The organism is Mycobacterium asiaticum, assembly GCF_001673315.1.
Taxonomy (GTDB): Bacteria; Actinomycetota; Actinomycetes; order Mycobacteriales; family Mycobacteriaceae; genus Mycobacterium; species Mycobacterium asiaticum_B.
On sequence record NZ_LZLQ01000148.1, the window covers coordinates 1 to 57,671 of the forward strand.

General features: G+C 65.9%; 49 protein-coding genes and 1 pseudogene. 30 read left to right on the forward strand and 20 right to left on the reverse strand.

The genetic code is table 11. The features are described 5' to 3' along the window. The first annotated feature begins 104 nt into the window (after positions 1 to 104). On the forward strand, positions 105 to 464 hold the full coding sequence (locus A5636_RS23645; protein ID WP_065161081.1) for a hypothetical protein: 360 nt from the start codon (positions 105 to 107) through the stop codon (positions 462 to 464). Here the strand turns inward: A5636_RS23645 and A5636_RS23650 are convergent. Both A5636_RS23650 and bfr read right to left on the reverse strand, forming a co-directional pair. Further along, positions 448 to 2,511, reverse strand: coding sequence for an MDR family MFS transporter (locus tag A5636_RS23650; RefSeq protein ID WP_065161186.1), 2,064 nt, complete (start codon positions 2,509 to 2,511; stop codon positions 448 to 450). The two genes, A5636_RS23645 and A5636_RS23650, sit on opposite strands and share 17 nt — an antisense overlap. A 79-nt stretch (positions 2,512 to 2,590) precedes the next feature. Next, positions 2,591 to 3,070: a bacterioferritin gene (gene bfr, locus A5636_RS23655; protein WP_065161187.1), complete on the reverse strand. Its 480-nt coding sequence runs from the start codon at positions 3,068 to 3,070 to the stop codon at positions 2,591 to 2,593. Positions 3,071 to 3,363: 293 nt separating this feature from the next. On the opposite strand from bfr, the gene A5636_RS25845 reads away from it, so the two are divergent. Further along, positions 3,364 to 3,555 (forward strand): (2Fe-2S)-binding protein, encoded by a 192-nt coding sequence (locus A5636_RS25845; RefSeq protein WP_081287966.1) that lies wholly within the window; start codon positions 3,364 to 3,366, stop codon positions 3,553 to 3,555. Here the strand turns inward: A5636_RS25845 and A5636_RS23660 are convergent. The 4 genes from A5636_RS23660 to A5636_RS23675 all read right to left on the reverse strand — a co-directional run bounded on the left by A5636_RS23660 (position 3,552) and on the right by A5636_RS23675 (position 6,469). Beyond that, positions 3,552 to 4,307, reverse strand: a complete 756-nt coding sequence (locus A5636_RS23660; RefSeq protein ID WP_065161082.1) for an enoyl-CoA hydratase/isomerase family protein — start codon at positions 4,305 to 4,307, stop codon at positions 3,552 to 3,554. The two genes, A5636_RS25845 and A5636_RS23660, sit on opposite strands and share 4 nt — an antisense overlap. A gap of 9 nt (positions 4,308 to 4,316) precedes the next feature. Next, complete coding sequence (locus A5636_RS23665) at positions 4,317 to 4,760, reverse strand: TIGR03618 family F420-dependent PPOX class oxidoreductase (RefSeq protein WP_065161083.1); 444 nt, start codon at positions 4,758 to 4,760, stop codon at positions 4,317 to 4,319. Next, positions 4,757 to 5,470 carry a hypothetical protein gene (locus tag A5636_RS23670; protein ID WP_065161084.1) on the reverse strand — a complete coding sequence of 238 codons (714 nt, stop codon included), beginning with the start codon at positions 5,468 to 5,470 and terminating at the stop codon, positions 4,757 to 4,759. The genes A5636_RS23665 and A5636_RS23670 overlap by 4 nt, the downstream gene beginning before the upstream one ends. Before the next feature lie 63 nt (positions 5,471 to 5,533). After that, positions 5,534 to 6,469, reverse strand: a complete 936-nt coding sequence (locus A5636_RS23675) for a hydrogen peroxide-inducible genes activator (protein WP_065161085.1) — start codon at positions 6,467 to 6,469, stop codon at positions 5,534 to 5,536. A 100-nt stretch (positions 6,470 to 6,569) separates the two neighbouring features. On the opposite strand from A5636_RS23675, the gene A5636_RS23680 reads away from it, so the two are divergent. Genes A5636_RS23680 through A5636_RS23690 form a run of 3 tightly spaced genes read left to right on the forward strand, consistent with a single transcriptional unit; the run spans position 6,570 to position 8,997 of the window. After that, positions 6,570 to 7,157: a peroxiredoxin gene (locus A5636_RS23680; RefSeq protein ID WP_065161086.1), complete on the forward strand. Its 588-nt coding sequence runs from the start codon at positions 6,570 to 6,572 to the stop codon at positions 7,155 to 7,157. Between the two features lie 12 nt (positions 7,158 to 7,169). Beyond that, entirely contained in the window at positions 7,170 to 7,706 is a 537-nt protein-coding gene (locus A5636_RS23685; protein ID WP_065161087.1) for an alkyl hydroperoxide reductase, read from the forward strand. A gap of 10 nt (positions 7,707 to 7,716) precedes the next feature. Beyond that, positions 7,717 to 8,997 carry an alpha-amylase family glycosyl hydrolase gene (locus tag A5636_RS23690; RefSeq protein WP_065161088.1) on the forward strand — a complete coding sequence of 427 codons (1,281 nt, stop codon included), beginning with the start codon at positions 7,717 to 7,719 and terminating at the stop codon, positions 8,995 to 8,997. Here the strand turns inward: A5636_RS23690 and A5636_RS23695 are convergent. Beyond that, positions 8,990 to 9,415, reverse strand: a complete 426-nt coding sequence (locus A5636_RS23695) for a DUF1810 domain-containing protein (RefSeq protein ID WP_065161188.1) — start codon at positions 9,413 to 9,415, stop codon at positions 8,990 to 8,992. The genes A5636_RS23690 and A5636_RS23695 overlap by 8 nt on opposite strands. A 32-nt stretch (positions 9,416 to 9,447) precedes the next feature. On the opposite strand from A5636_RS23695, the gene A5636_RS23700 reads away from it, so the two are divergent. From A5636_RS23700 to A5636_RS23720, 5 genes are all read left to right on the forward strand, one after another. Continuing rightward, positions 9,448 to 10,668, forward strand: coding sequence for an alpha-hydroxy acid oxidase (locus A5636_RS23700; RefSeq protein ID WP_065161089.1), 1,221 nt, complete (start codon positions 9,448 to 9,450; stop codon positions 10,666 to 10,668). A gap of 72 nt (positions 10,669 to 10,740) precedes the next feature. Then, on the forward strand, positions 10,741 to 13,071 hold the full coding sequence (gene lon / locus A5636_RS23705; protein ID WP_065161189.1) for an endopeptidase La: 2,331 nt from the start codon (positions 10,741 to 10,743) through the stop codon (positions 13,069 to 13,071). Positions 13,072 to 13,216: 145 nt separating this feature from the next. After that, positions 13,217 to 13,549 carry a TfoX/Sxy family protein gene (locus A5636_RS23710; RefSeq protein ID WP_065161090.1) on the forward strand — a complete coding sequence of 111 codons (333 nt, stop codon included), beginning with the start codon at positions 13,217 to 13,219 and terminating at the stop codon, positions 13,547 to 13,549. Between the two features lie 39 nt (positions 13,550 to 13,588). After that, on the forward strand, positions 13,589 to 14,224 hold the full coding sequence (locus tag A5636_RS23715; protein ID WP_065161091.1) for an endonuclease: 636 nt from the start codon (positions 13,589 to 13,591) through the stop codon (positions 14,222 to 14,224). A gap of 6 nt (positions 14,225 to 14,230) precedes the next feature. Next, positions 14,231 to 14,956 (forward strand): DUF72 domain-containing protein, encoded by a 726-nt coding sequence (locus A5636_RS23720; protein WP_065161092.1) that lies wholly within the window; start codon positions 14,231 to 14,233, stop codon positions 14,954 to 14,956. A gap of 7 nt (positions 14,957 to 14,963) precedes the next feature. Here A5636_RS23720 and A5636_RS23725 read toward each other — a convergent pair whose 3' ends face one another. The 3 genes from A5636_RS23725 to A5636_RS23735 all read right to left on the reverse strand — a co-directional run bounded on the left by A5636_RS23725 (position 14,964) and on the right by A5636_RS23735 (position 20,989). Further along, positions 14,964 to 17,030, reverse strand: coding sequence for an NAD-dependent epimerase/dehydratase family protein (locus A5636_RS23725; RefSeq protein ID WP_065161093.1), 2,067 nt, complete (start codon positions 17,028 to 17,030; stop codon positions 14,964 to 14,966). 75 nt (positions 17,031 to 17,105) lie between these two features. Continuing rightward, on the reverse strand, positions 17,106 to 18,593 hold the full coding sequence (locus A5636_RS23730) for an acetyl-CoA acetyltransferase (protein ID WP_065161094.1): 1,488 nt from the start codon (positions 18,591 to 18,593) through the stop codon (positions 17,106 to 17,108). Between the two features lie 59 nt (positions 18,594 to 18,652). After that, the gene (locus A5636_RS23735) at positions 18,653 to 20,989 is read right to left on the reverse strand and encodes a CaiB/BaiF CoA transferase family protein (RefSeq protein ID WP_065161095.1); all 2,337 of its coding nucleotides are present in this window, start codon (positions 20,987 to 20,989) and stop codon (positions 18,653 to 18,655) included. 143 nt (positions 20,990 to 21,132) lie between these two features. On the opposite strand from A5636_RS23735, the gene A5636_RS23740 reads away from it, so the two are divergent. The 6 genes from A5636_RS23740 to A5636_RS23765 all read left to right on the forward strand — a co-directional run bounded on the left by A5636_RS23740 (position 21,133) and on the right by A5636_RS23765 (position 29,179). Continuing rightward, complete coding sequence (locus A5636_RS23740; RefSeq protein WP_065161096.1) at positions 21,133 to 21,981, forward strand: SDR family oxidoreductase; 849 nt, start codon at positions 21,133 to 21,135, stop codon at positions 21,979 to 21,981. A 28-nt stretch (positions 21,982 to 22,009) separates the two neighbouring features. Then, entirely contained in the window at positions 22,010 to 24,385 is a 2,376-nt protein-coding gene (locus tag A5636_RS23745) for a phosphoketolase family protein (protein ID WP_065161097.1), read from the forward strand. A 43-nt stretch (positions 24,386 to 24,428) separates the two neighbouring features. Continuing rightward, positions 24,429 to 25,928 carry a serine hydrolase domain-containing protein gene (locus A5636_RS23750; RefSeq protein WP_065161098.1) on the forward strand — a complete coding sequence of 500 codons (1,500 nt, stop codon included), beginning with the start codon at positions 24,429 to 24,431 and terminating at the stop codon, positions 25,926 to 25,928. 119 nt (positions 25,929 to 26,047) lie between these two features. Further along, entirely contained in the window at positions 26,048 to 27,010 is a 963-nt protein-coding gene (locus tag A5636_RS23755; protein WP_081287968.1) for a class I SAM-dependent methyltransferase, read from the forward strand. Next, positions 27,007 to 27,933, forward strand: coding sequence for a class I SAM-dependent methyltransferase (locus A5636_RS23760; protein WP_065161099.1), 927 nt, complete (start codon positions 27,007 to 27,009; stop codon positions 27,931 to 27,933). The genes A5636_RS23755 and A5636_RS23760 overlap by 4 nt, the downstream gene beginning before the upstream one ends. Positions 27,934 to 27,958: 25 nt before the next feature. Next, a complete protein-coding gene (locus A5636_RS23765; protein ID WP_065161190.1) occupies positions 27,959 to 29,179 on the forward strand; it encodes a peptidoglycan DD-metalloendopeptidase family protein in 1,221 nt (406 codons plus the stop codon). Here the strand turns inward: A5636_RS23765 and A5636_RS23770 are convergent. After that, on the reverse strand, positions 29,163 to 30,227 hold the full coding sequence (locus tag A5636_RS23770) for a hypothetical protein (protein WP_065161100.1): 1,065 nt from the start codon (positions 30,225 to 30,227) through the stop codon (positions 29,163 to 29,165). The two genes, A5636_RS23765 and A5636_RS23770, sit on opposite strands and share 17 nt — an antisense overlap. Positions 30,228 to 30,306: 79 nt before the next feature. Further along, positions 30,307 to 31,290, reverse strand: a complete 984-nt coding sequence (locus tag A5636_RS23775; RefSeq protein WP_065161101.1) for an NAD-dependent epimerase/dehydratase family protein — start codon at positions 31,288 to 31,290, stop codon at positions 30,307 to 30,309. 254 nt (positions 31,291 to 31,544) lie between these two features. Between A5636_RS23775 and A5636_RS23780 the strand changes: the two genes are divergently transcribed. Together A5636_RS23780 and A5636_RS23785 are read left to right on the forward strand one after the other, a co-directional pair. Further along, positions 31,545 to 32,219, forward strand: a complete 675-nt coding sequence (locus A5636_RS23780) for an MOSC domain-containing protein (protein WP_155763976.1) — start codon at positions 31,545 to 31,547, stop codon at positions 32,217 to 32,219. A gap of 36 nt (positions 32,220 to 32,255) precedes the next feature. Next, positions 32,256 to 33,005: a CPBP family intramembrane glutamic endopeptidase gene (locus A5636_RS23785; protein ID WP_065161102.1), complete on the forward strand. Its 750-nt coding sequence runs from the start codon at positions 32,256 to 32,258 to the stop codon at positions 33,003 to 33,005. A 1-nt stretch (position 33,006) separates the two neighbouring features. On the opposite strand, the gene A5636_RS23790 is transcribed toward A5636_RS23785, so the two are convergent. The 6 genes from A5636_RS23790 to modA all read right to left on the reverse strand — a co-directional run bounded on the left by A5636_RS23790 (position 33,007) and on the right by modA (position 38,350). Continuing rightward, positions 33,007 to 34,032, reverse strand: a complete 1,026-nt coding sequence (locus tag A5636_RS23790) for a zinc-binding alcohol dehydrogenase family protein (RefSeq protein WP_065161191.1) — start codon at positions 34,030 to 34,032, stop codon at positions 33,007 to 33,009. A 42-nt stretch (positions 34,033 to 34,074) separates the two neighbouring features. Then, positions 34,075 to 34,380 (reverse strand): GlsB/YeaQ/YmgE family stress response membrane protein, encoded by a 306-nt coding sequence (locus A5636_RS23795; RefSeq protein ID WP_065161103.1) that lies wholly within the window; start codon positions 34,378 to 34,380, stop codon positions 34,075 to 34,077. A gap of 103 nt (positions 34,381 to 34,483) precedes the next feature. Continuing rightward, a complete protein-coding gene (locus A5636_RS23800; RefSeq protein ID WP_065161104.1) occupies positions 34,484 to 35,611 on the reverse strand; it encodes an alanine and proline-rich secreted protein Apa in 1,128 nt (375 codons plus the stop codon). Between the two features lie 87 nt (positions 35,612 to 35,698). Continuing rightward, positions 35,699 to 36,796, reverse strand: coding sequence for a sulfate/molybdate ABC transporter ATP-binding protein (locus tag A5636_RS23805; protein ID WP_065161105.1), 1,098 nt, complete (start codon positions 36,794 to 36,796; stop codon positions 35,699 to 35,701). After that, entirely contained in the window at positions 36,793 to 37,587 is a 795-nt protein-coding gene (locus A5636_RS23810; protein WP_155763977.1) for an ABC transporter permease, read from the reverse strand. Before A5636_RS23810 ends, A5636_RS23805 begins: the two co-directional genes overlap by 4 nt. 7 nt (positions 37,588 to 37,594) lie before the next feature. After that, positions 37,595 to 38,350: a molybdate ABC transporter substrate-binding protein gene (modA, locus tag A5636_RS23815; protein WP_065161106.1), complete on the reverse strand. Its 756-nt coding sequence runs from the start codon at positions 38,348 to 38,350 to the stop codon at positions 37,595 to 37,597. A gap of 135 nt (positions 38,351 to 38,485) precedes the next feature. Between modA and A5636_RS23820 the strand changes: the two genes are divergently transcribed. From A5636_RS23820 to A5636_RS23830, 3 genes are all read left to right on the forward strand, one after another. Further along, a complete protein-coding gene (locus A5636_RS23820; protein ID WP_065161107.1) occupies positions 38,486 to 39,163 on the forward strand; it encodes an SDR family oxidoreductase in 678 nt (225 codons plus the stop codon). A 34-nt stretch (positions 39,164 to 39,197) separates the two neighbouring features. Continuing rightward, positions 39,198 to 40,118, forward strand: a complete 921-nt coding sequence (locus A5636_RS23825) for an LLM class F420-dependent oxidoreductase (protein WP_065161108.1) — start codon at positions 39,198 to 39,200, stop codon at positions 40,116 to 40,118. A 146-nt stretch (positions 40,119 to 40,264) separates the two neighbouring features. After that, the gene (locus A5636_RS23830) at positions 40,265 to 41,656 is read left to right on the forward strand and encodes an NAD(P)/FAD-dependent oxidoreductase (RefSeq protein ID WP_065161109.1); all 1,392 of its coding nucleotides are present in this window, start codon (positions 40,265 to 40,267) and stop codon (positions 41,654 to 41,656) included. Between the two features lie 216 nt (positions 41,657 to 41,872). On the opposite strand, the gene A5636_RS23835 is transcribed toward A5636_RS23830, so the two are convergent. Further along, positions 41,873 to 42,271 (reverse strand): PaaI family thioesterase, encoded by a 399-nt coding sequence (locus A5636_RS23835; RefSeq protein WP_065161110.1) that lies wholly within the window; start codon positions 42,269 to 42,271, stop codon positions 41,873 to 41,875. Positions 42,272 to 42,569: 298 nt separating this feature from the next. On the opposite strand from A5636_RS23835, the gene A5636_RS23840 reads away from it, so the two are divergent. From A5636_RS23840 to A5636_RS23880, 9 genes and pseudogenes are all read left to right on the forward strand, one after another. Beyond that, the gene (locus tag A5636_RS23840; protein WP_065161111.1) at positions 42,570 to 42,986 is read left to right on the forward strand and encodes a BlaI/MecI/CopY family transcriptional regulator; all 417 of its coding nucleotides are present in this window, start codon (positions 42,570 to 42,572) and stop codon (positions 42,984 to 42,986) included. Between the two features lie 14 nt (positions 42,987 to 43,000). Beyond that, positions 43,001 to 43,951: a M56 family metallopeptidase gene (locus tag A5636_RS23845; protein ID WP_065161112.1), complete on the forward strand. Its 951-nt coding sequence runs from the start codon at positions 43,001 to 43,003 to the stop codon at positions 43,949 to 43,951. An 81-nt stretch (positions 43,952 to 44,032) separates the two neighbouring features. Then, positions 44,033 to 45,502, forward strand: a complete 1,470-nt coding sequence (gene gndA, locus A5636_RS23850) for an NADP-dependent phosphogluconate dehydrogenase (RefSeq protein ID WP_065161113.1) — start codon at positions 44,033 to 44,035, stop codon at positions 45,500 to 45,502. Between the two features lie 13 nt (positions 45,503 to 45,515). Then, entirely contained in the window at positions 45,516 to 46,952 is a 1,437-nt protein-coding gene (locus tag A5636_RS23855) for a GuaB1 family IMP dehydrogenase-related protein (RefSeq protein ID WP_065161114.1), read from the forward strand. Positions 46,953 to 46,959: 7 nt separating this feature from the next. Beyond that, a pseudogene (locus tag A5636_RS23860) lies at positions 46,960 to 48,345 on the forward strand (hemolysin family protein). Further along, complete coding sequence (locus tag A5636_RS23865) at positions 48,342 to 49,406, forward strand: hemolysin family protein (RefSeq protein WP_065161115.1); 1,065 nt, start codon at positions 48,342 to 48,344, stop codon at positions 49,404 to 49,406. Before A5636_RS23860 ends, A5636_RS23865 begins: the two are co-directional and overlap by 4 nt. A 264-nt stretch (positions 49,407 to 49,670) precedes the next feature. Continuing rightward, positions 49,671 to 51,881, forward strand: coding sequence for a malate synthase G (locus A5636_RS23870; protein ID WP_065161116.1), 2,211 nt, complete (start codon positions 49,671 to 49,673; stop codon positions 51,879 to 51,881). After that, positions 51,874 to 53,910 (forward strand): substrate-binding domain-containing protein, encoded by a 2,037-nt coding sequence (locus A5636_RS23875; protein WP_065161117.1) that lies wholly within the window; start codon positions 51,874 to 51,876, stop codon positions 53,908 to 53,910. Before A5636_RS23870 ends, A5636_RS23875 begins: the two co-directional genes overlap by 8 nt. 3 nt (positions 53,911 to 53,913) lie before the next feature. After that, positions 53,914 to 54,774, forward strand: coding sequence for a haloalkane dehalogenase (locus A5636_RS23880; protein WP_065161118.1), 861 nt, complete (start codon positions 53,914 to 53,916; stop codon positions 54,772 to 54,774). A gap of 54 nt (positions 54,775 to 54,828) precedes the next feature. Here the strand turns inward: A5636_RS23880 and gcvP are convergent, their stop codons facing one another. Continuing rightward, a complete protein-coding gene (gene gcvP / locus A5636_RS23885) occupies positions 54,829 to 57,651 on the reverse strand; it encodes an aminomethyl-transferring glycine dehydrogenase (protein WP_065161119.1) in 2,823 nt (940 codons plus the stop codon). Positions 57,652 to 57,671 lie beyond the last annotated feature (20 nt).

The window sequence follows — 57,671 nt, forward strand, 5'->3', positions numbered from 1 at the left end:
GGTGAACCCTGGCCCGGTCCCCGGCGCCGACGACGCCGGGGACCGGGCCAGGGTTCACCCCGCCCTACGCCGCGGCCCCTCCAGGTATCGGATTCGACTCCGGGATGGGCGTCAAAGCCAGCACCGGCGCCAAAAGGCAGGCGGAGCAACCCGATACCTCCGCAGCAGCGGCGCCGGCAGCCGCGTCCGCACCGGGGCGCGCACGGCGCCGGAGGCAGGCACGGCAGCGCCGCCACGACGACGAATTCATGGATATGAATGTCGACGTCGATCCCGAGTGGGCGCCGCAGTCCAGTGCGCGCGGCGCCGGCCAATTGGGATTCGCCGGCACGCTACGGAACGAAAACATTGGTGACGCCGCCGGATTGGTGACTCTGGCGAGCGGCGAATTCGGTGGCGGCGTCAACCTGCCCATGCTGCCCGGCAGCTGGACTGCCGAGGATGACCTCAACCCGCCGCGATAGCCTGCGTAGCCTTCGGTGGCGAATCTTCGAACCAATCCCGTTGCGCGATAATGCGGTACGCGATTCGACCGAGTGCGGCCTCGACGTCGCGACGGTCCGGGCGACCGGCGAAACCAGGTGACCGGGACAGCTTGTCGATCACCCAGTTCAACAGCAGGGAATACACGTAGTCGACCTGTTGGGAGCCTGCCGGAGTGAGCGACAGTCGATCGCCGTCTCGCACTACGTAGCCACCGGCGGCGAGACGGTTGAAGGTGGGTTCCAGGACTTCGAACGGTATTTGCAGGTTGTCGCCGATGTCGGTGAGCCTTGCCGTTCCGAAGAACTGCGCGTAGCGATTCACCCGCAATATCGCCCATAGCCCGGCGACGTCTAGCCGGCAATCGGGCCGCAACGCGATACTACGCAACCGCACGCCGGGTTCGCCGCGCAGCATGCGCGCGATCGCGTTCTCCAGCAACCGTTCCGGTGTGTCGGAGCTGGGCATGCCGAACCCGTCACCGAGGTCGACGGCGCTGTTGTGGATGTCGCGCAGCGGGACCTCCCGAAGAAACAGTGCCAGCACGAAACCGACTGCGGCAACCGGTGCCGCCCAGAGGAATACCTGCGACAGGGACTCGGCGTAGGCGCGCACGATCGGTTCGGCCACCGCGGCCGGTTGCCGGTGTAGCGCGCCGGGAGAACTGACCGCCTCGCGAGGCGCGCCCGTGGCCGCCAGCGCCGAGGCCAGTCTCGAGTTGAGGAAATTGGCGAACAGCGAGCCGAATATGGCCGCCCCGAATGAGCTGCCGATGGTGCGGAAGAAGCTCACGCCCGACGTCGCGACGCCGAGATCCTCGAAGTTCGACGTGTTCTGCACGATGAGCACCAGCACTTGCATGGACAGCCCGATCCCGGCGCCCAGCATGAACAGGTAGATCGATTGCACCGTCGCGGGTGTCGATCCATCCATGCGAGACATCAACACGAACGCCAGCGTCATGAGCGCGGTGCCGACGACCGGAAATATCTTGTAGCGGCCCGTGCGCCCGACCATGCTGCCGCTGCCGGTGGACGTGATCAACATTCCGGCGACCATCGGCAAGGTGCGCAACCCCGACGTGGTCGCTGATACGCCGTCGACGTACTGCATGAAGGTCGGCAGGAAGGTCATGGCGCCCAGCATGGCGAACCCCACGACGAACGAGAGCACACAGCACACGGTGAACACCGGGCTGCCGAACAGGCGGATCGGCAGAATCGGCTCTGCGACACGACTTTCCACCCAGACAAACGCACCCAGAGCTGCCGCTGAGCCCACGAACAGACCGATGATCGTCGCCGACGTCCACGGGTAGAGGGTGCCGCCCCAACTGGTGGCCAGGGTCAGACCCGCCGCACCCACGCCGATGAACAGGATGCCGGCGTAGTCGACCCGGGGCTTGGTGGTGGCCGTCAGTGCCGGGATGGCCGCGGCCGCCACGCAGATCACCACTACCGAGACCGGCAGGTTGATCCAGAACGCCCAACGCCAGGTCAGGTAGTCGGTGAAGTAGCCGCCGAGCAACGGGCCCACCACCGTGGTGACGCCGAACACGGCGCCTAACATGCCTTGGTAGCGGCCGCGCTCTCGCAGCGGCACCACCTCGCCGATCAGCGCGCTGGCCGTCACGGTGATCGCTCCCCCGCCGATCCCCTGCAAAGCGCGGGCGCCGACCAGCATGGTCATCGATTGCGCAAGACCACAGCCCACCGACCCCGCGACGAAGAACAGCACCGCGACCTCGAACACCCGCTTACGGCCGAACATGTCACCGAACTTGCCCACGAGCGCGGTGACGATCGTCGAGGCCAGCAGGTAGCTGGTCACCACCCACGACTGGCGACCGGCATCCCCCAGGTCGGCGACGATCGTCGGTAACGCGGTCGCCACGATGGTCTGGTCCAGCGCGGCGAGCAGCATCCCGAGCACGATGGCCAGGAAGATGAAGTTGCGCCGCTGCGGAGTGATCAGCGTGCTGCCAGGGGTGGCGTCCCCTTCCGCGGAGGGCCGGGGCGGGGCGGTCAGCGGTGCCTTGGACGTTGTCACGGCACCAAGGATGCCCTGATCGTGGCCGGCCAATCAGGTAAGGGGTCGCGGCGCGCGGTCAGCTGGGCGGACGCGAGACGCACTGGGCGGAGTACAACTCTTCGCCCAGTTTGTCCATCAGCTCCAGCTGTGTCTCCAGGTAGTCGACGTGGCTTTCCTCGTCGGCCACGATTCCCTCGAGCAGCGTCGCGCTGGTGCTGTCCTGCTTCTCCCGGCACATGAGGATGCCTGGTTTGAGCCGGGCCAGCACCTCGTACTCGATGGCCAGGTCGGCCTCGAACTGCTCACGCAGCGTCTGGCCGATGCGCAGCGAGAAGATGCGCTGGTAGTTCGGCAAGCCGTCCAGCAACAGGATGCGGTCGGTGATTGCCTCCGCGTGCCGCATCTCGTCGAACGATTCGGCCCGGGTATGGCTTGCCAGTTCCGTGAAACCCCAGTTGTCCTGCATCTTCGAATGCAGAAAATACTGGTTGATGGCGGTCAGCTCACTGGTCAACTGCTCGTTGAGCAGGCGCAAAACATCCGGATCACCTTGCATGATCACTCCTACGGTAAGGGCTGTCATGGCGACCGCCGGCCTGCTGGGCTGGAGCGGGCCGGGCGGGGTGTAGCAGCGCCGGTCGATGTCAGCAACGCGGTGCCGGTTCAAATGTAATGCCTCTGAGGGGGGTCGGCGCAGACTTAATTGCGCCGTCGGCGCGTCCCGATCGGCGCGAGGCCGGTAACGATTTTGGTAGTTAGGTTAGACTCTGCTAACCGAGTTAGGTTAGACTCCACTAATATGGGGCCCGCGCACAAAGCTCTCGGTGATCACTCGGAAGGTGTTTGCTGATGTACGTGTGCCTGTGCGTCGGTGCCACCAATCAGACTGTTTGCGACGTTGTTGCGCGGGGCGCAGCGACTTCCAAGGAGATTGCTGCGGCGTGCGGTGCCGGAGGCGATTGCGGTCGTTGCCGCCGCACGATCCGCGCGATCCTTGCGGCTTCCCGGGTCGAGTCAGCTGAACTGAGCCCCTCGCTCTAGCGCGTGCGGTTGCTGAAATCCGCCAGGGCCGCAGCGTTGGCCTGAGCCCCCATCAACTCGGCGAAATGCGCGTTCTCCCGTGCCGTCGCAGCGGCGATCTCGGGCCGCAGGGGTTCGAGCATGGTGTGCTTGACCGCCATCAGGCTCGCGATGGGTCGGCCGGCGAGAATGTCGGCATGCCGACGGGCCTCGGGCAACAGCTCGTCGGGTTCGCAGACCCGCCACACCAAACCCATCCGCAGCGCCTCGGCTGCGTCGACCCATTCTGAGGACAGCAACAGCCAGGCGGCGTTTTGCCGTCCCATCAAGCGCGGCAGCAGGTAGGACGACGCCGCTTCGGGCGCCACACCCAAACTGGTGAACGGACATTTCAGCCGCGCGGTCGAGGACATGAACGCCAGGTCCGCGTACCCGAGGATGGTGGCGCCGATGCCCAGTCCGACACCATTCACCGCGCAGATCAGCGGCTTGGGAAAGGCGGCGAGCGCCTCGATCAGCCCGCGGAAGCCGTACTGGCCTTCTTGGAAGTCCGGGTCGGTGATGCGGGCCTGCATCTCGGCCAGATCGGTGCCGGCGCTGAAGCCGCGTCCGGCGCCGGTCAACAGGACGACGGCGACCTCGGGATCCTCGGCAGCGTCCAGTAAGGCCTGTGCGGTGGCGTCGTAGAGGGCTTCGTTGAAGGCGTTGAGCGCTTCGGGACGATTCAACGTCAGCGTGCGGACCCGGTTTTCCTCGTCGATCAGCAGCGTCACCGCTGGATCTTATCTGTTGCTGTAGACGCGGGTCGGCTCGATCAGCACCACCGCACGCCGCTCCTGCGTCATCACCCGGTCGTACTCGTCCCAATCGTCGTGGGCGCCACCCGCCGCGGTGAACACGTCGCGCAGCAACTGTCGCAGGTGATCGGGGCCGGTCACCCAGGATTGTGCGTCATCGGGTCCCGCCAGCTCGGCGCGGCCTTCGACGGTGGCCCACCGCCAGCCGTTGCGGAACGTGACGGCCAGTTGTGGACGCGCCCGCAGGTTCGCCAGCTTGACCTTGCCGTAGGTGGTGAAGCCCAGTACCGGCGCTCCCCCGGACGGGTGTGGCAGAAGGCCGACGTTGACCAGCGAAGCCTGGACCGTGCCGTCGGCGCGGACCGTGGAAACCACCGCCAGACCGCTTTCGGATGCGGCCAGTGCCACTGCCTCGACAAGTGTCGTCATGGATGTTCCTCAGTCGTAAAAGGTGTCTTCATCACGTAACGGCTGGTGGGCACGGTGTCGATGTTCTCGTTGGCGCCGAACGCCGATGTGCTGGACACCATCCGGCCAACTCGGTGCTGCAGGTCGGCGTCGTCGGCCGCCCCGAAGAACGCTTTCAGATCCGACACCGCGGCCGCGGGAAACAACTCCTCGACGATCGCAGAAATTTCCGGGGCATCCGCGGTGAGGGATCGTACGACCCAGTTCTGGGTGTAACCGAAGGTCGACTGGGTCTCGATGGCGACCGGTGTGTGGTCTAGCTGCCACCGGTTCAGCCAGGTCGCCTGGTCCAGGCCGGAGGGTCGGCGAAGCAACGCGATATTCGCCAAACCCGTTGTGCGAGTGCTAGGTTGGGCTACCGGACCGGGCAGCGGAACGGATTCGGTCACCAGGTAAGCGGCGAGCCGCTCGCATTCATCAGCCAACAGGCCCAGCGCCGCGGCGGCCTGCGCGCCGTAGCACTGCTGGGTCCACATGCTCACCACCGCGGCGACCGGTGGATCGAGGGTCGTCAAGGTCATCATCGACCCGCGCACGGGAGCATCACGGACATTGACCGACAACCCCGGCAGTCCCAGTTCCAGCAGTTCCTCGGCGACCGGACCCCGTTGGCGGGCACACCACTGGTCGTCCGGTTCGGCGCGCCTGAGTATGGCGATGACCTTCTCCATGTGCCGAACCTTACGTCTGCCTGACGTCTGCCTTACGTCACATCTGCCTTACGTCTGCCGGCATCAGGCGATGAGGCGTACCGGCAGTTCGGCGCTGACCAGTTCCCCGATGATCCGGGCCAGCCGCTGATAGGAGTCGTCACGACCGCTGGATGAGCGGAAGACCAGCCCGATCCGCCGCCCGGGCCGCGGTGCGCCGAAGCGCGCGAGCGCGACGCCACCACGCGTCGCTTCCACGGATACCGCGCTGTCCGGGATCAGCGTGACACCGAGTCCACCGGCCACGCACTGCACCGCCGTCGTCAGGGAGGCGGCCCGCGTGTCGGCGAGTTCGGCCTGTATGCCGGCGCTGCGGCAGACGTCCAGTGCCTGATCGCGCAGACAGTGGCCCTCGTCGAGTAGCAGCAGCGGCAATTCGGCCAGCGTCGCGGCGGGCACTCGGGACTTGCCCGCCAGCCGGTGTCCGGGCGGCAGGGCTAAGACGAAGTCCTCAGCGTAGATGGGTATCTCGGTGACGCCGCTGGTGTCGGCGGGCAGCGCGATCAATGCGGCGTCCAACACGCCTTCGCGTAAGACCAGCAGCAACCGATCGGTTTGGTCCTCGACGACCCGCACGGTGAGATCGGGTAGTCGACTCGCTAACCCGGACAGCACGGTGGGCAACACATAGGGGGCCACGGTGGGGATGAATCCCAAGCGGATGCTGCCTTGCAGCGGGTCGGACACCCCCGCCGCTGTGGTTGTGAACGTGTCCGCCGCTTCGACCGCCGCCCGCGCCAGTGGCAGCAACCGGATGCCTTCGGTCGTCACTCGGACACTGCGGGTGGAGCGTTCCACCAGACGGGTGCCGAGGCCGGCCTCCAGGCTGGCCAGGGCCTGTGACAACGTGGACTGACTTACCCCGAGAGCCGTTGCCGCGCTTCCGAAATGCTGTTTCTCCGCGACTGCGACGAACGCCCGCAACCCGGCCAGGGTCGGCTGAAAACTCTTATCGGTCATGGCTATCAGTCTAGTGCGATATATCACCTTTACTTCATGACGATCGAGGGGCAATATGTGAGTTATCGAATAATCTGGAATTAATCCAAAAAGGAGTGACATGTCTCTGTTGACTATCGGCGAGCAGTTCCCCGCCTACAACTTGACCGCGCTGATCGGCGGTGACCTGTCGCAGGTGGACGCCCAGCAGCCCGACGACTACTTCACCACCATCTCGAGTGACGACTACGCCGGCAAGTGGCGGGTGGTGTTCTTCTGGCCCAAGGACTTTACCTTCGTGTGCCCCACCGAGATCGCGGCGTTCGGCAAGCTTAACGACGAGTTCGAGGACCGTGACACGCAGGTACTCGGGGTTTCGGTCGACAGTGAGTTCGTGCACTTCCAGTGGCGCGCCCAGCACGAGGACCTCAAGAAGCTGCCGTTCCCGATGCTCTCGGACATCAAGCGAGAACTGGTCGAGGCGACCGGCGTGCTCAACGCCGACGGTGTCGCCGACCGCGTCACCTTCATCGTCGACCCCAACAACGAAATCCAATTCGTCTCGGCGACGGCCGGATCCGTGGGGCGTAACGTCGACGAGGTGCTGAGGGTTTTGGACGCATTGCAATCCGACGAGCTGTGTGCCTGCAACTGGCGCAAGGGTGACCCGACGATCGACGCGGGCGAGCTGCTCAGGGCTTCGGCCTAGGGGGAGGGAAAGATGACCGTAGAAAATCTCAAGGCCGCACTGCCCGAGTACGCAAAAGACCTCAAGCTCAACCTGGGCTCGATTTCCCGCACCACGGTATTGACTCAGGAGCAGCTCTGGGGCACCCTGCTGGCCAGTGCCGCGGCAACACGAAACGCTCAGGTGCTCAGTGAGATTGCTGCCGAGGCGGCCGACAACCTGTCTGCGGAGGCCTACAACGCGGCGCTGGGAGCCGCATCGATCATGGGTATGAACAACGTGTTCTACCGGGCACGTGGAGCCCTCGGCGGCAAATACGACGACTTGCGTCCCGGGTTGCGGATGAACATCATGGCCAATCCTGGAGTGGACAAAGCGAACTTCGAGTTGTGGAGTTTCGCAGTGTCGTCGATCAACGGATGCTCGCACTGCATGGTCGCTCACGAACACACCTTGCGCGAGTCGGGTGTCGGCCGCGAGGCCGTGCTCGAGGCGCTGAAGGTCGCGGCAATCGTTTCCGGTGTGGCCCAAGCGATCACCACCGCCGATACCTTGGCGACGGTCGGCTGATCGCCGCGCCATGACCGAACCCGCCTGGGTGCAGCACACTATCTGGTGGCAGGTCTATCCCCTGGGCTTCGTCGGAGCGTTTCCTGCCGAACCTCCGCCGGGCCCAGGGGAACACCGGCTGCGCCGGCTCGTCGACTGGTTCGACCACGCCATCGCGCTGGGCGCATCCGGCGTGGCCCTGGGGCCGATATTCGCATCGCGCACCCACGGTTATGACACCACCGACCACTACCAGATCGACCCGCGCCTCGGCGGCGACGAAGACTTCGACTATCTCGTGGCAGAGGCGCACCGCCGCGGTCTGCGCATCCTGCTCGACGGCGTGTTCAACCATGTGGGCGCGGATTTCCCCCGTTACCGTGACCCCGCATCGGCGCACTGGTTCAGCGGCGGCAACTTCGAAGGCCACGACGAACTGATCGGCCTCAACCACGACAGTCCCGAGGTGGCTGACTATGTCGTCGACGTCATGGCGCACTGGTTGGGACGTGGTGCCGACGGCTGGCGTCTGGATGCGGCTTATACGGTGCCGCAGCGTTTTTGGGCTGATGCGCTGCCCAGGGTCCGCGACCGTCATCCGGAGGCCTGGTTCGTCGGCGAATATATTCACGGCGATTACGCGGCCGAAGTCCGGGATGCCGGGTTGGACTCGGCTACCCAATACGAACTGTGGAAGGCGATCTGGAGCAGCCTCAATGACGGCAACTTCTTCGAGTTGGACTGGGCGCTGCAGCGGCACAACCAATTTCTCGCGGAGTTCGCGCCGTTGACCTTCGTCGGCAATCACGATGTCACCCGGATCGCCAGTCAACTGCGCCACCCCGACCACCAGGCGCACGCCCTGGCTGTCCTGCTGACGGTGGGCGGTGTGCCCAGCGTCTACGCCGGCGACGAGTTCGGCTGGCGCGGAGTCAAAGAAGAGCGGTACGGCGGTGACGATGCGGTTCGACCGGAATTCGCCACTCCCCCAGTGCAACTCGACGAGTCAGGAACCCAGACCTGGGCCTTGCACCAATTCCTGGTCGGTTTGCGCCGCCGCCATCCCTGGCTGCACGCGGCGACGACAAGCGCGGTATTGCTGGAAAACAAGCACTACGTGTACCAGACCCGGCGCGGTGACGACGCGCTGCTGGTCGCGCTCAACATCGACGACGTACCACTGCGGCTGTCGCTGCCCGAGCTGGGCACGCCGCGGGCACAGGTGCTGGCCGGGTCGTCGGCCCCGCCCGAACAGGTCGTCGACACCCTGACCGTCGAGCCGCACGGCTGGCGGATCCTGCGTCCTAGCTGAGCCGCGCAACCGTCCGCGGGTCCTCCTCGCCGTCGTAGTACTTGTCGAGCAGCTCGACGAAATCCTCGTTGTCACTGGTGGCCCGGGCGAACAGCGTCATCGACGACCGCAGCTTCAGGTCGTCCGGCGAGCCGAATATCTGCCCAGCCGAGCGGCCCTGTACCTGGTTGACCAGCCGGACGCACTCGCGCAATCGGGGCCCGAGCAGGTCATGCTCGAGGTAGGCGCGGACTTCCTCGAGCGAGGAGATCCCGTAGTAATCCGCCGTCGGGCTGCTGCCCAGCCCGCGCAACTGCGGGAACGCGAACCACATCCAGTGGCTGCGTTTGCGTCCGGCCCGCAACTCGTCCACGACGTCGCGGTAGACGGGGGCCTGAGCGTCCACGAAGCGCTGGAGATCGAACGGATCATCGGCCATTTCTCCCACCTCCACACTGGTTAGATGAACTGATGGCGGTCGAACGGCGGATACCCAAATATCGGGACCTGGCACCGCTGCTGCAGTTCAAGAGGCCGCAACTCAACCGTGCCCGACGACGACTCGATGCCGCGCTCACCATCGAAGACCTGCGCCGGATCGCCAAACGACGGACACCGAAAGCGGCGTTCGACTACACCGACGGTGCGGCCGAGGACGAGCTGTCCATCGCGCGGGCCCGACAAGCCTTCCGCGACATCGAGTTTCATCCGACCATTCTGCGCAATGTCAGCAATGTGACCGCAGGCTGGAACGTCCTGGGCCAACCCGTGGTCCTGCCCTTTGCCATCGCTCCCACCGGGTTCACCCGCTTGATGCACACCGCAGGTGAGATTGCCGGCGCCCGGGCAGCAGCCGCGGCCGGCATACCGTTTTCGTTGTCCACCCTTGGTACCAGCTCCATCGAAGGCGTCGCGACGGCTGTACCGCAGGGCCGCAAGTGGTTTCAGCTGTACATGTGGAAGGACCGCGATCGGTCGATGGCCCTGGTGCAGCGTGCGGCCGACGCGGGGTTCGACACCATGCTGGTGACGGTGGACGTTCCGGTCGCCGGTGCGCGGTTGCGCGATGTCCGCAACGGAATGTCCATTCCGCCGGCACTGACCCTGCGCACCGTGCTCGACGCCGTGCCTCATCCGCATTGGTGGTTCGACCTGTTGACCACCGAACCGCTGTCATTCGCGTCGCTGGACCGCTGGTCGGGCACCGTCGGAGAGTATTTGAACTCCATGTTCGACCCCAGCGTCACCTTCGACGACCTGGCCTGGATCAAATCGCACTGGCCCGGCAAGCTCGTCGTCAAAGGGATTCAGACGCTGGACGACGCCCGGACAGTGGTCGACCGCGGCGTCGACGGGATTGTCCTGTCCAATCATGGTGGGCGCCAGCTTGATCGGGCTCCAGTGCCGTTCCACCTGTTGCCGTCGGTAGCCCGCGAGCTGGGCAAGGACACCGAAATCCTGCTGGACACCGGCATCATGTCGGGCGCCGACATCGTCGCGGCGATCGCGCTGGGGGCGCGGTGCACGCTGGTCGGGCGGGCATACCTCTACGGCCTGATGGCCGGTGGCGAGGCGGGCGTGCGCAAAGCAATCGACATCCTGGAAAGCGGAGTGCTGCGGACCATGGCCCTGCTGGGCGTGACGTGCCTCGAAGAACTGTCGCCCAAGCATGTGACCCAACTCGCCCGTTAGCTCGCGAGAGGACGGGAACAAACCGGAACCGGCCAAGGTTGAGCCAAACGGACTTAACTTTTGGAGGATTTGATGGCTGAAGCCAAATCACTGCCCGTCCTGTTCGCTACCGACACGATCGTGCTGCCGGGAATGGTGGTGCCGATCGCGCTGGACGACGCTGCCCGCGCAGCGGTCGACGCCGCCCAGGCCAGCGAGTCCCGGGAGCTGTTGATCGCACCCCGGTTGGAGGACCGCTATCCGACCCACGGCGTCGTGGCAAAGATCTTGCAGGTCGGCCGGATAGCCGGCGGGGGCACTGCTGCCGTGGTGCGCGGTGAACGGCGCGCCCACATCGGTGCGGGCGCCACCGGGCCCGGTGCGGCGTTGTGGGTCGAGGTGACCGATGTCGACGAGGCCGACACGAACGACGAAATCGTGGGGTTGGCTGCGGAATACAAGAAGCTGCTGCTGGCGATGCTGCAACGCCGCGACGCCTGGCAGATCATCGACCACGTCAACAGCCTGACCGACCCGTCCGCGCTGGCTGACACCTCCGGTTACGCCTCGTACCTGTCTGATGTACAGAAGCGGCAACTGCTGGAGACCGTTGATGTGGGCCGTCGGCTCCGCCTGCTGATCGACTGGACCAGCGAGCACCTGGCCGAGGTCGAGGTTAGCGACAAGATCGCCGAAGACGTCCGCGAAGGCATGGAAAAGACGCAGAAGGAATTCCTGCTGCGCCAACAGCTGGCCGCCATCCGCAAGGAACTCGGTGAGGGCGAGCCCGAAGGCTCCGAGGACTACCGGGCCCGCGTCGAGGCCGCCGATTTGCCGGAAAAAGTGCGCGAGGCCGCACTGCGCGAGGTGGGAAAGCTGGAACGCGCCAGCGATCAGAGCCCGGAAAGCGGCTGGATCCGCACCTGGCTGGACACCGTCCTGGACCTGCCCTGGAACGTGCGCACCGACGACTCGACCGACCTGGCGGCGGCCCGGACCGTCTTGGACGCCGACCACCACGGGCTGGACGATGTCAAGGACCGCATCGTCGAATACCTGGCGGTGCGCACCCGCCGCGCACAGCGCGGCCTGCAGGTGGTCGGCGGTCGTGGCTCCGGCGCGGTGATGGTGCTGGCTGGGCCCCCCGGGGTCGGCAAGACCTCCCTGGGTGAGAGCGTGGCCCGGGCGCTGGGCCGCAAGTTCGTGCGGGTCGCCCTGGGCGGTGTGCGCGACGAGGCCGAGATCCGCGGGCACCGCCGTACTTACGTGGGCGCGCTGCCGGGCCGCATCGTGCGAGCCATCGCTGAAGCTGAGTCGATGAATCCCGTTGTGCTGCTGGACGAAATCGACAAGGTCGGTTCCGATTACCGGGGCGACCCGAGCGCGGCATTGCTCGAGGTGCTCGACCCGGCGCAGAATCACACGTTCCGCGACCACTACCTGGATCTGGACTTGGACCTGTCCGACGTGGTGTTCCTGGCCACCGCCAACGTGATCGAGAACATCCCGTCGGCACTGCTGGACCGCATGGAACTGGTGCAGATCGACGGTTACACCGAGGACGACAAGGTTGCGATCGCGCGTGACTACCTGCTGCCCCGGCAGCGGGACCGGGCGGCGCTGACCGACGACGAAGTCACGGTCACCGACGCCGCACTGCGCAAGATCGCCGCCGACTACACCCGCGAACCTGGGGTGCGGCAGTTCGAACGGCTGCTGGCCAAGGCGCTGCGCAAGGTGACCACCCGGCTCGCCGAGAACGCCGAGCCGATCACCGTCGACGAATCCGATCTGGTGACTTACCTTGGCCGGCCACGGTTTACCCCGGAATCGGCGGAGCGCACCGCGGTGCCCGGGGTGGCGACCGGCCTGGCCGTCACGGGCCTGGGTGGCGATGTGCTCTACATCGAGGCGGGCGCCACCGATGGTGAACAGGGGCTGCAGCTGACGGGTCAGTTGGGCGACGTGATGAAGGAGTCGGCACAGATCGCGCTCTCCTACGTGCGTTCGCACGCAGCCGAACTCGGCGTCGATCCGACCGCGCTGGACCGTCGCATTCACGTGCACGTGCCGGCCGGCGCGGTGCCCAAAGACGGGCCGTCGGCCGGGGTGACGATGGTGACCGCGTTGGTGTCGATGGCCACCGGACGTCAAGTGCGCTCGGATGTCGGCATGACCGGCGAGGTCACGCTGAACGGCCGGGTATTGCCGATCGGCGGCGTCAAGCAGAAACTGCTTGCCGCCCAACGTGCCGGACTGTCAACGGTTTTCATCCCGGCACGCAACGAGCCGGATCTGGACCCGGAACATGGAGGAGTGCCCGCCGAAGTGCTGGAAGCTTTGACGGTCAAACCGATGACCGACGTGGCCGAGATCGTGGCACTGGCCCTGGAACCGGCGGAGGTCGCGACGGCCGCCGCCTAAGCGTTAGGGTGCACCGATGGCCGCCTTGCTGCGCAAACTGTTTGGGATCGGCGATCCCCTGCCGCCGTCCGTTGCTGTCTCGGTGCCGCCGGAGTGGGTGCTGGGCGGCGTCGGTACCGCGCGGTCCGTGTAGGTCCGCCCCGCCATGGCCTACGACACCGACCTCGCCGACCGGGTTCGCGAACTGCTGGCGCCGCGGCCTGCCGTCGACGAAAAGCGGATGTTCGGCGGCCTGGCCTTCCTGATCGCAGGGAACATGGCGGTCGCGGTCAGCGGTCAGGGCGGGCTGCTGGTGCGGGTGCCGCCGGAGGACACCGCGAAGTTGCTCACCCGGGCGCACGTCAGCCCGATGGTCATGGCCGGTAGGGAAACCCGCGGTTGGCTACGGGTAGCTGCGGACGCCGTGAAAACCAAACGCCAACTGCAGAGTTGGATCGAGCGTGGCGCCAACTATGCGGGTAGCCTGCCGCCCAAGTAGCAGGGGTTTGCGCTGTGGCGTGGTGGGTACGCCGCGCGTATGGGTAGCTCCGAACAGCGGGTACGGCGGCTGCTCAAGGTCGCCGGCACCACCTACGCCGCCGAGGCCGGCATTGACGTCAAAGACAAGCCCATGCCGCTGTTTCAGTTGCTGGTGCTGTGCATGCTGGCCAGCAAGCCGATCGACGCCTCCATCGCGATGAGCGCTGCGCGGGAACTGTTCGGAGCGGGGCTGCGCACCCCGAAGGCCGTGCTGGCATCCGACCGACCCGCCATGATCCAGGCGTTCGGCCGCGCCCACTACGTGCGCTATGACGAGAGTTCGGCCACCAGGCTCACCGACATCGCCTCGATGGTGCGTGACGAATTCGGCGGTGACCTGCGCGAGGTTGCCCGCCGCAGTGACCGGGACACGCGTAAGGCGGCGGGAATACTCAAGGGGTTCAAGGGTATTGGTGACACCGGTGCGGACATCTTTTTGCGTGAGGTGCAAGACGTGTGGACCTGGGCACGGCCACACTTCGACGACCGGGCCACCGCGGCGGCCAAGGCGTTGGGACTGCCCGCCGACCCACGTGAGCTGTCCGCCCTGGCGCCGCGCAGCAACGCGCGGTTGGCGGCGGCCTTGGTGCGGACGTCGCTGGACGACGATCTCCGCCGACAGGTAACCGGCTGACCCGCGATGACCGTGCGGATCGGTACTTCGGGGTGGTCCTACGACCACTGGACCGACGTGCTGTACCGGCCGGGCCTGCCCGCCGCCAAGCGGCTGTCACGTTACGTCGAAGTCTTCGACACTGTGGAACTCAACGCGAGTTTCTACCGCTGGCCCAAGGATTCGACCTTTGCCGGCTGGCGTGAGCGGTTGCCCCCGGGTTTCACCATGTCGGTGAAGGCGCATCGCGGTCTGACCCACTACCGTCGGCTGGGCTCGCCGGAACCCTGGATCGAACGGTTCGAACGTTGTTGGCAGGCGCTCGGTGATCGCCGGGGGGTGCTGCTGGTTCAACTTCATCCAGAGCAGCAGCGCGATGACACCCGGCTGGATTCGTTCCTGGGCATGATGCCGGCGTCCATCCGGACAGCCGTGGAGTTGCGCCACCCGTCCTGGGACGTGCCCGAGGTCTACGCCCTGCTGGAAAAGCACCGCGCCGCATACGTGGTGATGAGCGGTGCGAACCTGGTGTGCGTGCCGCGGGCCACCACCGATTTCGTGTATGCGCGGATGCACGGACCGGAGCCGGCCTCGATGTACACCGGTTCCTACACCGCCGAAGACCTGCGCTGGTGGGCCGACCGAATCACCGAGTGGGACAACGAAGGTCGCGACGTGTGGATGTATTTCAACAATGACCTCGGGGGTCACGCTGTTCGCAATGCGTTGTCGCTGCGGGAATTACTCGGATAGCGGGCAGCTACTCCACCGGAGTCCAGGTGTGGTCGATGATGTCGGGCGGGTGTTGCGCCTGCAGACGCTCCCGCTCGGCGCGACGGCGTTTGATCCGTAACCGGGCGTCGACGGGCATACTGATCAGCTCATCGCAGAGCAGGTAGTAGACATCGTCGACGGTGTCCATCAGATCCGCCGCTACCCGGCGAGAACCCAACTCGCGCAATGTCATTCGGAACAAGTGGGTGAACCTGATGGTGGCGTCGTGGGCCAGTTCCCGGGAATGGCGCGCATTCCTGGCCAATCGGTGCGGCAGCGAATCCGGAGACGGTGGCGAAACCGTTGTGCTCTCAGCGTTCTCGGCGGCCAGGGCAAGCAGTAGTCCGGGCTCGTCGCTGAACGCCGGGCTGGCGAGCTCGGCTTCACCACGACCGCGGTGGCCGAGCTGTGCGAGAGCAGCGTCGAGGGCGGCGGCGGCGGCCGGCGACAGCGCGCGGATGCTGTCGACATTGCCCTCGCGGGCCAGCGCGCACAAGGTCGAATCGGCTCGCAACAGGCCGGTCAGGTGCTCCGTCTGCGCGGAGATGTGATCGCTTTCCATGATCGCCGCGAGGCCGGACACGCGGGCGCGCGCGCTGGTGCGTTTGAGCGTCGCCGCGGTGATCCCGCTGTCGATGACCCACAGGGCGGTGAGAATCCAGCCCTGGTGGATGCGGTCCCGCAACAATCGCAGCCGAACTTCCAGTGCGGCGTCAGGTAATCCGGCGAGGTCGCCGGCGGCTATGTGCTCCGCGCTCACCGCCTCAACGTAGGCCTGGGTGTCGGTTCGTAAGTGGCGCAACAGGGACAGTGACCGTGCGGCGACCACGGCTTTGGCGACTGGACTCCGCTGCCCACCAGGCGGTCGGCCCGGCGGTGACAGTTCGTCGACCGGCTGTTCGGCGCCCAGGTCGCGCTCGTCCAAGGCGTGTTCGTCCCAGCCGGGGAGCTGGGCAGCGGCAACGAGATTCGCCGATACGCCGACGTAGGGCCGGTGCCCGAATACCGCGATGGCGCTGCGGGCCCATTCGTCGGCGACAAGGTCACCCAGCGCGAGTACCCGGCTCATCGCCTGCCCGGCCGCGCGCAAGCCGCTCATCTGGACGTCCAGTGTGATCGGGGTGAGCGGCCCCGGCAACGACTCGGCAAGGCCGGCCGCGCTGAAAACCGGGAAGCTCGGATCTATCCGGTCGTCGAACTCCCCACCCATCCCCTCGGTTGAGGGGCGCCGCGGCGCCGTTTCCACCGGCAGCGGCAGCCGACCCGATCCGACGGTCGCACCGGCGGGACCGAGCTTGCGGCCGACGAGTCCGCGGCCGGTATCCACCACGGCATCGAGCGCGCCCCAGCCATACTCGAACTGCCAATCTTCCTGTGCCGCAGCAATATCAAGGTCAGGAACGAGGTTGTCCCACCCCGGCGCCCCGTGCAGCCGCAACCGCGGGTCGACCGACCGGAGCGTCCGCCAAGCGGTGATGACGTTGGTGGTGTCGGGGGTGGCCAGATCCACCACGCCGGTGCGGTCGGTGCTGACTGCCAGCACCAGGAAGCGCACCAGGTCGTCCAGGTGCAGCACCCTGATGGGCCTCGCGGAAATCTTGGCGCGCATCAACGTGGCCACCGTGCGGCACACCATCCAGTCGAGCTGGCGGCCGAGCAGCGGCGCGGTCCGGATGACCAGGCTTGGTGCCCAACCGGTGGTCACCAGCGTCTCGGCCGAACGATAGAGCTCCGCGCGGCCCGCGGCTTGTGAGACGAACAGGAGCCTGGCCCCCGCGCGGGCCGCGGCGTGCGCCACATGTGCGACGCCGCTGACACCCGCCCCGCCCGGGGCGCTTGTGTCGACGGCAGCGAGATGGATCACGGCGTCGGCTTCGGCGGCCAACTCCACCAGGACCGGGTCGCGCAGTGACGCGCGGACGAAGTCGACGTTGGGATCCAGGCACTCGTGCGGGGAAGCAGCGACGCCGCTGACGGTGTGCCCGGCAGCGAGCAGCTGGCGTGCCAGCAACCGCCCAGCCGTGCTCGCGGCGTCGGTAAGCAGCACCCGCACCTGGCCTCACCTCCCCTAATGACAATAGGCACGCGGCGGTGACTTGCTGATTTTTGAGTCTTTACCGTGACCCGGTTACTGCAACGTTGCGCTGCCGTCTGCGGCGACGGCAACCTTCGCACCGGCGATGTCCTCGCGCACCGTCGCCGCGGCCGCGTCGCGATCGTTGATGACGGCGAGCGCACGGGCATCGTCGGAGGTGCGGACGGTTAGGAATACTTTCTCGGGCTGCCCGTCCCTGTCGAACGGCGTCGTCCAGGCTTCCACGGTTCCGACGCCTTCCCACTCGACGAGCCCGGTCGTGGTCGGTTCCCGGTCCACCGCCGCCTGCACGTCCTCCCAGCGAAATCCCGCGGTCGGAGGTTCAGTGCTGTAGACGCCGAAACTGTGTTTCGTCAGATACCCGCCGTTCGCGGTGATCAGGCCGCGTCGGCCGGGGTTGGCCACCAGCAGTTCGGCCATGGTTGCGATGGAATGCGTGACGTAGTTGCTCCACGGACCGCCGGCAAAGGTCAGCCCACCGGTGACGGTCAGCGGACGCGCGGGATCATCGGTCGCCAGGCCCAGTTCGTTGGCGGCGACCTGGACCGCGGACGGGAAACACGAGTACAGATCGACGTAGTCGACGTCATCGATGCCCAGGCCGGCCAGTTCGAGCGCCCGGGCGCCGCCGATCCGGATTGCCGGCGAGCGATGCAACTCGCCGCGTTCAGCGAGAGCGGAGGTGTCGTGGGCATCGGTGCCGGCTTGCGGGTACACCCAGCGCTCGGAAGGTACGCCGAGGCGCTGTGCCTGCCCGACCGACGTCAGCACCAGTGACGCGCCCTGGTCGACCATGTTGTTGGAGTTCATCAGTTTGGTGTAAGGCCAGCTGATCATTCGGTTCTGCGGACTGGCTTCGCGGATTTCCTGCGCGGTCACCGGGCGTCGGATCCACGCATTCGGGTTGTCGACCGCCACGGCGCTGAACCGCGCCCACAGCTCACTGACGCGGTTGAGGTGCTCCTCGGCGGACTCACCGTTGGCAATCCGCAGCGCCTGCTCGAAAATCGGATACACGTAGGACGGCCGGTCCAGCTTGATGCGGATCTCGGCGTCCCCGGCCATCGGCACGTCGTCACCCGCCACTTCTGGCATCGGCACCGAGTTGTCCTGTTCGGTCCACACCAGTCGCGCGCCCTGTTTCTTCAGCTCGTTCCTGGTGCGCCACGTTTCTGCGGCCGAGATCAGGACCACGCTGGTGCGGCCGTGCTGGATGTCGAGACAGGCTTGGTTGACCAGCGACTGCGGGGTGTTGCCGCCGACATTGCTGTAACCGGCAGTGAACGTGCTCATCCCGAGGCGTTCACCGAGCAGCTGGCCCGGGTTGCGATAGTGGGCGGACAGCATGTGCACCACCCGGATCGAGTCGACTGCCTCGAGCACCCGGGCATCCGCAGCCTGGCGGGACGCGCTGACCATCAGGTCGATCGGTTCAATGCTGGGCTGGCTGGGGTCTACTTCGTCGCGGTGATTGACCTGGCCGTAGCCGATCAGCACCGGCGTACTGGGATCGACGGGCATGATGGAAACCTATCGTGAGCGCGAGCCCGTTACGGTGCCCGGGCAGGTCTGGCCGTTGATTACCCCGCGGCGAACAGCACTTTTTCGGTGATCAACCGCTCGATCTCCTCCGGGCTCATGCCGAGTAGTTGCCCGCAGATTTCCCGGGTGTCTTGGCCCGGCTGCGGCGCCGGCCGTTGCGGAGCCCGCGGTATATGCCGGAACGGGGCCGGGCCGGTTTCGGCGGGCAACGAGCGCGCGATGAGCGGATGCGTCATTTCCTGGAACAGCTGTCGGTGGATCAGCTGCGGGTCTTCCAGGACGTCCGGTGGCCGGTTCATCGGCCCGGCCGCGATGCCGGCGTCCTGCAGTGTTTGCGCCACCTGCAGCGGCGTACGCGTGCGGGTCCACTCCCGCAATGCGTCCACTACTCCGGCTCGGGACAGCTCCGGCCGTTCTATTACGGCTGCGATGCCTCGCCATGCTTCGTCCGAGTCGATCGAGATGACGCACCACTCGTCGTCACCGGCGCACCGACAGACCGCGTGCACGCTGTCGTCATCGCGGACTTCGGTGCTGCCCGCGGCGCGCAGGCTTTCGGTGACAAACAGCGTGTCGAGTTGATTGACGACTACCTCGGCCTGGGATATGTGCACATGCGCCCCTTGCTGGCGCCGATCGCGGCGGATCAACGCGGCCAGCGCCAGGACCGCTGCGACGCGTCCCACGACGTGGTCGGGGAAGATCGTCGTCGCGTCGTAGAACGGGTGCCGGGCGCCGTCGACGGGAGCATCACCGGACGTCCAGACCCGGGTGACGCCGGTGGTCGCGCGGACTAGCGGCCCGTAACCCAAGCGCCTGCTCCACGGTCCCTGGTTGCCGAACGCGCTGCTGCCGGCCAGCACGATCCGTGGGTTGAGCGTGCGCAACGCGTCATAATTCAATCCCAGCGACGTGAGGGTGCCGGGCTTGAAATTCGCGAACACCGCGTCGGCGTTGGCGACCAGTCGACCGAATATCTCCTTGCCCTCGGTGCTGCGCAGGTCGATGCCGAGCGCCCGGTGATTGCGGTGCGTCCAGGCGAACGACTCGCTCATCAGGTCACCGGCCCGCGCCTGGCGCAGGCCATCGGGGTACTCGGCGCTTTCGATCTTGATCACCTCTGCGCCCAGGTCGCCGAACAACCGGCTGAGCTCCCCGCCGGCGACGATGATGCCGAGATCCAAGATGCGCAACCCGGCGAGCGGATATTCCCCGACCGCCCCCGCCGGGGGCGCCGCCGGCGCGGGTCCGGTTGCCCAGACCGGTTCGTCTTGCCCGACGGGCGGCGCAGGTGTCCGGAAGCCCGCCCGCTGGCCGTCGACGACGAAATAGCCGGTGGGTACCGTCGCGCGCACGCCGGGCACCAGCTCCGCGTCGGTGATCGCCGCCACGGCCTGGAAGTGCTCGGAAGCCAGGATCCGGGACGGGGTGAGCACCGCGGCTATCGGCACTCCGTGTTCCTGTCCTGCAGTCACCAGCTCCTTCATGGTCCGTTCGGCGAACAACGCTGCCACCAGAGCGCTGATCTGCGGCCAGGCGGCAAACCGCGCCCCGATGACGTCGTATTTGGGGTCCTGGAAATCGTCCGGCTCCCCCAGCCAGCGGCGCAGCCCGCGCCATTGGCGTGGTGCCATCACGCACAATCGGACGAAGCCGTCCCGGCACGGGTAGATCGGGTACGCGTCCTGGTTCTTCGGACGTCCCCGCCACCGCGAACTGCTACGGATCCCGGCCGCGACCTGTCCGTGTGCACCGAAAGCCGGATCCAGCGACATCACCACCGCATCCAGCCGCGAGAAGTCGATGTAATCTCCTGCGCCGCAGCGCAATCGGTTGTAGTAGGCAGCAAGCACCGCCCATGTCGCCTGGGCGGCGGCCGTTGCCGAGGCGATCCCTTCGGGCGGCAACACGGGGGTGCCCACGCTCGGGCCGGAGCGGGACAGCGACCCCGCCATCGCATACAGCACCGCGTCGGTGGCGCGCCACGACGACCGGGCGCCGGTCGAACCGAAATCGCTGACCGACAGCACCACCAGATGCGGGTAACTATCGGCAAGTTCGGCACCCGAGATGCCATAGGCCGCGGCGCCGCCCGTGTCTACCAGGATGTCGGCCGTCGCGGCCAGGTCCAGCAAATGCCGGCGAGCATCGTCGTCGCAGGGGTCGAGCACTGTGCTGCGTTTGTTGGCGTTGTGCACGGCAAACGGGATGCTCGCACCCGCGACGGTCGGTAGCGCCCGTCGTGCCGGACTGCCCCCGGGCGGTTCTACTTTCAGCACGTCCGCGCCGAGGTCGGCGAGCAACCGCGTGACCGTGTCCGCGTTCCCGTCGGACAAGTCGACGACGCGCACCGCGTCAAGCAACCGTTCGGCCATGGAGCACACCGTACTGGGCGCTTTTCGGGTGCTGTCGCTTTAGTCGCTGCGATTTCCAAACCGGTTGTCCGACAATCGATTACCTACCTGGCCGACCGGCTAGTACCCTGCTAACCAGCGCAAATCGAGAAGGGGACGAAATAGTGGCAGACACGGCATCGGTGGCCGCCAGAGTCGGCGGCAAGGTCGTAGTGATCACCGGGGGGGCGCGGGGGATTGGATTAGCGACAGCGACCGCGCTGCACAAACTCGGCGCCAAGGTCGCAATCGGTGACATCGACGAGACGACCGTCAAGGAGTCTGGTGCGGACCTCGGGCTAGAGGTGTACGGCAAGCTCGATGTCACCGACGCGAACTCGTTCTCCGATTTCCTCGATCAGGTCGAGCGTCAACTCGGACCGATCGACGTGCTGGTGAACAACGCAGGCATCATGCCGGTAGGCCGCATCGTGGATGAGCCCGACGCGGTCACCCGGCGCATCCTGGACATCAATGTCTACGGGGTCATCCTGGGCAGCAAACTGGCGGCCCAGCGCATGGTTCCCCGGAGGCGGGGCCACGTCATCAACATCGCGTCGCTGGCCGGCGAAATGCATATCGTCGGGCTGGCCACCTACTGCGCCAGCAAGCACGCGGTGCTCGCGTTCACCGACTCGGCCCGCCTCGAGTACCGAGCCGCCGGGGTCAAGTTCTCCTCGGTGTTGCCGACTTTCGTCAACACCGAACTGGTCGCCGGGACTCCGGGAATGAAAGGCTTCCGCAACGCCGAACCGGACGAGATTGCCGACGCCATCGTGGCGCTGGTGGGCGAGCCCAAGCCGCGAGTGCGGATCACCAAAGTGGCCGGGGCAATGGTGGTGTCGCAGAAATTCTGGCCACGCCGGGTCGCCGAGGCATTGAACCGAATGATCGGCGGTGACCACGTCTTCACCGATGACGTCGACGTCGAAAAACGCCGCGCCTACGAGGCGCGCGCCCGCGGCGAAGAGTGACCGCCGAACAATCGGGTAGATGAATCCCATGAGCCCAGAGAAAGCGCCCGCAGTCCTGTCCGACGACGACCTGGCCCTCATCGACGCCTACTGGCGAGCCGCCAACTACCTTTCGGTCGGTCAGATCTACCTGCTGGACAATCCCCTGCTGGCTCAACCGCTGGAACCCGAGCACATCAAACCGAGGTTGCTCGGGCACTGGGGCACCACGCCGGGTCTGAACCTGATCTATGCGCACCTCAACCGGATCATCCGCAACCGCGACGCCAACGTCATCTACATCACCGGGCCCGGCCACGGAGGCCCCGGGCTGGTGGCCAACGCCTACCTCGAGGGCACTTACAGCGAGGTCTACACCGGCATCGACGAAGACACCGAGGGACTGCGCAAGCTGTTCCGCCAATTCTCGTTTCCGGGTGGCATCCCCAGCCACGTCGCGGCCCAAACACCGGGATCGATTCACGAGGGCGGCGAACTCGGGTATGCGCTGGTGCACGCCTTCGGCGCGGCGTTCGACAACCCCGACTTGGTGGTCGCCTGTGTCATCGGTGACGGCGAGGCCGAGACCGGGCCGTTGGCGGCCAGCTGGCACTCCAACAAGTTCCTCAACCCTGTCGTGGACGGCGCGGTGTTGCCGATCCTGCACCTCAACGGGTACAAAATCGCCAATCCGACCGTGCTGGCCCGCATCCCGCACGCCGAACTCGAAGCGTTGATGCGTGGATACGGATACCGGCCGATCACGGTGGAGGGCGACGACCCAGCCGACGTTCACCAGCAACTGGCCGCGGCCATGGACGATGCGTTCGAAGACATCGCCGGCATTTGGCGTGCCGCGCGCGACGGTGAAAACACCGAGCGTCCAGTGTGGCCGATGATTGTGCTCCGTACGCCCAAGGGCTGGACCGGTCCCAAGGAGGTCGACGACAAGAGGGTGGAAGGCACCTGGCGCTCCCACCAAGTGCCGTTGTCGGGAACGCGGGACAACCCGGAGCATCGTGCGCAGCTCCAGCAATGGCTGCGTAGTTACCGCCCGGAAGAATTGTTCGACGATAACGGCGCGTTGCGCGCGGAGTTGAAAGCCATTGCGCCCAAGGGGAATCGCCGGATGAGTGCCAGTCCGCACGCCAACGGTGGGTTGCTGTTGCACGACTTGGATTTGCCTGACTTCCGTGACTACGCGGTGGAGGTCCGAGACCCTGGCGTTCAGATGCATGAGGCAACCCGCCTTTTGGGAGGCTTCCTGCGGGATGTGATCAAGCGCAATCCCGACCGGTTCCGGTTGATGGGTCCGGACGAGACCGCGTCCAACCGCCTGGACGCGGTACTCGAGGCGACGGGCAAGGTGTGGCTGTCCGCCACTGAGCCCGACGATGACCATCTGCAGCCCGACGGCCGGGTGATGGAGGTGTTGTCCGAGCATCTGTGCCAGGGCTGGCTGGAGGGGTATCTGCTGACCGGCCGACACGGCCTGTTCAACTGCTACGAGGCGTTCGTGCACATCGTCGACTCCATGCTCAATCAGCATGCGAAGTGGCTGTCAACCACCTTGGAGCTGCCCTGGCGTCGCCCCATCGCGTCGCTGAACTACCTGCTGAGTTCTCATGTGTGGCGTCAGGATCACAACGGTGCCTCGCATCAGGATCCGGGCTTCATCGACCTGGTGGCCAACAAGCGCGCCGAGCTGACCCGCGTCTACCTCCCGCCGGACGGCAACACGCTGTTGTCGGTGGCCGATCACTGCCTACGCAGCCGCAACTACATCAACGTGATCGTCGCCGGCAAGCAGCCCGCATTGGCGTATCTCGGGATGGACGAGGCGATCTCGCACTGCACCCGCGGGTTGGGGATCTGGCAGTGGGCGAGCACGGCCACCGAGAACCCGGACGTGGTGCTGGCCTGCGCTGGGGACATCCCCACCCAAGAGACGCTGGCGGCGGCCGCAATTCTGCGCCGGGAACTACCCGACCTTGCGGTGCGGGTGGTCAACGTGGTGGACCTGATGCGTCTTCAGCCGGACTCGGAGCACCCGCACGGGCTGCCGGACCGGGAGTACGACGCCCTGTTCACCCGGGACCGGCCGGTCATCTTCGCCTACCACGGCTACCCGTGGCTGATCCACCGACTCACCTACAGCCGCGCCGGCCACAATCATCTGCACGTGCGCGGATTCAAGGAGCGCGGCACCACCACCACCCCGTTCGACATGGTGATGCTCAACGATCTCGACCGGTTCCATCTGGTCATGGATGTGATCGACCGGGTGGAAGGGCTGGGCAGCCGGGTCGCGGTCCTGCGTCAACAGATGGTCGACGCCCGCATTTCTGCCCGCCGGTACACCCGTGAGCACGGTGAGGACGACCCACAGATCTCCGGTTGGACCTGGGAGTCGGAGACGACGTAACTCGTTGGGGCTGCGCGATATTTGCGTAAGGCCAATTATATTGATGGTCATGTGCTCGGTACCGCGGATGGTTGAAACGGTTAGCCGCACAGATCTTGGCGTGGCGTTCGAGGAACTCGATGCCAAAATTCGCGCGGGCATGAAGGCCTATGCGATTCCGGGTGTCGCGGTTGCTGTGTGGGCCGGCGGGCAAGAGTACGTCAAAGGCTATGGTGTCACCAATGTCGACCATCCGTTGCCTGTCGACGGCGACACCGTATTCCGAATCGGTTCTACTACAAAAACTTTCACGGCCACGGTGATGATGCGGCTGGTCGAGCAGGGCAAGGTCGACCTGGATTCACCTGTGCGCAGGTACATCCCCGATTTCGCGGTGGCCGACGAGTCCGTCAGCGCCGTCGTTACCGTGCGCCAACTGCTCAACCACACTGGTGGCTGGGATGGTCGCAATGGGCAGGACTTCGGGCGCGGCGATGATGCGGTGGCGCGCTACGTCAAGGCGATGACACGTTTTCCGCAGCTGACGCCTCCGGGAACTGCGTTCGCGTACAACAACTCTGGTCTTGTGGTGGCGGGCCGCATCATCGAGCTTGTCGCCGGAACAATCTACGAGGACGCGGTGAAGAGGCTGCTGATCGATCCGCTGCAGCTGGCCCACACCCGCTACTTCTCCGACCAGATCATCGGTCTGAATGTGGCCGCGTCACACAAGGTGGTCGATGACAAATCCTTTGTGGAACCCATTGTGGAACCCACCGTGCAACCCATTGTGGATACCGACTTCTGGGCATTCCCGCGCAGCTGCAACCCCACCGGCGGGTTGATGTCCACAGCGCGTGATCAGCTGCGCTACGCACAATTTCATCTCGGCGACGGCACGGCGCCTAACGGCGAGCAACTCCTGAGCCGACAGTCGCTGCAGACAATGCGCTCGAACCCGGGAGCGGGCGGAACATTGTGGGTCGAGCTGACCGGGATGGGCGTGAGCTGGATGCTGCGGCCCTCCGCGGAAAACGTGACCATTGTTGAGCACGGCGGGACTTGGAAGGGGCAACGCTCCGGTTTCTTCATGGTGCCCGATCGCAGCTTCGCCATGACGGTGCTGACCAACTCTGATGGCGGATTTCACATGATCAACGACCTTTTCGCCAGCGACTGGGCGTTGCGCAGATTCGCCGGGGTCACCAACCTGCCTGCCACACCGCAACGCCTTAGCGCCGCCGAGCTTGCGCCCTACGAAGGCCGCTACATCGCCGAGCAGGTCTCCCAAGATGGCAGCCGCGAGCAAACGGTGATCGAATTCCGGGCGAGGGACGGCCAACTCGCCGGAACCATGAGCATGGGCGATGGCACCCCGGATAGCCAAAATTGCGTCGAACTGGGCTTCGCCTTCTACCGCCCCGAATTCGGGCTCGACCTTGGACCCGACAACAAGCCCACCGGAAGCCGATCCAACTTCGTCCGCGGACCTGACGGCAACGTCGTCTGGTTCTGTAGCCTCCACGGGCGCCTGTTCCGACGCGAACAGTCACAGCGTCGATGAATTCTTCAGCGCAGGCCCCGCGCGTCGAATCGGCGTTCGCTACTGCAGTGCTCGGTGGTGCACGACGAGCCCATCATCGCGTCATAGGTCGCGGCCGCCGGCACGGCTAAGGTGGGCCGATGCCCCGCACCGACGACGACGACTGGGATCTGACCTCTGGTGTCGGCGTCACCGCGACCATCGTCGCGGCGGGGCGTGCAATGGCCACCAAGGATCCGCGCGGTTTGATCAAAGATCCGTTCGCCGAACCTCTGGTACGTGCGGTCGGGCTGGATATGTTCACCAAGCTGATGGACGGCGACCTCGACATGTCGACGATCGCGCGGGTCGCGCCAACCGTGGCGCGGGCGATGGTCGACGGAAACGCAGTCCGCACGAAGTACTTTGACGATTACTTCCGCAATGCCATCGACCTGGGGCTCCGGCAGGTGGTGATCCTCGCGGCGGGGCTGGATGCCCGGGCCTACCGTCTGCCGTGGCCGACCGGGACAGTCGTGTACGAAATCGATCAACCACAAGTGCTGCAGTTCAAGACGACGACCTTGGCTGATCTGGGCGTCGAACCCACCGCCACCCAGCGCGTTGTCCCCATCGACCTGCGCGCAGACTGGCTGGCGGCATTGCAAGCCGCCGGGTTTGACTCGACAGCACCGACAGCGTGGCTGGCCGAGGGGCTACTCATCTATCTGAAGCCGGATAGCCAAGACCGGCTGTTCGACGACATCACCGCCCTCAGCGCGCCCGGGAGCATGGTAGCCACCGAATTCGTCACGGGCATCGTCGGTTTCGACGCCGAGCGAGCGCACACCATATCCAACCCGTTCCGCGACCATGGCATCGACGTCGACTTAGCCTCGTTGGTCTACACCGGCCAGCGCAATCACGTCCTCGACTACCTCGGTGCCAAGGGCTGGCAGCTCGAAGGGGTGCCGTTAGCAGAACTGTTCCGGCGCAGCGGCCTCCGTGTGCCCGCGCCAGAAGACGATGACACCATCTTCATCAGCGGCCGCCTGTCGGACCAGCCGAGGGCGGGCACCGTGTCCGTCGTGCCAACGGAACGCGCCGAGAAGGGAGGACTGTGATGCGCAAGGACGACGATAGCTGGGACCTGGCCAGCCATGTTGGCGCGACCGCCACGCTGGTGGCCGCGGGCCGCGCGAGGGCTACCAATTCGGCCGAGCCGTTGATCGAGGACCGGTTCGCCGAGCCGTTGGTCCGCGCGGTGGGTATCGAATTCCTTACCAGATGGGCCACCGGAGAGCTCTGCGCGTCCGACGTCGACCAGCCCGAAGCGGCCTGGGGTTTACAGCGAATGACCACCGAGTTGGTGGCCCGCACTCGCTACTTCGATCAGTTTCTCGCAGACGCGACAGCCGCAGGGATTCGGCAGGTGGTGATCCTGGCGTCCGGACTCGACGCGCGTGGCTACCGACTGCCGTGGCCGCCGGGCACGACGGTGTATGAGATCGATCAGCCGTACGTGTTGCAGTTCAAGGCCGAAACGTTGGCTCGGCTGGGAGCTGAACCGACAGCGGATCTACGGATGGTGCCGGTCGACCTGCGTCACGACTGGCCGGTCACGCTGCTCAGTAGCGGATTCGAGCCCGCGCTACCGACCGCCTGGATCGCCGAGGGACTGTTCGGTTATCTGCCTCCAGAAGCCCAGGATCGCCTGCTGGACAACGTCACCGACCTCAGCGCACCGGCAAGCCGGATGGCCATGGAGACGTTCGTGGGGTCTTCGGACCTGGACTCCGGGCGGGTTGAAGAGATCATCCGCAGTGCGACTCGCACCTGGCGCGACCATGGATTCGACCTGGACATCTGGTCGCTGACCTATTCCGGGGCCCGCAGCGATGCTTCTGACTACCTCGACAACCACGGGTGGCGATCGGTAGGAACCACCGCGGCCCAGCTGCTGGCCGATCACGACCTTCCCGAAATGCCGGGCAATTTCGACGCGCCATCCGACAAGCCCAGCTACTACATTTCCGTTCTCGCGTGATACACGGGACCTAGTGGACAACAGCATGCGAATTCTGGCGGTAACGCGCGCTCACAATGCCGGTGAGACCTTGGCCGATACTTTGGACTCGCTGGCCACCTTCTGCGACGACATCTACGCGATCGACGATCGCAGCACCGATGACACGCATAAGATCCTGGCGAATCACACCGCAGTCACCAATGTTGTTCGCGCCCGGGCAGATCTACCCCCGACACCTTGGTTGATCCCCGAATCCACCGGGCTGGAGCTGCTGTACCGGATGGCCGATTTCTGTCGCCCGGACTGGATGGTGATGGTCGACGCCGACTGGATTTTCCAGATCGACATCGACATCCGTGAGGTGCTTGCGCGCACACCGGACGACGTAGCGGCGCTGATGTGTCCGATGGTTTCCCGCTGGGATGATCCAAAGTACCCGGACATGGTGCCGGTGATGGGCACCGCCGAAGCGCTGCGCGGCCCGTTTTGGCGTTGGTACCCGGGTCTGTATGCCGGATCAAAGTTGATGCACAATTCGCACTGGCCGGCCAACATCACCGATCACGGCCGGATAGGGCAGCTGGACGGAATTCGCCTGACGCACAACGGCTGGTCGACGCTGGACGAACGGATCTCGCGAGTAAACCACTACATGCGGCTCGACCCGGATTTTCGGCACAACTTCGGTGTGGCCTATGACCGATCGCTGTTGTTCGGCTACGCACTCGATGAGGTCAGCCTTCTCAAAGCGGACTACGAGCGGCGGGTGCGCGGCGACTTCGATCGGATCGAGCCGTCGCCACGGCTACCGATCGAGGCGGAGCCACGCGCGATCGGCCGCGGATACGGGACCCGCGCGGACGGTTTCCATCCCGGCGTCGACTTCGCGGCTGACCCCGGCTCCCCCATCTATGCCGTGATATCTGGAACCGTCTGCCGCGCAAGCGAAGTCGGTCACCTCTACTCAGTCATCATCTCGAACGGCGATACCGAAATGCATTATGTGTTTCGGCCCGGTGACGCCAGCGAATTGGCAGTGGGCGATGAAATACGTGCGGGGACCAAGATCGGTAGCCTCGGTGCGGAAGACCAATCATCCGACGGTTACCTGCATTTCGAGACGAGGGTGGGGCGTGCACACGTCAATCCGCTGCGGTATCTGGGCAACATGGGGCTACGGCCCTGGGCGCCACCGGGGCGCCTGCGCGCCGTATCGGGCAACTACCCGCCCGCCACACCATGCACAATCACTGCCGACGAGTGATCTCGAGCAACCTCGGCGCGGCGCGTTGGGCAGTTCGTTGGCAAGCCTCGACCCTCTCCAGCAGACTGCGGCCGGCCCGGATCGTCGACCGGACCTCCTGCAGCAGTTTGGCGGGATGCTGCAGGTCCATCTCATGCAGTCCTCGGTAGCGGTCGATGCCGAAGCCCACCGTCTCGATACCAATTCCAAACGGCAGGGTCAAAGTTCGCAGCGCGTCAAAGTTCTGATACTCGACGAACGGCTGACCAGTTACTAAAAGACATCTCGATTGCCGCATATCCAGGGTCTGCGCGGTAAAGGTGAAGGTATCTGCGGAGGTGGCTCGGCGGTTGTTTGGATCGGGTGACGGTGCCTCGAGCAGAATGATCGGCAGCCCGAGGTCATTGCTGTCTTCGTCGAAGTGCCAGACCATCTGGCCCCGATGCGGGTCACCGACCCGCTGCCGCCCGTGCCGTATTACCTCGCTGGTATCCACCCCGAACGCGTCGGCCGCGGCGGCCGCCAGCAGGTCGAATTCAGTACGTGCGCCCGGGGCGCAGGACGCGACCGCGTCCTCTTCCGACGGCAATAACCGTCGGGAAGCGGCGGCCAGCACGATCTGACCGACGCGAATCTGCGCAGCTAAGTCTCGCGCCCACCGGGCCCGAAGCAAGTTCGAGTAACGTCCGGTACCGATCACCAGGATGTAGTCAAATGTTGTTTCAGCGGGCGTCGTTTCATCTGTAAGGCCGAGCTGTTGGGCCAGCATCGTGATCGTGTCCAGTTGCCCGTCCGGCAGGTCCAAGCGGGGGATCATCCATCTTGCCCCGCCATCGGCGTCTTGGCACTGCACCTGCTTCCCGCTTGGACGTGCTCTCGTCCGGCCCCGGTAATCCCATACCCCACTGAACTCGTCGAGGAAGGCCAGTCGGGCTGTCAGATCGTCGTGCCGCGGGAAAACTCCGCCGAACATCTCCACCAACTGCACCAGCGCGTCATGAGCACTCCATGCGTCGACCTGCGTGCGCAGCGATGCCAAGAGCTCGCCATTGAAGTCGCCGCCACGCATCGGCGCTCCATTAGGATTGTTCACGTCAAATTCCTTGTTCCCTGAACACGCAATAACATCCAATCCGTAATCGCGCGGCTCACAGGGGAGACACGACGCCGCTGAACCCGTCTTGTTCGTAGGCGTACTGAGGCTGATCCTTCGCCCATTGGATATAGCGGTCGATACCTTCCCAGATGCCGACTTCGGGCTTGAATCCGATGCTCTTCGCGAGATCAATATTGGCGGGGAAACGAGCAACTTCACCGGGGCGTGCCTCGCGACGTGCGATCTTGGCGTCGAATTCTCCGGCGATGTACTCGACGATGTCTCTCACCCGGGTGTTTTCGCCGCTCGCAAAATTGATCGCTTGACCACGAAGCGTCTTGCATTGCAATACAAGGTTGTATGCATTGACGATATCGCTTACGTACAGGTAGTCGCGTGTTGCCGAGCCGTCGCCGAAGATCGTGAGGTCTTCGCCGTTCATGGCCTGACGGACGAGTCGTGGAATGAGCGCACCGAATCGCCCGGTTTTCTGGCGCACCCCGAAGATGTTGAAAGGCCGAACAATCGTGACGTCAAGACCATAGGAGCGGTAGTAGGAGTAGCACAGCCGATCAGCCGCTGCCTTCGAGGCGCCGTAGGGGCTGTTTGGTCTCAGCTCCGCTGTCTCGTCCAGCAACTCGCCGTCCTGCAGATCATGTCCGTCGCCGTACACTTCGCACGTTGACACATAGATCAATCGGTTCTTATAGCGCCGTACCGCCTCCAGCACGTGGTAGGTACCCATGACGTTGGTTTCGAGAAAGCTCTCTGGGTCACCGAGCGACTGGTCGACGTTGATATTGGCGGCCAGATGAAAAACAACGTGGTGCTCGCGCACCGCGCGATGGACCGTTTCTCGATCGGTCACCGAACCCGAGATAAAGGCCGCTCGCTCGTGCGAACGAAAGTCGCTCATGTTGCGGGTCGCGCTCTTCGATGACGTATTCAGAACTGTGACCGAATGCCCGTCAGCCAGTAGTGACTCTGATAAATGACTGCCCTGGAAGCCTGCGCCCCCCGTGACAAGTATTTCCATCTAGTTCGCCCATCGCGTGTCATCGGAAAGTTGTGAGCTTAATCGATGTTCGCGGCCAAAATCAGCGTTCCGACTTGATACTAATAAGGAAAATTCTTTGAAAGTTCACACCTGGCCGACCGCAGAGTGGTCTTGGGCCGGTTGACATTTCGGGTGCCGGCTACCCACCCGCCTGCCGGCCGCGCTTTGTCGGCCGAAGTAGGTGTGGCAAACCGCCGACACGTCAGCCGATACAACCTCGCTACCCTAAGCGCATGGCAAACGTCCTGTCGGTCAACGTCGCTCGCGGCCGCCCGAATCCGGATCCGCGCGCCATGAAGAAAGTGACCGGCATCGACAAGGTCGCGACCACCGAACCCGTCCTGGTGCGAGCGCCCGGCCCGAAACGCGGCGGCCTGGGCAGTGGGCTGGTCGGCGACACAATCGGCAACAGTAAGTACCACGGCGGTGATGATCAGGCTGTCTACGCCTACGCCCGAGAAGATCTGGACGAGTGGGAAGGACGACTCGAACGCTCCCTCACCCATGGGATGTTCGGCGAGAACCTGACCACTACCGGTATGGACGTAACCGGCGCCAAGATCGGCGAGCGCTGGCGCATCGGCACCGACGGCCTGCTGTTGGAAGTCTCCGCGCCGAGGACACCGTGCCGCACCTTCTCGGCATTCCTCGAGCTGAGTCATTGGATGAAGACGTTCACCAAGGCCGGTAAACCGGGCGCCTACTTCCGGGTGATCTCACCGGGAACCGTCCGAGCCGGCGATGACATCACCATCGACTATGTCCCCCAACACGACGTGACGATCGGCATGGTCTTCCGCGCCAAGATGACGGAACCCGAACTCCTGCCCGGCTTGCTCGCCGCGGACGCCCTCTCAGAGGAATACAAGAACTACGTCCGTCGCCGGCTCGCGGTCCGGGAAAACTGAGCGGGCGCCCAGCCCGGCGCCGGTAGACTCGCCACAATGCGCACCCAACTCCTGGAACCGGACAGTGAGGCGCCGGTGCGCGCGGACAGGTTCCGGATTCATGTGGACATCGCGGTAGTTGTCGCGGTGCTGGTGCTGACCAACCTGATCGCGCACTTCACCACAGCGTGGGCAGGCATCGCGACCGTCCCGGCGGCCGCCGTCGGGCTGGTTTTCCTGCTGCGGTGGCGGGGCCTGGAATGGGCCGAATTGGGTTTGGGGCGCGAACACTGGAAATCCGGCATGGGTTACGCCCTTGCCGCGGTAGCGCTGGTGGTGTCGGTGATTGGAGTCGGCGTCTTGTTGCCGATGACCCGACCAATGTTCCTGAACAACCACTACGTCACTGTGTCCGGCGCGTTGATCGCCTCGATGGTCATCATTCCGCTGCAGACCGTCATCCCCGAGGAATTAGTTTTCCGCGGCGTTCTGCACGGCACGCTGCACCGAGCCTGGGGGTTTCGTGGCGTGGCACTGGCCGGATCGTTGCTGTTCGGGCTGTGGCACATCGCCACATCGCTTGGCCTGACCAGCAACAACGTTGGTTTTACGCGGCTCTTCGGCGGTGGCGTCTTCGGCATGCTGGCCGGTGTGACGCTCGCGGTACTCGCCACCGGCGCCGCGGGATTCGTCTTCAGCTGGCTGCGCAGGCGCAGTGGCAGCCTGATCGCGCCGATCGCGTTGCACTGGTCGCTGAACGGTGTGGGTGCCCTGGCCGCCGCACTGGTGTGGCAGCTCTCCGGCTGAGCTAAACCAGAAGCACCGCGGCACCGGCGATCTTGCCCGTGCTGAGGTCGGTCAGCGCACAATCGGCCTGCGCCAGCGGGTATTCCGGCGTCGTGACTTCGATGTGGTGCTGGGACGCGAAGTCCAGAAACCCCCGGGCATCGGCACGCGTGTTGGACGTGACCGACCGAATCTGGCGCTCCTGGAACAGATGCCGTTGATAGTTGAGTGACGGGATGTCGCTCAGATGGATACCTGCCACCGCCAGTGTTCCGCCACGGTCAAGCGCCTCGAGCGCCGGCAATACCAGGTCGCCGACCGGCGCGAATAGAATCGCCGCGTCCAGCGGCACCGGCGGCGGGTCGGCGGCGTCCTGAGCGGATGCGGCGCCCAACTCCAGGGCTAACTCGCGCGCTCTGGCGCCCCGGGTCATCACGTGCACCTCGGCGCCTTGGGCCAGCGCGACCTGAGCGGTGATGTGAGCACTGCCGCCGAACCCGTACAACCCCAGCCGGCCGCCCGGTGGAAGCTCGGCGCGCAACAAGGACCGGTAGCCGATGATCCCAGCGCACAGCAACGGCGCGAGCTGGCTGTCGGTGTACCCGTCGGGTAGCTGATGCGCGAAGGTCGCTGGCACCGTCGCGAACTCGGCGTACCCGCCGTCGGCGTCCCAACCGGTGTACCTGGACTGCGGGCACAGGTTTTCATTGCCCAGACGGCAGTATTTGCAGGTGCCGCAGGTGTGCCGCAGCCACGCGATGCCCACCCGGTCTCCCACCGTGAACCGGTCGCCGGCAGCAGAACCTACCTCGACCACCTCCCCCACCACTTCGTGGCCGGGCGTCACCCGGTCGCGGTGGACAGGCAGGTCGCCCTCGGTGACGTGCAGGTCGGTGCGGCACACCCCGCAGGCCAGCACGGCAACCAGCAACTCGTTCGGAGCCGGATGAGGCACCTTCGTCGTGACGCGTTCGAGCGGCTTGGTCCGCATCGGTCCGGGAGCGCGGACCTGCCAGGCCGTCATTCTGGAGGCGATCGGCGACGCCATCACCCCATCATGCCGCGACACCATGCCGCGACGGGGCCAGCACTAGGTGCGGCGTCGCTGCACCATCCCGACGATCCAGAGCAGAATCACCGAACCGAGGATTGCGGTGAAGAAGGTGAACCACCAGCCTCCCGACGCGGTGTCGAACGCGAAGCTCAGCAGGAAGCCGCCGATCAGCGCACCGATCACGCCGATCACGATGTTCATCAGGATGCCCGACCCACCACCTTTGACGATCTTGCCGGCGATCCAGCCGGCAAGAGCGCCGATGATGATGTAACCGATCCAGCCCACGCTGGTCAGGGTTGACGAACGGGCAAGGAATTCGGTAGCTGCCACAGTATTCATCAAGCTCTCCTATCACCGTCCCAGCTCGATTGCTGGGCTGTGATTTCGGTATACGCCTTCTGAATAACGATTTCAGCGTCCTTTTGGTGACGCCCCGGACTGGCTAGGCCGGTTGGCTGCGCGGCTCTGTCGCTGCGGGTACCCCACCGGCCGGCGCCTGAGCCGGCGCGGGAGCTTGAGCCGGCGCGGGAGCTTGAGCAGGCGCGGGAGCCTGAGCAGGCGCGGGAGCCTGAGCAGGCGCGGGCGCCGGAGCCTGGGCGGGAGCGGGTGCCGGAGCCTGGGCGGGTGGCGCGGCTGGTGCCGGTGCACCCGCGTCAGGGGCGGGCGCGACCGGGTTCGGTGCCGCCGGTGCACCCGGAACCCCTTCCGGCGGCGGCGCGGCCGGCGGCGTCCAGGGCCGGATCGACTCGGCCAGCGCTTTTGCGGCGTTCTTGTCCACCGGATTGTTCGATGTACCGAGCCACACAACGAACCAGCGTTGCGGAGGTCCGCCGGTGGTTCCGGCGGGATTGCCGACCACGCCGGTCCAGATCTGGCCCACCGGTTTGGTGGCGTCGCTGAACTTCACCTCGTAGTACGACGCGCTGCCGGAGTCGCCGCTGGCGTTGAGCGGGATGGTTTCCTGATTCACCCGGGTGCCTGGATAGGGCATGAAGAACTCACCCATGTCCGAGCCGAGCCGGACTGCGGCCTTGGGATTAGTGGCCTCGGCGCTGGCGTACAGCTTTTGGTCCAACCGTCCCAGCACAATGCGGGTGTCATTGGCCACCGGCTGCGGCTGTCCGGGCATCGGCGCTTCCCCGGCGGACTTGCTCAGCAGTGCCGAGCCGTAGTCCAAGTGCGAAGCGTCGGATTCGACCCAGCCGGGCGGAAGCACGAAACTGAAGCCACCGACAGCGTTGGTGATCCGCCCCGCGTTCGGGTCGGGCGGTGGTGGCGCGTTCGGGTCGGGCGGTGCCGGTGCCGCGTTGGGGTCACCGGGTTGCGCATTTGGCGTGGGGCTGGCCCCAGGCGGTTGGGCTGCCGGCGAGTTCGGGGTTGCTCCGGGAGCCGGCGACGGGGCGGGTGCAGGCGACGCGACGGTCGGCGGCGGCGCGGGCACTGGCTCGGGGTCGGCGTTGGACGTCGCCGGTAAGGCGATGGTGACGACGCTGGCACTGGTCGCGGCGGCGATGGCCAGCGACGCCAGTAATCCTTTGCGGCGTGACGGGTTCGGATCCACCTGATGCATGGCACGAACCTACCGTGTTGCCGCCGCGAAGCAAGGATGGCGTACCTGTGTCTCCGCAGTTCATCGCCGACTGGAGGACCATTTCGCTCACGCGCCCGCGTGCCGGCGAAGCGCCGGATGCAGGGCGACCTCGGCGGCCTTCACGGTGAACCACATCCGCGCTCCGGGCGTGAGCTGCAATTCTGCGGCGGCTTCCGCCGTGATGCTGGCAGTCAGGCCGGGGGCGCCGTCGGGCCGATCCGCCGCGCGCACCAGGACCGACGGTCCGCGGGTGTCCAGTTCGGCGACGGTCACCTCGACCGTGTTGCGGGGGCTGCCGTGCGGAGGTTCGGCGTAGACCGCCACGCTTGCCGGCGCAAACACCGCAACCGCGGCTACGTCCTTGCTCAGCCCCGCTGAATCCGCGGTGCCGTACCAGATTTCGCCGGAGCGGGTGTGCAGGCCGCCGTCGGCGCCGACCGATCCGCTGACCAAGTTGACCCCCGCTATCCGGGCGCCGAAATGGCTCCGCGGCGCACTCAACACGGCGGCCGCCGCCCCAATCTCGGCGATTCTCCCGGCCTCCAGGACCAGCACCCGATCGGCGAGGGTGAAAACGTCCAACAAATCGTGGGTGATCAGGATGACCCCACAGCCGCTGCGAGCGACCACGTCGCGCAGTACCGCGCGGATGGACGCGGCCGCCGCGACGTCGAGGCCGGTCAGCGGCTCGTCGAGCAGCAGGATCTCCGGTTCGGCCGCCAGCGCTCGTGCGATGGCGACGCGCTGGGCCTGGCCGCCGGACAACTGGCGCGGCCGCCGCTCGGCGAATTCCTCGGCGTCCACCTCACGCAGCCAGCGCAGCGCCGATTCCCGGCCGTCGCGGGCACGCAACCGCCGGCGCGGTCCGAAAGCCACATTGGCGAGGACGTTCAAATGCGGGAACAGCAGCGGGTCCTGCAGCAGCAGACCGACCCGGCGGGCGTGGGTGGGAACGTGAATCCCGGTCGCGGTGTCGGTCAACACGCGATCGCCCAATCGCACCAGACCCGAGTCGGGGCGGATCAGTCCGGCGATGACATGCAGCGCCGTCGACTTACCCGCACCGTTGGGGCCAAGCACGGCAAGCACTTCGCCGGCCGATACCGAAAACTCCACGTCCAGGTCGCGGTCGGTGACCACCGCGCGCAGTTGCAACTCGCTCACCGTGCGTCGGTGCCGGTCAAGGAGCGCGCACCGAGGCCCAACACCACCAGAGCGGCCACCGCTACCAGCAGCAGGGACAGTGCCACCGCGGCATCCGGGTCATCGACGCGCCGCAGGTAGATCTCCAAGGGCAGCGTGCGGGTCACGCCCTGCAGTGAACCGGCGAACGTCAGGGTGGCGCCGAACTCCCCAAGGGCCCGCGCGAACGCCAACACCGCTCCGGACACCAGGCCCGGCAGCAGCAACGGCAGCGTCACGCGCCACCACACCGCGGTGGGCCGCGCCCCGAGTGTCGAGGCCACCACCTCATAGTCTCCGCCGGAGCTGCGGGCGGCGCCCTCCAGCGAAATGACCAGAAACGGCAACGAGACGAAGGTCTGGGCCAGCACGACGGCGGTGGTGCTGAACGCCACGCTGATGCCGGCCGCCTCGAGATACCGCCCTATCAGGCCCAGTCGGCCGAACGCATAGAGCAGCGCGATACCGCCGACGACGGGCGGCAACACCAGCGGCAACAGGATCATCGGTCGCAGGATGCGCACTGGCCGCAGTCGGCTACGCGCCAGCACCAGCGCCATCGGAACTCCCAACAGCACGCACAGAGCTGTGCTGGCCGCCGCCGTCTTCAAGCTCAACAGCAGGGCCGTGGCCGAGGCGTCGCTGCTGATCAACGCCCAGAAGTGCGGCCAGTCGACCTTCGCGGCAGTGGCGACCAGCGGTAATCCGATAAACAGCGTTCCAATGGCCGCCGGGAGGTACACCCAGCGCGGCAGGTTGGTAGGCGCGGGCACGGGCGGGTCAGGGCCGCGCGAAGCCGGCTTGGGCCAGGATCTGCTGACCCGTCGGGGCGGTGATCGCTGCGGCGAACTTCTGGGCCAGCGCGGACTGGGGTGCGTTCTTGAGTACGGCTACCGGGTAGGTATTCACCGCGCTTGCCGCCTCGGGAAACTGCACGGTGGTCACTTTGGATCCGGCGCCGGAGGCGTCCGTGACGTATACGAGCGCAGCGTCGGCTTGTCCCGTGGTCACCTTGTTGAGCGCATCGCTGACGCTGGGCTCCTCACTGACCGGATGTAGCTGGGTGCCGGTCGCTTCTTCAATGCGCGCGGTGGCTGATCCGCATGGCACCGGCCGCTGGCAGATGACCACGCTGAGGCCCGGAGTGGACAGATCGGCGAAGGACTCGACGTGTTTCGGGTTGCCTGGCGCGGTGACGATGGCCAGGGTGTTTGCCGCGAAGATCGTCGGCTCCGCGGCCAACAGGCCGGCCTTGGCAACCCGGTCCATCTGGGCGGTATCCGCCGACGCGAACACGTCGGCGGTCGCGCCCTGGGTCAACTGCGTCGCCAACTCCGAGGAACCCGCGAAGTTGAACTGGACGCGTGCGCCGGGATTATCGGCTTTGAACCGCTCGCCGATCTGGGTGAAGACCTGCTTCAGTGACGCGGCCGCGAACACCACCACCGACGCGGACCCGTGTCCTTGCGGTTGGCCGGAATTGCATCCCGTCAAGCCCAGGACCAGCAATATCGCCACCCACCCGCACCGACGCATGGCACAAACTTAACCCTGAGGCGCCGCAGCCGAATAGTTACGCAATTCGTCAGCGCGTCGAAGCGATGGCTGTTTCGCCGAATAGCTACTGTCCAGTAACATGGGCGGGGATCGACGCCACCGCACGAGGAGGTCATGCCAGTGGAAGTTGTGATCACCGGCGGAGACACCGACCTGGGACGCACGGTAGCCGAGCGTTTCCGCGACGACGGCCACAAGGTCACTCTGGTCGGTGCGCGCGGCAGCGACCTCGAGGTCATCGCCAAGGAACTCGATGTGGACGCGATCGTCTGCGAGACCACCGACCCGGACAGCCTGGCCGAGGCGCGGGGCCTTTTCCCGCACCACCTGGACACCATCGTCAACATCCCGGCTCCTACCTGGGACGCCGGGGATCCGCGCACCTACTCGCTGGCCGACACCGCCACCGCGTGGCGGCGGGCGCTCGACGCGACGTTGCTCTCGGCGGTGCTGACGGTGCAGTGCGTCGGCGATCACCTGCGGTCCGGCGGCAACATCATCAGCGTGCTCGCCGAGAACCCGGCGACCGGCAGCGTCGACGCCTCGATCAAGGCCGCCCTGTCCAGTTGGGTCAGCGGGCAGGCGGAGGTGTACGGCACCCGCGGCATCACGGTCAATGCGGTGGCCTGCGGTCGCAGCGTCCAGCCCGGCTACGAAGGTCTTTCGCGCACGCCAGAGCCTGTTGCGGCCGAGATTGCGCGGCTGTCACTGTTCCTGACCACCCCGGCTGCCCGCCACATCACCGGCCAGACGTTACACGTCAGCCACGGCGCGCTCGCTCAGTTCGCCTGAGCCTGTTGGGTTTCCGGGGGCTACGGTAGACACCGTGGCTATACGGCTCGGATTCCAGATCCCCAATTTCTCCTACGGGACGGGTGCAGAAAACCTGTTCCCCACCGTCATCGCACAGGCGCGCGAAGCCGAATCAGCCGGCTACGACTCGCTTTTCGTGATGGACCACTTCTATCAACTGCCCATGCTGGGCACACCGGACCAGCCGATGCTGGAGGCTTACACCGCGCTGGGTGCGCTGGCCACAGCCACCGAGCGGCTGCAGTTGGGCACCTTGGTGACCGGCAACACCTATCGCAACCCGACCCTGCTGGCCAAAGTCATCACCACGCTGGACGTTGTCAGTGCCGGCCGGGCGATCCTGGGGATTGGGGCCGGCTGGTTCGAACTGGAACACCGCCAACTCGGCTTCGAATTCGGCACCTTCACCGACCGGTTCAACCGCCTCGACGAGGCGATGCAGATCATCGACCCGATGATCAAGGGTGAACGGCCCACGTTCTCCGGACACTGGTACAAGGCCGAAAACGCGATGGCCGAACCGCGTTTCCGGGACCGGATACCGATCCTGATCGGCGGCGGCGGAGAGAAGAAGACCTTCGGTCTCGCCGCCCGCTACGCCGACCACCTGAACATCATCGCGGCCTTCAACGAACTGCCCCGGAAGATGGATGCGGTGCGGGCACGCTGCGACGAAGTGGGGCGAGACCCGTCCTCGCTGGAAACCAGTTTGATGTTGACCGTCGTCCTCGACGAGAACGCCGATCCGGCCCAACTGCCGGAGAGCATGAGCCACCGCATGGTGGTCGGAGGCCCGGCGCAGATCGCCGAGCAAGTCCAAGCCAAAGTGCTCGACGCCGGCGTCCAGGGCGCAATCGTCAACATCCCGACCAGCCACATCCCCGGTGTCATCACGACAGTCGCCGAGGCGCTGCGCCCGGTGTTCGGTCTGTAGTCGACCCCACACGTTGACGCTTCGCTGACTGTGGCTCATTACACAGGGTCCTGGCTGGGTTTGTGACCGTGGGTTGACTAACCTTAGATGGGGTAATAGCTAACTTCAGTCGCCCGTCGAGGAGCCCCGGTCAGGAGCAGCGGAACATGAGTCCCCATCAGGAACCCACAGTTGAACCGCGTCGTCGTCACCGGGTAGTCATCATCGGATCGGGTTTCGGCGGACTCAACGCGGCAAAGAAATTGAAGCATGCCGACGTCGAAATCAAGTTGATTGCCCGCACCACACATCACCTCTTCCAGCCTTTGCTGTACCAGGTGGCCACCGGGATCATCTCCGAAGGCGAGATTGCACCCCCGACCCGTGTCGTGCTGCGTAAGCAACGCAATGTGCAGGTGCTGCTCGGCAACGTCACCCACATTGATCTGGCCCGCCAGGTAGTCGTGTCGGAGTTGCTCGGTCACACCTACGAGACGCCTTACGACAGCCTGATCATCGCCGCCGGCGCCGGGCAGTCCTACTTCGGCAACGACCACTTCGCCGAGTTCGCACCGGGCATGAAGTCCATCGACGACGCGCTGGAGTTGCGGGGCCGCATTTTGAGCGCCTTCGAGCAGGCCGAGCGGTCCAGTGACCCCGAACGCCGAGCCAAGCTGCTGACCTTCACCGTCGTCGGCGCCGGCCCCACCGGCGTCGAAATGGCCGGGCAGATAGCCGAATTGGCGGAATACACACTCAAGGGAGCATTCCGGCACATCGACTCGACCAAGGCGCGGGTAATTCTGCTCGACGCCGCCCCGGCGGTGCTGCCGCCGATGGGTGAAAAGCTCGGCGAACGCGCCGCGGCACGCTTGGAGAAGATGGGCGTAGAGATCCAGTTGGGCGCAATGGTCACCGACGTGGACCGCAACGGCATCACCGTCAAGGACGCCGACGGCACCGAGCGACGCATCGAGTCGGCCTGCAAAGTTTGGTCCGCGGGCGTGCAGGCCAGCGGACTGGGCCGCGACCTCGCCGAGCAGTCCGAGGTCGAACTCGACCGGGCCGGCCGGGTCAAGGTCCTGCCTGATCTGTCGATCCCCGGACACCCCAACGTCTTCGTCGTCGGTGACATGGCCGCTGTCGAGGGCGTGCCGGGTGTGGCGCAGGGCGCGATCCAGGGCGCCAAATACGTTGCCAACAACATCAAGTCGGAACTTGCCGGCGCGGATCCGGCCGAGCGTGAGCCCTTCCAGTACTTCGACAAGGGCTCAATGGCCACGGTCTCGCGATTCTCCGCGGTGGCCAAGATCGGTCCCTTGGAGTTCAGCGGTTTCATCGCCTGGCTGATCTGGCTGGTGCTGCACCTGGTGTATCTGATTGGTTTCAAGACGAAGATCACCACGCTGCTGTCGTGGACGGTGACCTTCTTGAGCACCCGACGCGGTCAGCTGACCATCACCGATCAGCAGGCATTTGCGCGAACCAGACTGGAACAGCTGGCCGAACTGGCCGCCGAGGCCCACAGTTCGGACGCCGTAGCGCGGAAAGCCAGTTAAGTCCCTGACAGTGCCGACCCGCTGCGCCCGGCTGCGCCGCGCTTGCGATCGTCACGGGCCTGAGGGTGCCGACCCGCTGCGCCCGGCTCCGCCGCGCTTGCGATCGTCACGGGCCTGAGGGTGCCGACCCGCTGCGCCCGGCTGCGCCGCGCTTGCGATCGTCACTGGCGTGATGGTGCCGACCCGCTGCGCCCGGCTGCGCCGCGCTTGCGATCGTCACTCCAAATTCTGTAGCCGTACCTGACCGCGGGCTACCGGGCGGTCGTCGTCGTCGGTGATCGTGACCTGCCACAGCTGCTGACGGCGCCCCCGATGCACCGGTTCGGCCTTGCCGTACACCGTGCCGGACTTTATCGAGCGCAGAAAGTCGGTGTTGTTGTTCACACCGACCACGTTTCCGCCGCCGCGCGAAGCAAGCCACGTGTAGGCCGCGACGCTGGCCATACTCTCGACCATCGAGCAGTACACCCCACCGTGCACCAAGCCCATCGGCTGCAGCAATTTCGGTTTCACCTCGAGCTGCGCGCGGGCTCCGTCGGGTGTGAGTTCGGTGAACTGCAAACCGAGCTCGCGGTCGAACGCAGCTACGAAGTCCGGGTCAGGCGCTGATGGCACGTCTTGTGTCTACACCATCGGCGACGTGGTCCGGAGAAAAGAGTGGTCACAAGAAACGGGCGAGCCCCGTGCGCGGGGCACGGGGCTCGCCGATCGAGTAGGCCGGGGGTCACTGCAGCCCTCAGGACTCTCCACGGCCCTTTCATTCGCTCGACCGTCATCAGCATAGGCAAGGCTGCCCTAATTTTGCAAGCACCGATTGCGTAGTGTCTGGGGTGTGTCCGATGCAACCAAGCGCTAGATACGACACTCGGTAGTAAGCGGAGTAAGCTGTCCCTCAACGCTCAGGAGATGAACTATGGCCAAGCTGACGCGGCTGGGGGATCTAGAACGCGCCGTAATGGACCACCTGTGGTCCATGTCGGAGCCCCAGACTGTTCGCCAAGTCCACGAAGCGTTGTCCGCGCGTCGGGACCTTGCCTACACCACCGTCATGACCGTGCTGCAACGGCTGGCGAAGAAAAACTTGGTTTCCCAGCTCAGAGACGACCGAGCGCACCGTTACGCGCCCGTTCACGGCCGTGACGAACTGGTCGCCGGGTTGATGGTGGATGCGTTGGCCCAAGCCGAAGACTCCGGAGGCAGGCAGGCCGCGCTGGTGCATTTCGTCGAGCGGGTAGGGGCCGACGAGGCGGCTGCACTGCGCCGCGCGCTCACTGAACTCGAAGCAAATCACCGCAATTCGGCATCGGCTGGACCTCCGGCCGACGATTAAGGGAGAATTACAGCGTGTCTGCGCTGGCCTTCACCATCCTTGCGGTGCTGCTGGCTGGCCCGACACCGGCTCTGTTGGCCCGCGCCGCCTGGCCGCTGCGTGCTCCGCGAGCGGCAATGGTGCTCTGGCAGGCCGTCGCCCTGGCCGCAGTCCTCTCCACCTTCAGCGCCGGAATCGCCATCGCCAGCCGCTTACTCATGCCGGGTCCGGATGGTCGGCCGACAACGGGAATCCTGGCCGCCGAAGGCCGCCTCGGCTGGCCACTGTGGTCGGTCTACGTCGCGGTCTTCGCGTTGACCCTGCTGGTCGGTGCCCGGTTGATGGTGTCGGTCGTGCGGGTGGCGATCGCGACGCGGCGCCGCCGGGCGCGCCATCGCATGGTCGTCGATCTCGTCGGCATCGACCATGATGCCGCGTGGAACCAACCCTGTTCCGGAACCCGCGACCTGCGCGTACTGGACGTCGCGCAACCCCTCGCCTACTGCCTGCCGGGGGTGCGCAGCCGCGTCGTCGTCAGCGAAGGAACGCTGAACACGCTCGCCGATTCCGAGGTCGCGGCCATCCTGTCCCACGAGCGGGCTCATCTACGCGCCCGGCACGACCTCGTCCTAGAAGCGTTCACCGCCGTCCACGCCGCGTTTCCCCGGCTGGTCCGCAGCGCCAACGCGCTGGGAGCCGTGCAGTTGCTGGTGGAATTGTTGGCCGATGACGCCGCGGTACGCGCCACCGGGCGCACTCCCCTGGCCCGGGCCCTGGTTGCGTGTGCCTCCGGCCGTGCGCCCTCGGGTGCGTTGGCCGCCGGAGGCACCAGCACCGTGCTGCGGGTCCGCCGGCTCAGCGGCAACCCAAACAGCCCCCTGCTGTCTGCAGTGGTGTACCTGGCCGCTGCGGCGGTCCTCATCGTGCCGACCATCGCGCTGGCCGTACCGTGGCTCACGGAGTTACACCGGTTGGTCTCCGCCTGACGCGCCAATCCCTCGGGAGCGCCGGGAAGCCGGCTGTGCCACAGTGTGTCCATTCACGAAGACCCGATCGAAAGGCAAGAGATGAGTTCGTCGGATCCGAAGACTGCGACTGCCCAGATCGGCGTCACCGGACTGGCCGTCATGGGTTCCAACCTGGCCCGCAACTTCGCCCGGCACGGGTACACCGTGGCGCTGCATAACCGCTCCGTCGCCAAGACCGATGCCCTGCTGAAAGACCACGGCTCCGATGGCAATTTCGTGCGCACTGAAACGATCCCCGAATTCCTTGCGGCACTGGAAAAGCCGCGCCGAGTCGTCATCATGGTCAAAGCCGGCGAACCCACCGACGCCGTCATCGACGAACTCGCCGACGCCATGGAGGAAGGCGACATCATCATCGACGGTGGCAACGCCCTCTACACCGACACCATCCGTCGGGAGAAGGCGATCCGCGAGCGCGGACTGCACTTCGTAGGCGCCGGAATTTCGGGCGGCGAGGAGGGCGCCCTGAACGGTCCGTCGATCATGCCCGGCGGGCCTGCTGAGTCCTACACCTCCCTCGGGCCGCTGCTCGAGGAGATCTCCGCGCACGTCGACGGGGTGCCCTGCTGCACCCACATCGGGCCCGACGGCGCCGGCCACTTCGTGAAGATGGTGCACAACGGCATCGAATACTCCGACATGCAGCTCATCGGCGAGGCCTACCAGCTACTGCGGGACGGACTCGGCAAGAACGCCGGCGAGATCGCCGACGTGTTCGACGAGTGGAACAAGGGTGACCTGGACAGCTTCCTGGTGGAGATCACCGCGCAAGTGCTTCGCCAGGAGGACGCCAAGACCGGCAAGCCACTCGTCGACGTCATCCTGGACGAGGCCGAGCAGAAGGGCACCGGCCGCTGGACGGTGAAGTCGGCGCTGGACCTCGGTGTGCCCGTGACCGGGATCGCGGAGGCGGTGTTCGCGCGCGCATTGTCGGGCTCGGTGGCTCAGCGCAAAGCCACCACAGGCCTGGCCTCGGGCGAGCTAGGCCGGCGAATCGCAGCCGACGATGAAGCCGCGGAGAAATTCGTCGAGGACGTCCGCCAGGCGTTGTACGCGTCAAAGATCATCGCTTACGCGCAGGGATTCAACCAGATTCAGGCCGGCAGCGCCGAACACGACTGGGGTATCACGCCCGGTGATCTGGCCACCATCTGGCGCGGGGGTTGCATCATCCGGGCCAAGTTCCTGAACCGGATCAAGGAGGCCTACGACGACGACCCGGACCTCGCGAGCCTGATCGTTGCCCCCTATTTCCGCAGCGCAATCGAATCAGCGATCGACGGTTGGCGTCGGGTGGTGGTGACTGCCACTCAGTTGGGTATTCCGATTCCGGGTTTCTCGTCGGCGTTGTCGTACTACGACGCGTTGCGCACCGAGCGGTTGCCGGCCGCACTGACCCAGGGCCTGCGGGACTTCTTCGGAGCGCACACCTACGGGCGCATCGACGAGGACCCGAGTAAGAAGTTCCACACGCTGTGGAGCGGAGACCGGAGCGAAATATCTGCCTAGCGAGTTGCACTAGATGAAATTTCTGGACGGGCATCGCCCAGGGTTCGACCTGACGTACAACGACGTGTTCATCGTGCCGAACCGGTCCGAGGTGGCGTCCCGGTTCGACGTCGATTTGTCCACCGCCGACGGCTCCGGCACCACCATTCCAGTGGCCGTCGCCAACATGACCGCAGTTGCCGGGCGGCGGATGGCGGAGACAGTGGCCCGGCGTGGTGGCGTCGTCATCCTCCCCCAGGATCTGCCCATTCCGGCCGTGCAGCAGACGGTCGAGTTCGTCAAAACCCGTGACCTGGTGTTGGATACGCCGGTGGTGCTCGCACCCGACGATTCGGTGTCGGATGCCATGGCGCTGATTCACAAACGCGCACACGGCGTCGCAGTGGTGGTCTTCGAGGGGCGTCCGATCGGATTGGTCCGTGAGGCGGCCTGCCTCGGGGTGGACCGCTTTACCCGGGTCCGCGACATCGCGGCGACGGACTTCGTCACCGCACCGGTGGGTACCGAACCGCGCAAGATCTTCGACCTGCTCGAGCACGCTCCGATCGACGTCGCGGTGGTGACTGCCGCGGACGGGTCGCTGGCGGGCGTGTTGACCCGGACCGCGGCGCTGCGAACCGGCATCTACAAACCGGCCGTGGATGCCGCCGGCAGGCTACGGGTGGGCGCGGCGGTAGGCATCAACGGCGACGTCGGTGCCCGCGCCCGAGCGCTGGCCGAGTTGGGAGTGGACGTCCTGGTCATCGACACCGCACACGGTCACCAGCTCAAGACCGTCGAAGCGATCAAGACCGTTGCATCACTGGGGCTGGGTCTGCCCCTGGTCGCGGGCAACGTGGTCTCGGCGGAGGGAACGCGGGACCTGCTGGAAGCCGGCGCGAGCATCGTCAAGGTCGGCGTGGGTCCCGGTGCGATGTGCACCACTCGGATGATGACCGGCGTCGGCCGCCCACAATTCTCTGCGGTTCTCGAATGCGCCGCCGCGGCAAGACAATCCGGCGGGCACGTATGGGCTGACGGCGGAATTCGGCACCCCCGTGACGTGGCGTTGGCGCTGGCCGCCGGTGCGTCCAACGTGATGATCGGGTCTTGGTTCGCCGGCACCTACGAATCACCCGGCGACCTGATGCGCGACCGGGACGACCGGCCGTACAAAGAGAGTTACGGCATGGCATCCAAGCGCGCCGTGGTGGCGCGCAGCGGCGGGGACAGTCCCTTCGACCGGGCACGCAAAGCCCTGTTCGAAGAGGGCATCTCGACATCGCGGATGGGATTGGATCCCGACCGTGGCGGCGTCGAGGATCTGATCGACCACATCACCGCCGGCGTGCGCAGCACCTGCACCTATGTGGGAGCGGCGAATCTGGAAGAGTTGCACGAACGGGCGGTCCTCGGCGTGCAGTCGGCTGCGGGTTTCGCCGAAGGGCACCCGCTGCCCACCGGCTGGTGAAAGGCTCATGAATCACTCCGGCACCTTGCTGAGCGTGCTGGCCATCCTGGCCCTCATCTTCGGCACAGCAGTGTTCGTCGCGGCCGAGTTCTCGCTGACGGCATTGGACCGCAGCACCGTCGAGGCAAACGCGCACAGCGGCGGCAGGCGCGACGGATGAATCCGTCGGGCCCACCGCCGGCTGTCGTTCCAGTTGTCGGGGGCGCAACTGGGGATCTCCATCACCACGCTGGCCACCGGGTACCTGATCGATCCCCTGGTGGCCAACGTGCCGCACGGATTGTTGGACCGGATGGGCATGTCCGATCAGCTCGCCGACGCGCTCACCGGGTTCGCCGCGTTGGCGGTCGTGACATCGGTGTCCATGGTGTTCGGCGAACTGGTTCCCAAGTACCTCGCGGTGGCGCGGCCGTTGCGAACCGCGCGAGCCGTGGTGCTGCCGCAGTGGTCGTTCTCGCTGCTGTTCACCCCCGTCATCCGATTGACGAACGGCACGGCCAACTGGATTGTGCGTCGGCTCGGCATCAAGCCCGCCGAGGAGTTGCGGTCCGCGCGCACCCCGCAGGAACTGGTGTCCCTGGTGCGCCGCTCGGCTCGCCGGGGCGCCCTCGACGACGCCACCGCGTCGTTGATGCACCGTTCCCTGCAATTCGGCTCCCTCACCGCCGAGGAGTTGATGACGCCACGGTCGATGATCGTCGCTCTGCAAACCGACGACACCATCGCCGACGTGGTCACCACCGTCGCCGCGACCGGTTTCTCCCGGTTCCCGGTGGTGCGCGGCGACCTCGACGAAACCGTCGGGATTGTCCACGTCAAGCAGGTGTTCGCGGTGCCGCCGGCCGATCGCGCGACTACCCGGCTCAGGACGATCGCCAAACCTATTGCGGTGGTGCCGTCGACGTTGGACGGCGACGCGGTGATGGCCGAGATCCGCGCCAACCCGCTGCAGACCGCGATGGTCGTCGACGAGTACGGCGGTACCGCTGGGATGGTCACCGTCGAGGACCTGATCGAAGAGATCGTCGGTGACGTTCGCGACGAACATGACGACGCCACACCGGATGTGGTGGTATCCGACGACGGCTGGCGGCTGTCGGGTTTGCTGCGCATCGATGAGGTGGAGACCGCGATCGGCTATCGGGCCCCGGAGGGACCGTACGAGACGATCGGCGGATTAGTGCTGCGCGAGCTCGGCCACATTCCCGAGCCGGGCGAGACGGTGGACCTGCCCGCACTGGATCGCGACGGGTTGCCCGACGAAGCAACCCGCTGGCGGGCCAAGGTGGTCCAGCTCGACGGGCGTCGCCTCGACCTGCTCGAGCTGTCCGAATGGGCTGACCCGGTCGAAGTCCATTCGGATGGCGATGACTCGGATGGAGCCGAGCAGTGAACCCCGTGGTGGCAATACTGCTGGCGGTCCTGCTGATCGCGCTCAACGCGTTCTTCGTCGGGGCGGAATTCGCCATGATTTCGGCGCGCCGGGACCGTCTGGAAGCGTTGGCAGAACAGGGCCGGACCAGGGCAGTGACGGTCATCAGGGCCGGCGAACAATTGCCGGCGATGATCGCCGGCGCCCAACTCGGCGTCACGGCGGCCTCGCTGCTGCTCGGGCGGATCGCCGAACCGGCCGTCGCCGGGTTGCTGGAATCCTCGCTCGAGCTGACCGGGCTGCATCCCACGTTGCTGCACACGTTGTCGTTCGCGATCGCGCTGAGCGTGGTCGTGATCCTGCACGTGCTGCTCGGCGAGATGGTGCCGAAGAACATCGCGCTGGCCGGTCCCGAACGCACCGCGATGCTGCTGGTGCCGGCCTACCTGCCCTACGTCCGCGCCGCGCGACCGATCATCGGGGCCTACAACGCTTGCGCAAACGGGATCCTGCGGGCACTCGGTGTCGAGCCCAAGGACGAACTCGACATCACGGTGTCCACCGTGGAACTGGCGGAAATGATCGCCGAATCCTCCATGGAAGGTTTGCTGGATCACGAGGAGCAGGTCCGCCTCACCCGCGCCCTGCGGGTGCGCACGCGGGTGGTCGGTGACGTCGCGGTACCGCTGTCCCGAGTCCACGCCGTCTCCGTGACCGCTGCGGGCTCCGGGCCCACGATCGGCGCCGTGGAACAAGCCCTGGCGGAGACCGGGTACTCCCGGTTCCCCATCGTCGACCGGGACGGCAACTTCGTCGGATACCTGCACATCAAGGACGTACTGGCACTGGGTGACGATCCAGAGACGGTGATCGACCTCTCGCTGGTGCGTGCGTTGCCGCGGTTGCCCGAGTCGCTCAATCTGCCCGACGCACTATCTCGGATGCGCCGCAGCAACAGCCACCTCGCCCTGGTGACCGCCGAGGACGGTACCGCCCCAGGCGAGATCGTGGCACTGGTGGCACTGGAAGATCTGGTCGAGGACCTGGTCGGCAGTATGCGCGACAGTGGCGTCGGCGACTGACCGTATGATCTGAACGGCTGCGGGTATCAGTGATCCGGTGCGGGAACGACAGCCCTCGTGCCCGCGTTGCCAAGAAGTGATTTATGACGCCTGTCGCTTTGCTGCGGGCGAGCCCGCCAGCGCGCCGTGACCTGGCCTTGCGGGACGCCCGGGCTACGCTCGTCAGGCCGCTGCTCGGTAGGGTGATGGTAGCTAGTCGGGCCTGGTCCCGGGTTAGTTGAGGGGCCGGAACGGCCAGTATGGAGGAGAATGATGACTGATCGCGTGGCTGATCGGGTAACCCAAGGCAACCTGCGCGTCGCTCAGGTGCTCTATGACTTCGTGAACAACGAGGCGCTGCCCGGCACCGGGATAGACCCGGACAGCTTCTGGGCGGGTGTCGACAAGGTGGTCACCGACCTCACCCCGCGCAACCAGGAGTTGCTGAAGACGCGCGACGAGTTGCAGGCCCAGATCGACAAGTGGCACCGGCACCGGGTCCTCGACCCGCTCGACCCGGAGGCCTACCGGCAGTTCCTCACCGACATCGGCTACCTGTTGCCCGAACCGGACGACTTCACCATCACCACTTCCGGCGTCGATGACGAGATCACCAGCACCGCCGGCCCGCAGCTGGTCGTGCCGGTGCTCAACGCGCGGTTCGCGTTGAACGCCTCCAACGCGCGCTGGGGCTCCCTCTATGACGCCCTCTACGGCACGGATGTCATCTCCGAAGACGACGGTGCCGAAAAGGGCGACAGCTACAACAAGGTGCGTGGCGACAAGGTCATCGCCTACGCCCGTGAATTCCTCGACAGCGCGGTGCCACTGGCATCCGGTTCCTGGGTCGACGCGACCGGCTTGAGCATCGACGACGGCCAGCTGCAGATCGCGCTCGACGGGCAGTCCACCACCCTGGCCAGCCCGGAGAAGTTCGTCGGGTATCGCGGCGAGTTGGGCTCGCCGGACTGGACTGTGCTCCTGGTCAACCATGGCCTGCACATCGAGATACTGATCGACCCGGATTCGCCGATCGGCAAGACCGACGCCGCAGGAATCAAAGACGTGGTGCTCGAATCGGCGATCACCACGATCATGGACTTCGAGGACTCCGTCACCGCGGTCGACGCCGACGACAAGGTGCTCGGCTACCGCAATTGGCTTGGCCTCAACAAGGGGGACCTGGCCGAAGAGGTCTCCAAGGGCGGCAAGACCTTCACCCGTCGTCTGAACGAGGACCGCACCTACACCACACCGGACGGTGGCGAATTGACGCTGCCCGGCCGCAGTCTGCTGTTTGTCCGCAATGTCGGCCACCTGATGACCAACGACGCCATCGTCAGATCCGAGGCCAATGGCGAAGAATCAGAGGTGCCCGAAGGCATTCAGGACGCTTTGTTCACCGGACTGGCCGCGATCCATGGTCTGAAGTCCGGCTCCGAGAACGACGGGTTGAACGGTCCGCTGCAGAACAGCCGCACCGGCTCGGTGTACATCGTCAAGCCCAAGATGCACGGACCCGACGAGGTGGCGTTCACCTGCGAGCTGTTCAGCCGGGTCGAGGATGTGCTCGGGTTGCCGCAGGCGACGCTCAAGGTCGGCATCATGGACGAGGAACGCCGCACCACCGTCAACCTGAAAGCTTGTATCAAAGCCGCGGCCGACCGGGTGGTGTTCATCAACACCGGGTTCCTGGACCGCACCGGCGACGAGATCCACACTTCGATGGAAGCCGGTCCGATGATCCGCAAGGGCGCGATGAAGAGCACCACGTGGATCAAGGCTTACGAGGACGCGAACGTCGACACCGGACTGGCGGCAGGCTTCAAGGGCAAGGCGCAGATCGGCAAGGGCATGTGGGCGATGACCGAGTTGATGGCCGACATGGTCGAGCAGAAGATCGGCCAGCCCAAGGCCGGCGCCACCACCGCGTGGGTGCCGTCCCCGACGGCGGCCACCCTGCACGCCATGCACTACCACCAGGTGGACGTGGGAGCTGTGCAGGAGGAGTTGCAGGGCCAGCAGCGCACCACTATCGACGAGTTGCTGACGATTCCGCTGGCCAAGGAGTTGGCCTGGGCCCCGGAAGAGGTCCGCGAGGAAGTCGACAACAACTGCCAATCCATCCTCGGCTATGTGGTGCGCTGGGTCGAACAAGGTGTCGGCTGCTCCAAAGTGCCTGACATCCACAACACCGCACTGATGGAGGACCGTGCCACGCTGCGCATTTCCAGCCAGCTGTTGGCCAACTGGCTGCGCCACGGTGTGATCACCAGCGACGACGTGCGGGCCAGCCTGGAGCGGATGGCGCCGCTGGTGGACAAGCAGAACGAGGGCGACCGCGCCTACCGGCCGATGGCGCCGAACTTCGACGACAGCATCGCCTTTTTGGCTGCGCAAGAACTGATCCTGGAAGGCGGCCAACAGCCCAACGGGTACACCGAACCGATCCTGCACCGCCGCCGACGGGAATTTAAGGCACGCGCGGGTGGGTAGGCACAGCAAGCCCGACCCGGAAGAATCGGTCCCCGATTTCGAACCGGAATCGGTCGCTGGTCCTTCCCGCGAGTTCGAGGACGCGGATTACCCGAAGGATTTCGGGCACTTCCGGGAACCCGACGAAGGGCGGTTCGAGGACGCCGATGGTGTCCGCGATGACGTGCCGGATGAAATCCCTGACGACTACCCCGATTTCGGCCAGCGCCCGTCCGAATTCGACCCGCCCGCCGCGAAGGCAGCGGCGACTCCCCCGCCGCCCCTGTTCCGGGGCGGGCATCGCGGACTCGGCGAGCGGCTGGGTGGGCACCGCAGCGCCGGTGGTCGCCGCGGCGTCAGTATCGGCGTGATCGTTGCCCTGGTCACCGTCGTGGTCGTAGTGGCCGGAGTGATCGTGTGGCGCTTCTTCGGGGACGCGCTCTCGCACCGCTCGCACACCGCCGCAGCACGCTGTGTGGGCGGCAAAGACTCGGTCGCCACGCTCGCCGACCCGTCGATCGCCGACCAGGTCAAAAAACTCGCCGACAGCTACAACGCGTCCGCCGGCCCGATCGGTGACCGCTGCGTCGAGGTGACGGTCAAGGCGGCCGGGTCCGATGCCGTGATTGGCGGGTTCCTCGGCAAATGGCCAGCCGATCTGGGTAACCAGCCGGGCCTGTGGATTCCGGCTAGCTCGATCTCCGCGGCCCGGCTTTCCGCCGCGGCGGGGCAGAAGATCGTCAGCGACAGCCGTTCGCTGGTGACCTCGCCGGTTCTGCTCGCCATCCGGCCGGAGTTCGGCCAGGTGCTGTCGAAGCAGAATTGGGCGGCGTTGCCGAAGCTGCAGTCCGATCCGAATTCGATGGCCGGGCTGAACGCGCCCGCCTGGGGCTCGCTGCGGTTGGCCCTGCCGATGACCGGCAACGGTGACGCCTCCTTCCTGGCCGGTGAGGCGATAGCGGCCGCATCGGCTCCCGGTGGCTCACCGCCGACGGCCGGCATCGGCGCGGTACGCAGCTTGGTGAGCGGCCAGCCCAAACTCGCTAACGATTCCCTGACAGAGGCCATGAATGCCCTGCTGAAAGCCGGTGATCCGGCCGCCGCCCCGGTACATGCCGTAGTTACCACCGAACAGCAACTGTTCCAGCGCGGCCAGTCGACACCGGATGCCAAGATCAAACTGGGATTCTGGCTGCCACCGGGACCTGCCCCGGTGGCCGACTATCCGACTGTGCTGCTCAGCGGGTCGTGGTTGTCGCAGGAACAGACCACGGCAGCCAGCGCCTTCTCCCGTTACATGCACAAGCAGGAGCAACTCGAGCGGCTGGCTCAAGCCGGCTTCCGGGTCAACGACGTCAAGCCACCGAGCAGCCCCGTCACCAGTTTTCCGGCGTTGCCGGCCACCTTGTCGGTTGGCGACGCGGCCACCCGCGCAACACTGGCCGACACCCTGGCAGCGCCGTCGACTGGCGTCGCGGCAACCATCATGCTCGACCAGTCGTTGCCCAACGACGACGGCGGCGGCAAGACACGGCTCGCCAATGTGATTGCCGCACTTGACGGCCGGATCAAGGCGCTGCCACCCAGTGCTGTCGTCGGATTGTGGACATTCGACGGCCACGAGGGCCGGGCGGAGGTCCCTACGGGTCCGCTTGGCGACCAGGTCAATGGACAACCGCGCACGGCGGCGTTGCTGGGCGCGTTGGACAAGCAGTATTCGTCCGGTGGCGGAGCGGTGTCATTCACCACGCTGCGGATGATTTACCAGGAGATGCTGGCCAATTACCGCGCCGGCCAGAACAATTCGATCCTGGTCATCACCGCCGGACCGCATACCGACCAGTCCCTCGACGGTCCGGGGTTGCAGGAGTTCATCAAGAACGCCGCCGACCCAGCCAAGCCCATCGCGGTCAACGTCATCGATTTCGGCGGTGATCCGGACCGGGCCACCTGGGAAGCGGTCGCCCGGCTCAGCGGCGGTAGCTACCAGAACCTGCCCACCTCGGCCGGTCCGGACCTGGCCAGCGCGGTGAACACTTTTCTGAGCTAGCCAATGAACCCGCAGTTCACCCCCGACCCGGAGCTCTACCCGTTCGAATCGCGTTGGTTCGACAGCTCGCAGGGCCGGGTGCACTACATCGACGAGGGCGAGGGCCCGCCGATCCTGTTCTGCCACGGCAACCCGACGTGGAGCTTCCTGTACCGGAACATCATCGCGGCGCTGCGAGACCGATTCCGTTGCATCGCCGTGGACTACCTGGGTTTCGGCCTGTCCGAGCGCCCGGACGGTTTCGGGTACACGATCGCCGAACACGTCCGGGTGCTGGGCGAACTCGTCGACCACCTCGGTCTCGACGGCTTTGTCACCATGGGCCAGGACTGGGGCGGTCCGATCAGCATGGCGGTCGCGGTCGAGCGGGCCGACCGGGTCCGCGGCGTCGTCCTGGGCAACACCTGGTTCTGGCCGACCGAAGATTTCAGCACCAGGATATTCAGCAAGGTCATGTCCAGCCGGCCGATGCAATGGGCGATTCTGCACCGAAACTTCTTCGTGGAGAGGCTGATTCCGGCCGGCACCGAAGTCCTGCCCAAGGAAGCGGTGATGGATCACTACCGCGGGGCCCAACCCGACGCCGCGGCGCGGGTGGGTGTGGCGGTGCTGCCCAAGGAATTGTTGGCGGCGCGTCCGTTGCTGGAACGGCTTGCCCGCGAGGTGCCCGCCACCCTGGGCGCCAAACCGGCGTTGGTGGTCTGGGGGATGCGTGACGTCGCCTTCCGGCCCGGCCCAGCGATCCCGCGGATGCGCACGACGTTTCGCGACCTGGTGGTGGTGGAACTGCCCACCGCCAAGCACTTCATCCAAGAGGACGCGCCCGAGCGCATCGCTCAGGCAATCCTTGACCGCTTCGGCTGAGGATCTGGGGCGTTAAGGGTCTCTGGCGCTGAGACGTTACGGCGCTGGGGCGCGCTACGCGAACGCCTCGATCGGGGGGCACGAGCAGACCAGATTGCGGTCGCCGTACGCCCCGTCGATGCGGCGCACCGGCGGCCACACCTTGGGGCGGAATGCCTTCCCCAGCGGATAGGCGGCTTGCTCGCGCGAATAGGGGTGGTCCCAATCCGACGTCACCAGGCATTCGGCGGTGTGCGGCGCGCCGCGCAGCGGGTTGTCGTCCACTGGCCACTGCCCGGAGCCCACGCGGTCGATCTCGGCGCGGATGCCGATCATCGCTTCGCAGAAGGCGTCCACCTCGGCCAGGCTCTCGCTTTCGGTCGGCTCCACCATCAGCGTGCCGGCCACCGGGAAGCTCATGGTCGGCGCGTGAAAGCCGTAGTCCGCCAACCGTTTTGCGACATCGTCGACGGTCACACCCGTTGCTTTGGTGATACCGCGCAAGTCCAGGATGCATTCATGGGCAACCATGCCGTTCTCCCCGGTGTAGAGCACCGGGAAGTATTCGTCGAGGCGACGGGCGATGTAGTTGGCCGACGCGATCGCGGTCAGCGACGCCGCGCGCAGCCCGTCGCCGCCCATCATCCGAATGTAGGCCCAACTGATCGGCAGTATCGACGCCGACCCGTAGGGCGCCGCAGACACCGGATGCCCCTGGGGCAACTCGGGGGCGTAGGGATGGCCCGGCAGAAACGGTGCCAGGTGCGAGCGCACCGCCACCGGACCGACACCCGGGCCGCCGCCCCCGTGCGGGATGCAGAACGTCTTGTGCAGGTTCAGATGGCTGACGTCGCCGCCGAACTTGCCCGGTCGCGCCAATCCGACCAACGCGTTGAGGTTCGCGCCGTCGACGTACACCTGGCCGCCGGCCTCGTGCACCGCCGCGCAGATTTCGGCGATGTCGTGCTCGTAGACGCCGTGGGTGGACGGGTAGGTGATCATCAGGGCGGACAACCGGTCGGCGTGCTCACTGACCTTGGCGCGCAGGTCGTCCAGGTCGACATCGCCGTTTTCCAGACACCGCACCACGACCACCCGCATCCCGGCCAGCGCGGCCGATGCCGCGTTGGTGCCGTGTGCGCTGGACGGGATCAGGCAAATGTCGCGGTGCGGCTCACCGCGGCTGGCGTGGTAGTCGTGGATGGCCAGCAGGCCGGCGTACTCGCCCTGCGAGCCCGCGTTGGGCTGCAACGAGACCTTGTCGTAGCCGGTGATCGCCACCAGCCAGTCCTCTAGGTCGCTGATCAATCGTCGCAACCCAGGGGTGTCCGATACCGGTGCGAACGGGTGCTGGCGTCCGAATTCCGGCCAGGTGATCGACTCCATCTCGGCGGCGGCGTTGAGCTTCATCGTGCAGGACCCGAGCGGAATCATGCTGCGGTCCAAGGCGATGTCCTTGTCCGCCAGGGTGCGCAGATACCGCATCATCGATGTCTCGGTGCGGTACTGGCTGAACGCCGGGTGGGTGAGGAACTCTGAGGTGCGCGTTGCGATGTCGCTGTGCGCCGGCTTGGCGGCCGCGACGCCGAAGGCTGCCAGCACCGTCGCAACGTGCGCGTCGGTGGTCGCTTCGTCGCAGGCCACCGAAACATGGTCGGCGTCGACCCGCCACAAGTTGACGCCGTTGGCCTTGGCCGCGGCGATCACCTCGTCGGCACGGCCGGGAACGCGGGCCAGCACCGTGTCGAAATACCGGTCGTGCACCAGCGCCTCACCCAGGGCGCCGGCCACGGTGTCGGCGTGGGCGTGGACGCGCCGCGCGATACCCGTCAGCCCTTCGGCGCCGTGATAGCTGGCGTACATAGCGGCCATCACCGCCAGCAGCACCTGCGCGGTACAGATGTTGCTGGTCGCCTTGTCGCGGCGGATGTGCTGCTCGCGGGTCTGCAGAGCCAGCCGGTAAGCGGGCGTGCCGTCGCTGTCGACCGACACCCCGACCAGGCGTCCGGGCAGCTGACGGGCGTGCTTGGCGTGCACCGCCAGGTATCCGGCGTGCGGGCCGCCGAATCCCATTGGCACACCGAACCGTTGTGTGGTGCCGAAGGCGACATCCGCGCCGATCTCCCCCGGTGGCGTCACGAGGGTCAGGGCCAGCAGGTCCGCACCGACGGCCACCAGAGCTCCGCGGTCGTGCGCCTGCTGCACGAGTGCGCGCCAGTCGGTGATTCGGCCGCTGGCACCGGGCAATTGGGCGATAACACCGAAGAATTCGCCGTCGGGCAGACCGTCGCGAAGGTCGGCGGTGACGATCTCGATGCCCAGCGGCTTAGCCCGGGTCGCCAGGATCGCCGCGGTCTGGCCGAACACGTCGATGTCGACCGCCAGCCGGTTGGCCGGCCCCTTGTAGGCGCGGTGCATCAGCGTCATCGCCTCGGCGGCCGCGGTGCCCTCGTCGAGCATGGAGGCGTTGGCGATCTCCAGGCCGGTCAGATCGGTGACCATGGTCTGGAAGTTCAGCAGAGCCTCCAGCCGGCCCTGGCTGATCTCTGGCTGATACGGCGTGTAAGCGGTGTACCAGGCCGGGTTCTCCATGATGTTGCGCAGCAAGACCGGCGGGGTCAGCGTGTCGTAGTAGCCCTGCCCGATCATCGACACCGCGACGGTGTTGCTGTCGGCCAGCGCTCGCAATTCGGCCAGCGCTTCAGCTTCAGATGCGGCCGGGGGCAGCGCATCCAGACCCGGAGCGGCGCCTGCGCTCAGCTTGTCGAGGATGCCGGTCGGAACCGCCTTGGTGGCCAGGTCGTCGAGCGAGTCCACCCCGATGACGGCAAGCATGGTCGCGATGGCCGGGCTGTCCAACCCGATGTGGCGGTCAGCGAACGCGGGCTGATTGGTCACGGTAAAACTCCTGACGCGGC

Excerpts from the sequence above, each read along its gene's own strand:
- A5636_RS23715 (WP_065161091.1), top strand. The coding sequence starts at position 13,589 with ATGGGTAGCTCCGAACAGCGGGTACGGCGGCTGCTCAAGGTCGCCGGC.
- A5636_RS23775 (WP_065161101.1), bottom strand. The coding sequence starts at position 31,290 with ATGGAAATACTTGTCACGGGGGGCGCAGGCTTCCAGGGCAGTCATTTA.
- A5636_RS23670 (WP_065161084.1), bottom strand. The coding sequence starts at position 5,470 with ATGGAGAAGGTCATCGCCATACTCAGGCGCGCCGAACCGGACGACCAG.
- A5636_RS23720 (WP_065161092.1), top strand. The coding sequence starts at position 14,231 with ATGACCGTGCGGATCGGTACTTCGGGGTGGTCCTACGACCACTGGACC.
- A5636_RS23700 (WP_065161089.1), top strand. The coding sequence starts at position 9,448 with ATGGCGGTCGAACGGCGGATACCCAAATATCGGGACCTGGCACCGCTG.
- A5636_RS23800 (WP_065161104.1), bottom strand. The coding sequence starts at position 35,611 with ATGCATCAGGTGGATCCGAACCCGTCACGCCGCAAAGGATTACTGGCG.
- A5636_RS23790 (WP_065161191.1), bottom strand. The coding sequence starts at position 34,032 with ATGGCGTCGCCGATCGCCTCCAGAATGACGGCCTGGCAGGTCCGCGCT.
- lon (WP_065161189.1), top strand. The coding sequence starts at position 10,741 with ATGGCTGAAGCCAAATCACTGCCCGTCCTGTTCGCTACCGACACGATC.
- A5636_RS23745 (WP_065161097.1), top strand. The coding sequence starts at position 22,010 with ATGAGCCCAGAGAAAGCGCCCGCAGTCCTGTCCGACGACGACCTGGCC.
- A5636_RS23795 (WP_065161103.1), bottom strand. The coding sequence starts at position 34,380 with ATGAATACTGTGGCAGCTACCGAATTCCTTGCCCGTTCGTCAACCCTG.
- A5636_RS23830 (WP_065161109.1), top strand. The coding sequence starts at position 40,265 with ATGAGTCCCCATCAGGAACCCACAGTTGAACCGCGTCGTCGTCACCGG.
- A5636_RS23840 (WP_065161111.1), top strand. The coding sequence starts at position 42,570 with ATGGCCAAGCTGACGCGGCTGGGGGATCTAGAACGCGCCGTAATGGAC.
- A5636_RS23780 (WP_155763976.1), top strand. The coding sequence starts at position 31,545 with ATGGCAAACGTCCTGTCGGTCAACGTCGCTCGCGGCCGCCCGAATCCG.
- A5636_RS23785 (WP_065161102.1), top strand. The coding sequence starts at position 32,256 with ATGCGCACCCAACTCCTGGAACCGGACAGTGAGGCGCCGGTGCGCGCG.
- A5636_RS23880 (WP_065161118.1), top strand. The coding sequence starts at position 53,914 with ATGAACCCGCAGTTCACCCCCGACCCGGAGCTCTACCCGTTCGAATCG.
- A5636_RS23695 (WP_065161188.1), bottom strand. The coding sequence starts at position 9,415 with ATGGCCGATGATCCGTTCGATCTCCAGCGCTTCGTGGACGCTCAGGCC.
- A5636_RS23855 (WP_065161114.1), top strand. The coding sequence starts at position 45,516 with ATGAAATTTCTGGACGGGCATCGCCCAGGGTTCGACCTGACGTACAAC.
- A5636_RS25845 (WP_081287966.1), top strand. The coding sequence starts at position 3,364 with ATGTACGTGTGCCTGTGCGTCGGTGCCACCAATCAGACTGTTTGCGAC.
- A5636_RS23755 (WP_081287968.1), top strand. The coding sequence starts at position 26,048 with ATGCCCCGCACCGACGACGACGACTGGGATCTGACCTCTGGTGTCGGC.
- A5636_RS23750 (WP_065161098.1), top strand. The coding sequence starts at position 24,429 with ATGGTCATGTGCTCGGTACCGCGGATGGTTGAAACGGTTAGCCGCACA.
- A5636_RS23680 (WP_065161086.1), top strand. The coding sequence starts at position 6,570 with ATGTCTCTGTTGACTATCGGCGAGCAGTTCCCCGCCTACAACTTGACC.
- A5636_RS23675 (WP_065161085.1), bottom strand. The coding sequence starts at position 6,469 with ATGACCGATAAGAGTTTTCAGCCGACCCTGGCCGGGTTGCGGGCGTTC.
- A5636_RS23685 (WP_065161087.1), top strand. The coding sequence starts at position 7,170 with ATGACCGTAGAAAATCTCAAGGCCGCACTGCCCGAGTACGCAAAAGAC.
- A5636_RS23710 (WP_065161090.1), top strand. The coding sequence starts at position 13,217 with ATGGCCTACGACACCGACCTCGCCGACCGGGTTCGCGAACTGCTGGCG.
- A5636_RS23645 (WP_065161081.1), top strand. The coding sequence starts at position 105 with ATGGGCGTCAAAGCCAGCACCGGCGCCAAAAGGCAGGCGGAGCAACCC.
- A5636_RS23770 (WP_065161100.1), bottom strand. The coding sequence starts at position 30,227 with ATGCGTGGCGGCGACTTCAATGGCGAGCTCTTGGCATCGCTGCGCACG.
- gndA (WP_065161113.1), top strand. The coding sequence starts at position 44,033 with ATGAGTTCGTCGGATCCGAAGACTGCGACTGCCCAGATCGGCGTCACC.
- A5636_RS23765 (WP_065161190.1), top strand. The coding sequence starts at position 27,959 with ATGCGAATTCTGGCGGTAACGCGCGCTCACAATGCCGGTGAGACCTTG.
- A5636_RS23735 (WP_065161095.1), bottom strand. The coding sequence starts at position 20,989 with ATGGCCGAACGGTTGCTTGACGCGGTGCGCGTCGTCGACTTGTCCGAC.
- bfr (WP_065161187.1), bottom strand. The coding sequence starts at position 3,070 with ATGCAAGGTGATCCGGATGTTTTGCGCCTGCTCAACGAGCAGTTGACC.
- A5636_RS23730 (WP_065161094.1), bottom strand. The coding sequence starts at position 18,593 with ATGCCCGTCGATCCCAGTACGCCGGTGCTGATCGGCTACGGCCAGGTC.
- modA (WP_065161106.1), bottom strand. The coding sequence starts at position 38,350 with ATGCGTCGGTGCGGGTGGGTGGCGATATTGCTGGTCCTGGGCTTGACG.
- A5636_RS23820 (WP_065161107.1), top strand. The coding sequence starts at position 38,486 with ATGCCAGTGGAAGTTGTGATCACCGGCGGAGACACCGACCTGGGACGC.
- A5636_RS23690 (WP_065161088.1), top strand. The coding sequence starts at position 7,717 with ATGACCGAACCCGCCTGGGTGCAGCACACTATCTGGTGGCAGGTCTAT.
- A5636_RS23665 (WP_065161083.1), bottom strand. The coding sequence starts at position 4,760 with ATGACGACACTTGTCGAGGCAGTGGCACTGGCCGCATCCGAAAGCGGT.